Annotated in this window: 45 protein-coding genes; 24 read left to right on the plus strand and 21 right to left on the minus strand. The window is 62.8% G+C overall.

Annotation, left to right across the window (positions count from 1 at the left end):
• Positions 1 to 145: 145 nt before the first annotated feature.
• On the minus strand, positions 146 to 1,213 hold the full coding sequence (gene rlmM, locus BLX42_RS13050; RefSeq protein WP_046786477.1) for a 23S rRNA (cytidine(2498)-2'-O)-methyltransferase RlmM: 1,068 nt from the start codon (positions 1,211 to 1,213) through the stop codon (positions 146 to 148).
• A gap of 223 nt (positions 1,214 to 1,436) precedes the next feature.
• Here rlmM and acnA point away from each other — a divergent pair, with 223 nt between their 5' ends.
• Entirely contained in the window at positions 1,437 to 4,178 is a 2,742-nt protein-coding gene (gene acnA / locus BLX42_RS13055) for an aconitate hydratase AcnA (RefSeq protein ID WP_119688569.1), read from the plus strand.
• A gap of 260 nt (positions 4,179 to 4,438) precedes the next feature.
• The gene (locus BLX42_RS13060; RefSeq protein WP_161871930.1) at positions 4,439 to 6,004 is read left to right on the plus strand and encodes a PAS domain-containing methyl-accepting chemotaxis protein; all 1,566 of its coding nucleotides are present in this window, start codon (positions 4,439 to 4,441) and stop codon (positions 6,002 to 6,004) included.
• Positions 6,005 to 6,044: 40 nt separating this feature from the next.
• On the opposite strand, the gene BLX42_RS13065 is transcribed toward BLX42_RS13060, so the two are convergent.
• The 5 genes from BLX42_RS13065 to BLX42_RS13085 form a co-directional block, all read right to left on the minus strand.
• A complete protein-coding gene (locus tag BLX42_RS13065; RefSeq protein WP_046786480.1) occupies positions 6,045 to 6,929 on the minus strand; it encodes a pseudouridine synthase in 885 nt (294 codons plus the stop codon).
• 51 nt (positions 6,930 to 6,980) lie between these two features.
• Positions 6,981 to 7,289: a hypothetical protein gene (locus BLX42_RS13070; RefSeq protein ID WP_039603809.1), complete on the minus strand. Its 309-nt coding sequence runs from the start codon at positions 7,287 to 7,289 to the stop codon at positions 6,981 to 6,983.
• Positions 7,290 to 7,360: 71 nt separating this feature from the next.
• A complete protein-coding gene (locus BLX42_RS13075) occupies positions 7,361 to 7,792 on the minus strand; it encodes a D-Ala-D-Ala carboxypeptidase family metallohydrolase (protein WP_161871931.1) in 432 nt (143 codons plus the stop codon).
• 104 nt (positions 7,793 to 7,896) lie between these two features.
• Positions 7,897 to 8,136, minus strand: a complete 240-nt coding sequence (locus BLX42_RS13080) for a glutaredoxin family protein (protein WP_039603811.1) — start codon at positions 8,134 to 8,136, stop codon at positions 7,897 to 7,899.
• Between the two features lie 74 nt (positions 8,137 to 8,210).
• A complete protein-coding gene (locus BLX42_RS13085; RefSeq protein WP_046786482.1) occupies positions 8,211 to 9,419 on the minus strand; it encodes an ammonium transporter in 1,209 nt (402 codons plus the stop codon).
• A gap of 334 nt (positions 9,420 to 9,753) precedes the next feature.
• On the opposite strand from BLX42_RS13085, the gene BLX42_RS13090 reads away from it, so the two are divergent.
• From BLX42_RS13090 to BLX42_RS13115, 6 genes are all read left to right on the plus strand, one after another.
• Positions 9,754 to 10,068, plus strand: coding sequence for a YqjD family protein (locus BLX42_RS13090; protein WP_012313531.1), 315 nt, complete (start codon positions 9,754 to 9,756; stop codon positions 10,066 to 10,068).
• A 9-nt stretch (positions 10,069 to 10,077) separates the two neighbouring features.
• On the plus strand, positions 10,078 to 10,452 hold the full coding sequence (locus BLX42_RS13095) for a phage holin family protein (protein ID WP_115275423.1): 375 nt from the start codon (positions 10,078 to 10,080) through the stop codon (positions 10,450 to 10,452).
• Complete coding sequence (locus BLX42_RS13100) at positions 10,449 to 10,778, plus strand: hypothetical protein (RefSeq protein ID WP_046786484.1); 330 nt, start codon at positions 10,449 to 10,451, stop codon at positions 10,776 to 10,778. Before BLX42_RS13095 ends, BLX42_RS13100 begins: the two co-directional genes overlap by 4 nt.
• Before the next feature lie 162 nt (positions 10,779 to 10,940).
• The gene (locus tag BLX42_RS13105) at positions 10,941 to 12,272 is read left to right on the plus strand and encodes a deoxyguanosinetriphosphate triphosphohydrolase (RefSeq protein WP_046786485.1); all 1,332 of its coding nucleotides are present in this window, start codon (positions 10,941 to 10,943) and stop codon (positions 12,270 to 12,272) included.
• Positions 12,273 to 12,551: 279 nt separating this feature from the next.
• Entirely contained in the window at positions 12,552 to 13,172 is a 621-nt protein-coding gene (locus BLX42_RS13110) for a response regulator transcription factor (protein WP_046786486.1), read from the plus strand.
• 8 nt (positions 13,173 to 13,180) lie between these two features.
• Positions 13,181 to 16,783 carry a transporter substrate-binding domain-containing protein gene (locus tag BLX42_RS13115; RefSeq protein ID WP_161871932.1) on the plus strand — a complete coding sequence of 1,201 codons (3,603 nt, stop codon included), beginning with the start codon at positions 13,181 to 13,183 and terminating at the stop codon, positions 16,781 to 16,783.
• Between the two features lie 39 nt (positions 16,784 to 16,822).
• On the opposite strand, the gene BLX42_RS13120 is transcribed toward BLX42_RS13115, so the two are convergent.
• The gene (locus tag BLX42_RS13120; protein ID WP_012313525.1) at positions 16,823 to 17,167 is read right to left on the minus strand and encodes a YggL family protein; all 345 of its coding nucleotides are present in this window, start codon (positions 17,165 to 17,167) and stop codon (positions 16,823 to 16,825) included.
• A gap of 187 nt (positions 17,168 to 17,354) precedes the next feature.
• Between BLX42_RS13120 and dacB the strand changes: the two genes are divergently transcribed.
• The gene (gene dacB, locus BLX42_RS13125; RefSeq protein ID WP_046786488.1) at positions 17,355 to 18,818 is read left to right on the plus strand and encodes a D-alanyl-D-alanine carboxypeptidase/D-alanyl-D-alanine-endopeptidase; all 1,464 of its coding nucleotides are present in this window, start codon (positions 17,355 to 17,357) and stop codon (positions 18,816 to 18,818) included.
• A 63-nt stretch (positions 18,819 to 18,881) separates the two neighbouring features.
• On the opposite strand, the gene BLX42_RS13130 is transcribed toward dacB, so the two are convergent.
• A complete protein-coding gene (locus BLX42_RS13130; RefSeq protein ID WP_161871933.1) occupies positions 18,882 to 21,272 on the minus strand; it encodes a diguanylate cyclase in 2,391 nt (796 codons plus the stop codon).
• Between the two features lie 94 nt (positions 21,273 to 21,366).
• Positions 21,367 to 23,559, minus strand: a complete 2,193-nt coding sequence (gene rlmKL / locus BLX42_RS13135) for a bifunctional 23S rRNA (guanine(2069)-N(7))-methyltransferase RlmK/23S rRNA (guanine(2445)-N(2))-methyltransferase RlmL (protein ID WP_046786490.1) — start codon at positions 23,557 to 23,559, stop codon at positions 21,367 to 21,369.
• A gap of 562 nt (positions 23,560 to 24,121) precedes the next feature.
• Here rlmKL and rmf point away from each other — a divergent pair.
• Entirely contained in the window at positions 24,122 to 24,337 is a 216-nt protein-coding gene (rmf, locus tag BLX42_RS13140; RefSeq protein ID WP_003248687.1) for a ribosome modulation factor, read from the plus strand.
• Between the two features lie 97 nt (positions 24,338 to 24,434).
• On the opposite strand, the gene BLX42_RS13145 is transcribed toward rmf, so the two are convergent.
• Positions 24,435 to 25,460: a quinone-dependent dihydroorotate dehydrogenase gene (locus tag BLX42_RS13145; RefSeq protein ID WP_115275426.1), complete on the minus strand. Its 1,026-nt coding sequence runs from the start codon at positions 25,458 to 25,460 to the stop codon at positions 24,435 to 24,437.
• A 128-nt stretch (positions 25,461 to 25,588) separates the two neighbouring features.
• Here BLX42_RS13145 and BLX42_RS13150 point away from each other — a divergent pair, with 128 nt between their 5' ends.
• From BLX42_RS13150 to cobA, 5 genes are all read left to right on the plus strand, one after another.
• Positions 25,589 to 26,791: a CmpA/NrtA family ABC transporter substrate-binding protein gene (locus BLX42_RS13150; RefSeq protein WP_161871934.1), complete on the plus strand. Its 1,203-nt coding sequence runs from the start codon at positions 25,589 to 25,591 to the stop codon at positions 26,789 to 26,791.
• An 11-nt stretch (positions 26,792 to 26,802) separates the two neighbouring features.
• On the plus strand, positions 26,803 to 27,378 hold the full coding sequence (locus BLX42_RS13155; RefSeq protein ID WP_039602393.1) for an ANTAR domain-containing response regulator: 576 nt from the start codon (positions 26,803 to 26,805) through the stop codon (positions 27,376 to 27,378).
• A 165-nt stretch (positions 27,379 to 27,543) separates the two neighbouring features.
• On the plus strand, positions 27,544 to 28,755 hold the full coding sequence (locus BLX42_RS13160; RefSeq protein WP_161871935.1) for a NarK/NasA family nitrate transporter: 1,212 nt from the start codon (positions 27,544 to 27,546) through the stop codon (positions 28,753 to 28,755).
• A 9-nt stretch (positions 28,756 to 28,764) separates the two neighbouring features.
• On the plus strand, positions 28,765 to 30,432 hold the full coding sequence (locus tag BLX42_RS13165; RefSeq protein WP_046786494.1) for a bifunctional protein-serine/threonine kinase/phosphatase: 1,668 nt from the start codon (positions 28,765 to 28,767) through the stop codon (positions 30,430 to 30,432).
• 27 nt (positions 30,433 to 30,459) lie between these two features.
• Positions 30,460 to 31,200: a uroporphyrinogen-III C-methyltransferase gene (cobA, locus tag BLX42_RS13170; protein WP_115275428.1), complete on the plus strand. Its 741-nt coding sequence runs from the start codon at positions 30,460 to 30,462 to the stop codon at positions 31,198 to 31,200.
• A 97-nt stretch (positions 31,201 to 31,297) separates the two neighbouring features.
• Here the strand turns inward: cobA and BLX42_RS13175 are convergent, their stop codons facing one another.
• The 8 genes from BLX42_RS13175 to ppsA all read right to left on the minus strand — a co-directional run bounded on the left by BLX42_RS13175 (position 31,298) and on the right by ppsA (position 39,452).
• Positions 31,298 to 32,335 carry an OmpA family protein gene (locus BLX42_RS13175; protein WP_046786495.1) on the minus strand — a complete coding sequence of 346 codons (1,038 nt, stop codon included), beginning with the start codon at positions 32,333 to 32,335 and terminating at the stop codon, positions 31,298 to 31,300.
• 110 nt (positions 32,336 to 32,445) lie between these two features.
• The gene (sigX, locus tag BLX42_RS13180; protein ID WP_039603739.1) at positions 32,446 to 33,012 is read right to left on the minus strand and encodes an RNA polymerase sigma factor SigX; all 567 of its coding nucleotides are present in this window, start codon (positions 33,010 to 33,012) and stop codon (positions 32,446 to 32,448) included.
• A 113-nt stretch (positions 33,013 to 33,125) separates the two neighbouring features.
• A complete protein-coding gene (locus BLX42_RS13185; protein WP_012313513.1) occupies positions 33,126 to 33,950 on the minus strand; it encodes a mechanosensitive ion channel domain-containing protein in 825 nt (274 codons plus the stop codon).
• 2 nt (positions 33,951 to 33,952) lie between these two features.
• Positions 33,953 to 34,216, minus strand: a complete 264-nt coding sequence (locus tag BLX42_RS13190) for a CrfX protein (RefSeq protein WP_115275429.1) — start codon at positions 34,214 to 34,216, stop codon at positions 33,953 to 33,955.
• Between the two features lie 112 nt (positions 34,217 to 34,328).
• Entirely contained in the window at positions 34,329 to 35,324 is a 996-nt protein-coding gene (locus tag BLX42_RS13195; protein ID WP_046786497.1) for a zinc transporter ZntB, read from the minus strand.
• Between the two features lie 27 nt (positions 35,325 to 35,351).
• Positions 35,352 to 35,843 (minus strand): ribonuclease E activity regulator RraA, encoded by a 492-nt coding sequence (gene rraA / locus BLX42_RS13200; protein ID WP_012313510.1) that lies wholly within the window; start codon positions 35,841 to 35,843, stop codon positions 35,352 to 35,354.
• Between the two features lie 139 nt (positions 35,844 to 35,982).
• Positions 35,983 to 36,975: an alpha/beta fold hydrolase gene (locus BLX42_RS13205; RefSeq protein ID WP_196997735.1), complete on the minus strand. Its 993-nt coding sequence runs from the start codon at positions 36,973 to 36,975 to the stop codon at positions 35,983 to 35,985.
• 101 nt (positions 36,976 to 37,076) lie between these two features.
• On the minus strand, positions 37,077 to 39,452 hold the full coding sequence (gene ppsA / locus BLX42_RS13210) for a phosphoenolpyruvate synthase (RefSeq protein ID WP_161871936.1): 2,376 nt from the start codon (positions 39,450 to 39,452) through the stop codon (positions 37,077 to 37,079).
• Positions 39,453 to 39,627: 175 nt separating this feature from the next.
• Between ppsA and BLX42_RS13215 the strand changes: the two genes are divergently transcribed.
• Positions 39,628 to 40,446 (plus strand): pyruvate, water dikinase regulatory protein, encoded by an 819-nt coding sequence (locus BLX42_RS13215; RefSeq protein ID WP_012313507.1) that lies wholly within the window; start codon positions 39,628 to 39,630, stop codon positions 40,444 to 40,446.
• Between the two features lie 210 nt (positions 40,447 to 40,656).
• On the opposite strand, the gene BLX42_RS13220 is transcribed toward BLX42_RS13215, so the two are convergent.
• Positions 40,657 to 45,522: an NAD-glutamate dehydrogenase gene (locus BLX42_RS13220; protein ID WP_161871937.1), complete on the minus strand. Its 4,866-nt coding sequence runs from the start codon at positions 45,520 to 45,522 to the stop codon at positions 40,657 to 40,659.
• Between the two features lie 249 nt (positions 45,523 to 45,771).
• Between BLX42_RS13220 and BLX42_RS13225 the strand changes: the two genes are divergently transcribed.
• Complete coding sequence (locus tag BLX42_RS13225; protein WP_161871938.1) at positions 45,772 to 46,125, plus strand: hypothetical protein; 354 nt, start codon at positions 45,772 to 45,774, stop codon at positions 46,123 to 46,125.
• Between the two features lie 88 nt (positions 46,126 to 46,213).
• Here the strand turns inward: BLX42_RS13225 and BLX42_RS13230 are convergent, their stop codons facing one another.
• A complete protein-coding gene (locus BLX42_RS13230) occupies positions 46,214 to 47,524 on the minus strand; it encodes a DUF2235 domain-containing protein (RefSeq protein ID WP_371926669.1) in 1,311 nt (436 codons plus the stop codon).
• Positions 47,525 to 47,740: 216 nt separating this feature from the next.
• Here BLX42_RS13230 and BLX42_RS13235 point away from each other — a divergent pair, with 216 nt between their 5' ends.
• Genes BLX42_RS13235 through BLX42_RS13260 form a run of 6 tightly spaced genes read left to right on the plus strand, consistent with a single transcriptional unit; the run spans position 47,741 to position 54,546 of the window.
• Positions 47,741 to 48,700 (plus strand): MoxR family ATPase, encoded by a 960-nt coding sequence (locus BLX42_RS13235; RefSeq protein WP_012313500.1) that lies wholly within the window; start codon positions 47,741 to 47,743, stop codon positions 48,698 to 48,700.
• A gap of 4 nt (positions 48,701 to 48,704) precedes the next feature.
• On the plus strand, positions 48,705 to 49,649 hold the full coding sequence (locus BLX42_RS13240) for a DUF58 domain-containing protein (protein ID WP_046786502.1): 945 nt from the start codon (positions 48,705 to 48,707) through the stop codon (positions 49,647 to 49,649).
• Complete coding sequence (locus BLX42_RS13245; protein WP_046786503.1) at positions 49,646 to 50,140, plus strand: DUF4381 domain-containing protein; 495 nt, start codon at positions 49,646 to 49,648, stop codon at positions 50,138 to 50,140. The genes BLX42_RS13240 and BLX42_RS13245 overlap by 4 nt, the downstream gene beginning before the upstream one ends.
• A complete protein-coding gene (locus BLX42_RS13250) occupies positions 50,133 to 51,209 on the plus strand; it encodes a VWA domain-containing protein (RefSeq protein WP_161871940.1) in 1,077 nt (358 codons plus the stop codon). Before BLX42_RS13245 ends, BLX42_RS13250 begins: the two co-directional genes overlap by 8 nt.
• Complete coding sequence (locus tag BLX42_RS13255) at positions 51,206 to 52,924, plus strand: tetratricopeptide repeat protein (RefSeq protein ID WP_119688550.1); 1,719 nt, start codon at positions 51,206 to 51,208, stop codon at positions 52,922 to 52,924. Before BLX42_RS13250 ends, BLX42_RS13255 begins: the two co-directional genes overlap by 4 nt.
• Complete coding sequence (locus tag BLX42_RS13260) at positions 52,921 to 54,546, plus strand: BatD family protein (protein ID WP_046786506.1); 1,626 nt, start codon at positions 52,921 to 52,923, stop codon at positions 54,544 to 54,546. The genes BLX42_RS13255 and BLX42_RS13260 overlap by 4 nt, the downstream gene beginning before the upstream one ends.
• Before the next feature lie 85 nt (positions 54,547 to 54,631).
• Here BLX42_RS13260 and BLX42_RS13265 read toward each other — a convergent pair whose 3' ends face one another.
• Positions 54,632 to 55,063 (minus strand): DUF2628 domain-containing protein, encoded by a 432-nt coding sequence (locus BLX42_RS13265; protein WP_046786507.1) that lies wholly within the window; start codon positions 55,061 to 55,063, stop codon positions 54,632 to 54,634.
• Positions 55,064 to 55,371: 308 nt separating this feature from the next.
• Here BLX42_RS13265 and BLX42_RS13270 point away from each other — a divergent pair.
• The coding region (locus tag BLX42_RS13270) for an exonuclease subunit SbcD (RefSeq protein ID WP_161871941.1) at positions 55,372 to 55,949 on the plus strand (578 nt) is incomplete at its 3' end.

The raw sequence follows: 55,949 nt of genomic DNA on the forward strand, positions 1-55,949 counted from the left end.
GCATCCATGCCCGTCACCTCCCTTCGCAAGACCTGCGCTCGGCCTCCTGAAGTCGCAATCTGCGGCGTCTGAACTATCGTGCGCTTAAAAGCAAAAGCAAGGCAACGGCAACGGCAACGGCAACGGCAACGGCAACGGCAACGGCTTACTTTCGCGGTTTCAGGTCCAGCCTGCGCAGATGGCACGTCACTTCCTCGCGGTCGTGATACAGCTGCTTGCAGGCAATCGACACCTTGACCTTGCGCGCCTTGAAGGTCGCCTCCATGCGGTCCAGCAAGCGACGCACCTCGGCATATCGCTGCTTCATCGGCAACTTAAGGTTGACCACCGCCTCCCGGCACAAGCCCTCCCCCAACCAAGTCTCGATCAACGAAGTGGTGCGCGCCGGCTTCTCGACGATATCGCAGACCATCCAGTCCACCGGTTGCTTGGGCTGCCAAGTGAAGCCGTCGGCCATCAGGTGCTGAACCAGCCCGGTGTCCATCAAACTCTCTGCCATCGGCCCATTGTCGATAGCAGTGACCAGCATGCCACGGCGCACCAGTTGGTACGTCCACCCCCCCGGTGAAGCCCCGAGGTCCACCCCGGTCATGTCATCGCCCAGCCGCTGCTCCCACTGCTCCCGTGGAATGAACTGGTGCCAGGCCTCTTCAAGCTTCAAGGTCGAGCGGCTCGGCGCTTCACGCGGGAATTTCAAGCGAGGAATTCCCATCGGCCACAGCGCACTGTTGTTCGCCTCGGCAACGCCAACGAATACCCGACGACCACTGATGAAGGTCAGCAACAGGCGAGGCAGGCTGGCGTTATCGACCAAGCGGCCGGCTTTTTCCAAAGCCTTGCGCAGCGGCACCTCGAACTTGCGACAGAACGTCGACAGCTCCTTGCCGTCGTTGCTGTCCAGCACCTCCAGCCACAGGCTGCCAAACACCGGCAGTGTTGCCAGATGCTCGAGCAACACGCTGATCCGATCGGTCTCAGGCAGTTCGATGTAGCCGCCACGCGCCCACTGGCGCGGGAAGATCAGTTGGGCAAAGCGCAGCTGCGCCATCAACCGTTCGGCACCTTCGGCTTCGGCGCAGACAAACTCGGCGCAGGCGCTCTGCGGCTTGCCTTTGGCATAACCGGCAACCCCCAGGCGGGCAGCGTGTTCGCTGATCTCGGCGCAGACCTCGCCCTCGAACCCGGGCCGGCAATGCATGAACAGGGTATTCATCTCTCACTCCACTACGGCTGGCGCACCACAGGCGCCGGCAGGGCGGCGATGATAAAGGAAGATCGGAACCTGCGACATGCCCCGCCGGTCCAGAATAGGGTCAGGGCAGACAAACCGGTCTAACCTGACTCTTCAGCCAGGTCCGTACCGTGCGGGCCGAAACAGAGCGGTGACACCGGCATCATCCAGCCAATGCCGGGCACCGGTGCATAAGGAGTTGGCAATGCCCTCGCTCGATAGCCTGAAAACCCTCAAAACCCTCAAGGTGGCCGACCAGACCTACCATTACTTCAGCCTCACCGAGGCTGCACGACAACTAGGCGACCTGCAGCGCCTGCCCATGTCGCTCAAGGTACTGCTGGAAAACCTGCTGCGCTGGGAAGATGGCGAGACGGTCAGCAGCGACGACCTGCGCGCCCTCGCCGACTGGCTGCAAGACCGCCGTTCCGATCGCGAGATCCAATACCGCCCGGCGCGGGTATTGATGCAGGATTTCACCGGCGTACCGGCGGTAGTCGACCTGGCGGCCATGCGCGCTGCCATGGCCAAGGCCGGGGGCGACCCCCAGCGGATCAACCCGCTGTCGCCCGTGGACCTGGTGATCGACCACTCGGTGATGGTCGACCGCTACGCCACCCCCCAGGCGTTCAGTGAAAACGTCGACATCGAAATGCAGCGTAATGGCGAACGATATGCCTTCCTGCGCTGGGGCCAGAGCGCGTTCGACAACTTCCGCGTAGTGCCGCCGGGCACCGGCATCTGCCACCAGGTCAACCTGGAGTACCTGGGCCGCACGGTATGGACCCGTGAGGCCGATGGGCGCACCTATGCGTTCCCCGACACCTTGGTCGGCACCGATTCGCACACCACCATGATCAACGGCCTGGGCGTGCTCGGCTGGGGCGTTGGCGGGATCGAAGCGGAAGCTGCCATGCTCGGCCAGCCGGTGTCGATGCTGATCCCGGAAGTGATCGGCTTCAAGCTTACCGGCAAGCTGCGCGAAGGCATCACCGCCACCGACCTGGTGCTGACCGTGACACAGATGCTGCGCAAGAAAGGCGTGGTCGGCAAGTTCGTCGAGTTCTACGGTGACGGCCTGGCCGACCTGCCCTTGGCCGACCGTGCCACCATTGCCAACATGGCACCGGAATACGGCGCGACCTGTGGCTTCTTCCCGGTCGATGAGGTCACCTTGGACTACTTGCGCCTTTCGGGCAGACCGCAGCAGACGGTGCAACTGGTCGAACAGTACTGCAAGGCACAGGGCCTGTGGCGCCTGCCGGGGCAGGAACCGCTGTTCAGCGATACCCTGGCCTTGGACATGGGCGAAGTCGAAGCTAGCCTGGCCGGGCCAAAACGCCCCCAGGACCGCGTTGCGCTCGGCCAGGTCAGCCAGGCGTTCGACCACTTCATCGAATTGCAGCCCAAACCCCTGGCCAAAGAGGTCGGCCGCCTGGAAAGCGAAGGCGGTGGTGGTGTGGCAGTGGGCAATGCCGACCAGGCCGGCGAGATCGACTACAGCCACCAAGGCCAGACCTATACCCTGCGCGATGGTGCCGTGGTAATCGCCGCAATTACCTCCTGCACCAACACCTCCAACCCCAGTGTGATGATGGCGGCCGGCCTGGTGGCGAAAAAGGCCCTGGAGAAAGGGCTGCAGCGCAAGCCATGGGTAAAAAGCTCGCTGGCGCCCGGCTCCAAAGTGGTCACCGATTATTACAATGCCGCCGGGCTCACTCCTTACCTCGACCAACTGGGTTTCGACCTGGTCGGCTACGGCTGTACCACCTGCATCGGCAACTCCGGTCCACTGGACGAAGCCATCGAGACCGCCATCGGCAGCGCCGACCTGACCGTCGCCTCGGTACTGTCAGGCAACCGCAACTTCGAAGGCCGGGTGCACCCGCTGGTCAAGACCAACTGGCTGGCCTCCCCGCCACTGGTGGTGGCCTACGCCCTGGCCGGCAGCGTTCGCCTGGACCTTACCCGTGACCCGCTGGGCACCGGCAAGGACGGGCAGCCGGTGTACCTGCGCGACATCTGGCCCAGCCAGCAGGAAATCGCCGACGCCGTGGCCAAGGTCGACACGGCGATGTTCCACAAGGAGTACGCCGAGGTATTCGCCGGTGACGCCCAGTGGCAAGCCATCGAAGTGCCGCAGGCGGCCACTTACGTGTGGCAGGACGACTCCACCTACATCCAGCACCCTCCCTTCTTCGACGGCATTGGCGGCCCACTGCCGGTGATCGAGAACATCCAGGGTGCGCGCATTCTCGCCCTGCTTGGCGATTCGGTGACTACCGACCACATTTCCCCGGCCGGCAACATCAAGGCCGACAGCCCGGCCGGGCGCTACCTGCGCGAAAAAGGCGTCGAACCTCACGACTTCAACTCATACGGTTCACGGCGGGGCAACCATGAGGTGATGATGCGTGGCACCTTCGCCAACATCCGCATCCGCAACGAGATGCTCGCCGGTGAAGAAGGCGGCAACACGTTGTACGTGCCCACTGGGGAAAAGCTCTCGATCTACGACGCGGCCATGCGCTACCAGGCTGAAGGCACGCCGCTGGTGGTGATCGCCGGCCAGGAATATGGCACCGGCTCCAGCCGCGACTGGGCAGCCAAAGGCACCAACCTGCTGGGGGTCAAGGCGGTACTGGCGGAGAGTTTTGAGCGCATCCACCGCTCCAACCTGGTCGGCATGGGCGTACTGCCATTGCAGTTCAAAGCCGGGCACGATCGCAAGCAACTGGGGCTCACCGGCAAAGAGCGAATCGACGTACTTGGGTTGGCCGGGGTTCAGTTGAAGCCAGGCATGAGCCTGCAACTGCGCATCACCCGTGAGGACGGGCAGCAGCAAGACATTGAGGTACTGTGCCGGATCGATACGGTCAATGAAGTGGAATACTTCAAAGCCGGCGGGATTTTGCACTATGTGTTGAGGCAGTTGATCGCCAGCTGAAAGCCAGCTGACCGGGGCGCAAATGCGCCCCTTTTTTGTGCCGGAGGCTGGCTCTTGGCCAGCCAATGAGTCATGATTTGACCTGCACGTCACTCCCTGCAATAAACCTGCAATAGTGACGCCATCTTTCGCGAACGTGCGGGCCTGCTAGCGTAATCCCCGCAGTCCGTTCCTGCGCCAGATCAACGAAGTTAAATATCCATTCAATAAAAGTACTGGCTTGCCGATATCTGTCGAAAGCCTTGCGGATTACTCAGCCCATGCGGAACAACCAGCCGATTACCCAACGGGAAAGGACTTTCCCTGCCCAACAACGCTTGATCTCGACCACCAATGCCAAGGGTGTGATCACCTATTGCAACGATGCGTTCGTCGAGATCAGCGGCTTCACGCGCGAGGAGCTGATCGGCGCACCGCACAACCTGGTACGCCACCCTGATGTGCCGCCTGCGGTGTTCGCCCACATGTGGCAGACCCTCAAGCAAGGCCAGCCCTGGATGGGCATCGTCAAGAACCGCTGCAAGTCGGGTGACCATTACTGGGTCAACGCCTACGTCACGCCGATCTTCGACAACAACCAGGTGACCGGTTTCGAGTCGGTGCGGGTCAAGCCCACCGCCGAGCAGATCCGCCGCGCCGAAGCCCTGTACCAGCGCCTGAATCAGGGCAAGCCCGCCGTTCCGCGCCGTGACAAGTGGCTGCCAGTGCTGCAGGACTGGCTGCCCTTCATCCTGGTCAGCCAGATCGGTTTCCTGATCGGCAACTGGCTCGGGCATTCCTGGGGCTTCGCCCTGGCCGCCGGCCTGTCGGTGCCGCTCGGCCTGCTCGGCCTTAGCTGGCAACAACGCGGCCTCAAGCGCCTGCTACGCCTGGCCGAACAGACCACTTCCGACCCACTGATCGCCCAGATGTACACCGACAGCCGAGGCGTGCAGGCACGCCTGGAAATGGCCCTGCTCAGCCAGGATGCGCGCATGAAAACCTGCCTGACCCGCCTGCAGGACAGCGCCGAACACCTCAGCGACCAGGCACGCCAGTCCGACGTCCTGGCCCACCAGAGCTCTTCGGGGCTGGAGCGCCAACGGGTCGAGACCGAGCAGGTTGCCGCCGCCGTCAACCAGATGGCCGCCACGACCCAGGAAGTGGCCAACCATGTACAGCGCACCGCCGATGCCACACAGGAAGCCAATCGCCTGACCAGCCAGGGCCGGCAGATCGCCGGTGAAACCCGCGACGCCATCGAGCGCCTGTCGGCGGCCGTGGGTGAAACCGGCGAGACCGTGACGCAACTGGCCAAGGACAGCGACGAAATCGGTGGCGTGGTCGATGTGATCAAGGGCATTGCCGACCAGACCAACCTGCTGGCCCTGAACGCCGCCATTGAAGCAGCCCGCGCGGGCGAAATGGGCCGTGGCTTTGCCGTGGTGGCCGACGAAGTGCGCCAGCTGGCCCAGCGTACCGCTGAGTCCACAGGGCAGATCCATGGCCTGATTGCCAAGCTGCAACAGACAGCCAACAACGCCGTGCTCACCATGGAATCTGGCCATCGCCAGGCTCAGGAAGGTGTAGAACGAGTGATGCAGGCTGACCAGGCATTGATGGGGATCAGCGAGGCGGTGGCCAACATTACCGACATGGCGACCCAGATCGCTGCCGCCACTGAAGAGCAGACAGCCGTGGCTGACGAGATCAGCCGCAACATCAGCACGATCGCCGAACTGGCCGACCAGACAGCCGAGCAGGCGCAGCATTCGGCGCTGCTCAGCGAAGCATTGACCACCACCGCCGGTGGCCAGTACTCACTGGTGGAGCGGTTCAACCGCTGACAACACTGCGCCCCTTCGCGACCTTGCCCGCGAAGGGGCACTACCAACCGAGGGTCAGACGACTCTCGAAATAGCGCTCCTCCCCCGTCAACGGGTCAGCAAAGCGCAAGCTGTGTGCCAGCAGCTTCAATGGCCGCTGGTAATCATCTTCTACCTTGAGCAACTCAGGATAGAACGGATCGTTACAGATCCCCGCGCCCAGTGCCGCCATGTGCACCCGCAGTTGATGCGTCTTGCCGGTCACCGGTGAAAGGCCGTAGCGCCATAGCTCACCCTGCTTCTCCAGCACCTCGGCCAGGGTTTCGCTGTTATCGTCGCCCGGTACCTCATGCATGCGGAAAAACGGCTCGCCATGCACCAGACGGCTTTTATGCACCAGAGGAAAATCACGCTGGGGCAAGGCCGGGGCGATGGCGTGGTAGCGTTTGTCGATGCGGCGCTCGGGGAACAGCCTTTGGTACGCGCTGCGGGTTTGCGGGTTGGCCGAGAACAACACCAACCCTGCGGTATGCCGGTCGATGCGGTGCAACGGCACCAGGTGAGGGTTATCCAGGCGCCGGATCAAACGGCGCAGCAACGTCTGTTCGACATACTCGCCGGTTGGCGTAACCGGCAGAAAATGCGGTTTGTCGGCCACCACCAGATGCTCATCCACATGCAGGATGGCTTCCTCTACCGGGATCGGCCGCTCGTTGGGCACCTCACGAAAATAGTGCAGGCGCATGCCGCGGCGGTAAGGCAGGTCGGCAGCGATCGCCTGGCCTTCGGCGTTGAGCACCCGGCCACGAGCAAAGCGGTCAAGCCACTGCGCACGCTCGATTGCCTTGAAATGGTCGCACAGGCAATCAAGTACCGTCGCCCAGTTGCCAGGTGGCAGGCAGACCGTGCTGGCTTGCTGGCGGGCGGGGTCGAAAGGCGTGGTCATGGCGAGACTCGGGGCAGGCAGGGCCGGGCATTATCCCCCAACCCCGCCAGCTCAACCAGCCTGGACCATAGCCTCGCTGCGCGCCTTCAGCCAGCGCAGAACCTGCACGGGCTCCCAGCGGCCGGGATCATAGAGCGCATACAGCAAGCCCTGGTAACCCACCACATCCAACCCTCGATGGTAGCCGGCCCGCTGGAACAGCGCCTCGATCTCGGCGAAGCAGGTATTGAAATGAACCTTGCCGAACGGCGTACGGTCATCGGTGACCAAGCCTTCGAGGCGCAGTTCCAGCACGGCGTCACATACCCGCTCCACCGGCATGCGGTTGACGCTGTACTTGAGTTGCTCGACATTGAGCATGGGCTTACCTCGATACTGTATTTATATACAGCATACGAACTTGCACACCCCGCCGTCAATTCATCCCCTGCTCACTGCAAACCTGGCAGGTAGCCTGTACCCCTGCGGATGGTCAGCACTTCACGGCGCGGGACGCTCGGCGTTACCGACAGGTGGACCCAACTGTCGAACTCGAGAATCATCTGGTCGAAATTCACTGCGCTTGCGCTCACCCGGCGGACCACTTCCCGGTTACTGATGCCGAATATCTCGAAGTCCGCGGCCAAGCCCTGCAGGTGCTGGCTGCGCGGGGAGCCGCCTATACGCTTGTTCAACGCGGGGGACCGGTAGCCACTGCTGATGATTACCGGCAGGCCAAACAGGGCCCGCACCTGCTCAAGGGCTTCACACAGCAGGTGCAGGTTGCTGATGACTTGCTGCGAGGGCGTATTGTCCAGCCCTTCCCGAGCGGCGACCTGCGAGACAATCATCTCTTCCAGGGTGAAATTTGGTGTGATGAACATGACTGCATTCTCGACGATGATGAGGTTCCGGCGTGTGTCGCCGGCACGGCATCTTCGGGTAACAGCTCAGCTCATGCAGGCAGGCGATGCTTCCCCTGCCGTTGTCATTGCGCGAGAAAGGCTACAACCTGTTCAGGATCGAACGGCCAGTGCAGTTCGGCCGAGGTATCGCAACGACGCAGCACGGGAATGATAAGCCCGTAGCGCTCGAACAGCGCCTCGCTCTCGGCGATATCGACCAGTTCGACCAGCAGGCCATGATCGACGAAAGGCATGAGAACGGCTTCGGCCACTTCACACAAGTGGCACCCGACGGTGCCGAAGAGTTGGCATTCAGGCAGCATGGGGCGGGACCCGGTTTGGCATGGATGAGAAGCCTATTCTAGGTCGCTACCGCCCCATGTGCACCTGACCTCGTTCAATCCTGGCTGGTGGCACCGATGCGGTGCAGCGACAAGTCGGCGCCCTGAAACTCCTGTTCATGGCTCAGGCGCAGGCCGAGTACCGCGCGGATCAGCCCGTACACGACAAAGCCCCCAAGCAGCGCGATCAGCACCCCTGCCAGGCTCCCGATCAACTGGCTGGTCAGGCTGACGCCTCCCATACCGCCAAGGCTTGCCTGGCCGAAGATGCCACAGGCTATCCCGCCCCATAGGCCACATAGCCCATGCAATGGCCACACGCCCAGCACATCGTCGATCTTCCAGCGGTTTTGCGCGGCGGTGAAGCTCCACACGAACAGAACACCGGCCACCAGGCCAGTAGCCAGTGCACCGATCGGATGCATCAGGTCCGAACCTGCACAGATCGCCACCAGGCCCGCCAGCGGCCCGTTGTGCAAAAATCCAGGGTCGTTACGCCCGGCCAACAACGCTGCCAGGGTGCCGCCTACCATGGCCAGCAGCGAATTGATCGCCACCAGGCCACTGACGCCTTGCAAGGTCTGCGCGCTCATGACATTGAAGCCGAACCAGCCGATGATCAGGATCCACGAGCCCAGTGCCAGGAACGGAATGCTCGACGGAGCGAAGGCCACCAGCCGACCATCACGGTACCGCCCCCGCCGTGCACCCAGCAGCAGCACTGCCACCAGTGCCAGCCAGCCGCCCATCGCATGCACCACCACAGACCCTGCAAAGTCATGGAAAGGCGCACCAAAACGCGCCTGCAGCCATGCCTGTGCGCCGAAGTTGCCATTCCATACCACGCCCTCGAAGAACGGATAAATGAAGGCTACGATCAACGCTGTGGCACACAGCTGAGGCACGAACCGCGCACGCTCGGCGATACCCCCGGAGATGATTGCCGGTATCGCTGCCGCGAACGTCAACAGGAAAAAGCATTTGACCAGGGCATAGCCGTGGTCGGCGGCCAGCTGGGATGCCGGGTGCAGAAAACTCACACCATAGGCAACCCAGTAACCGATGAAGAAGTACACCAGCGCCGAGATGGCGAAATCGCTGAGTATCTTCGACAAGGCATTGACCTGGTTCTTGTGGCGCACGGTGCCCACTTCGAGAAACGCGAAGCCCGCGTGCATGGCAAGCACCAGAATGGCGCCCATGAGGATGAAGAGCGTGTTGGAACCGTGGACCAGGGAGTCCATGGCGCTGTGCATGTTGTCCATGAAAAGGCAGACCTACTGAAAAAAGGCACCAGGACAGTTCAAGAACCTGCATCCATGCACCGGATCGGTGCCAGCCCATTGCCCGGGTACGGTGGACCGAGCGAAGCCTGCGTGGTTTTTTCTTGGGTTTGTCGTGGATTGGGTTAAGGTTTATCGGTATCTGCCGGGGTCGACGCCCAGTATCGGCGCATCGCTCCGGTCTACGCCCCGCGTTGTGGCAATCTTCATTAGCAAGGCCCATACCAGCGACAGCAAGGCCCATACCAGCGACGAAGTGAACCTTCAGCGCACAGCGAAACTCGAATTACCTACACACCTACACAGGGAGAGCACCATGGCCAGCAAATCGGCAAAGACTGCACAAGAGATATTGATGGCGGACTTCCAGGCTTTGGTCCGTGATACCGAGAAGCTTCTGGCCGACACCGCCAATCTGGCGGGCGACCAGGCCGATGAGCTGCGTGAGCAGATCCACGAGCGCCTCACGCAGGCCCGCGAAACCTTGCAACTGACTCAGGAATCGGTGCGTGAGCGTGGCCAGGCGGCCTTGGGTAGTGCCGAGCACTACGTTCAGGAAAACCCTTGGCAGGCCATCGGCATTGCCGCAGGTGTCGGCCTGCTGATCGGCCTGTTGGCCAATCGGCGCTAAGGAGCCTCCATGGAGAATGACGCCATTGGCACCGGTGCCTCGGGCAGGCGCCTGGGCGCCGCGATACTGGGGCTGCTGCACAGCCATATCGAACTGTTCGGTATCGAACTGCAGGAGCAGAAAGGACGCACCCTGAGCCTTTTGCTGTTCGCTGGCCTGGCGCTGGTGTTCGCACTGCTGCTGCTGACAGCCTTGTCGGGCCTGCTGCTGGTGTTGCTGTGGGACAGCTACCGCCTGGCAGGGATCATCGGCCTGTGTGTGTTTTATGGTGTGGCTGCGCTGTATTGCGGCCTACGGCTGAGGGCGGCGGTATTCGACGAGTCCTCGCCGTTTGGCGCCACCCTCGAAGAACTTGCCAAGGACCGGGAGCGCCTGCTGCCATGAGCCTGCCTGAACTACCCAATACGCGTAACCCACGGGAGCTGCGCAAAGCCCTGCTGCGCCTGCGCATGGAAATGCATCGCCAGCAGATCCGCCAGGAGTCCGGGCAAATGCTGCAGCCACTGCACCGCCTGCGTGGCATGGGCGGCTCATTGCAAGATGGCCTGGGCATCAAACACGCTCCCCTATGGGGCATTGGTGCGGTGGTTGCGCTGGGCTTTCTGACCGGCAAGGGGGTGCGCAGCGGCAACCTGTCACGCCTGGTGCGCCTGGGCACTACGCTGCTGCCGCTGTTGAAGGTGTATCTGCAAGGCTCGCGGCGCTCCTGAGCCACCTCCAGAGTCTTCACTCGCAGGTGACCCACGCGTTTCAAGCGTGGCAAGCACCTGTGAGAGACGGCGTGCCGACGATCAGGCCGGTATCGATTTTCCGCTTGCATAGCCCTGCGCGACACCGGAAGCTACGCCATTCGACCTACAGGAGAGCGAGCCTTGGACTGGCACACCCTGCTCACCCGCGAGCGCCTGGGCAAAGCCCTGTACAGCCCCGATGAACTGGGGCGCAGCCCCTTCCACAAAGACCACGACCGGATCATCTTCTCAGGCGCGTTCCGCCGCCTGGGGCGCAAGACCCAGGTCCACCCCGTCTCCAGCAACGATCATATTCACACGCGCCTGACCCATTCCCTCGAGGTAAGTTGCGTAGGGCGCTCATTGGGCATGCGCGTCGGCGAAACGCTGCGCGACAGCCTGCCAGACTGGTGTGAACCCAGTGATCTGGGCATGATCGTGCAGTCCGCCTGCCTGGCCCACGACATCGGCAACCCGCCGTTCGGCCACTCAGGCGAAGATGCCATCCGCCACTGGTTCCAGCAGGCTGCAGGGCGCGGCTGGCTGGATGACATGACGGATGACGAGCGCGGCGACTTCCTCAACTTCGAAGGCAACGCCCAAGGGTTTCGCGTGCTCACCCAGCTTGAGTATCACCAGTTCGACGGCGGTACCCGGCTGACCTACGCGACCCTCGGTACTTATCTCAAATACCCTTGGACCGCCCGGCACGCTGATGCCCTGGGGTACAAGAAGCATAAGTTCGGCTGCTACCAGAGCGAGTTGCCGCTGCTCGAACAGATCGCGCACAAGCTCGGCCTGCCGTTACTTGAGGAGCAGCGCTGGGCGCGCCATCCACTGGTCTACCTGATGGAGGCAGCCGATGACATCTGCTACGGCCTGATCGACCTGGAAGACGGCCTGGAGATGGAGTTGCTGCAGTACGCCGAAGTGGAGGCGCTGCTGCTCGACCTGGTGGGCGATGACTTGCCAGAAACGTATCGCCAGCTTGGCCCTGCAGATTCGCGACGACGCAAGCTGGCCATCTTGCGTGGCAAAGCCATCGAGCACCTGACCAACGCCGCCGCGAGCGCCTTCGTCGAGCAACAGCAGGCATTGCTTGCCGGGCAGTTGAGTGGCGACCTGGTCGAGCACATGCACGGCCCGGCCAAGCGCTGCGTGCTTCAGGCCAAGGACATGGCACGCAACAAGATATTCCAGGACAAGCGCAAGACGCTGCACGAAATCGGTGCCTACACCACCCTGGAAATCCTCCTCAACACGTTCTGTGCTGCGGCCCTTGAGCAGCATGGCGGGCGCACCCCCTCCTTCAAGAGCCGCCGCGTACTCGATCTGATTGGTAACAACGCCCCACACCCGCATGATTCTTTGCACAAAGCCTACCTGCGCATGATCGATTTCATCGCCGGCATGACCGACAGCTATGCCAGCGAAATGGCCCGCGAGATGACCGGGCGGTCCAGCCCGACCTGAACCTGGGTACTGCCGCATGCCGTTGCGCATGCGGCCCATTATAGTGAGGGATATTTCCTACAACTGCCGCCACTTGTTAAACAGAACGAATATTTACAAAACAAAAAGTTACCAAGAGACCTTTGACACTGAATCAAATCATTACACTTCGTAGCTCTAATTGCCTTCTGCTGTAAGCCATTTCCCATATACGTTTAATCGCCACACTTCACACCCCATGTCAGATGCAACTGGGTTAATGTGCCCCCTGCCTCGTCATCCGCCGCAGGGAAGTTGAACATGCACTCCGTATTTATTGTCGATGACCACCCGGTCATCCGCCTGGCTGTCCGTATGCTGCTTGAAAACCAGAACTACAAAGTCGTAGGCGAATCGGACAATGGCGTGGACGCCATGCAGATGATCCGCGAAACAATGCCCGACCTGGTGATTCTGGATATCAGCATCCCCAAGCTTGATGGCCTCGAGGTCCTCTCGCGCTTTCAAACCATGGCCTTGCCGCTGAAGGTACTGATCCTGACCGCGCAATCGCCTGCGCTGTTCGCCGTGCGCTGCATGCACTCAGGTGCGGCAGGCTATGTATGCAAACAGGAAGACCTGAGCGAACTGCTCAGCGCTATCAAGGCGGTACTGGCCGGATACAACTACTTTCCCAGCCAGGCCATCCACACGGGCCACGAAACAGCAGACACCGATCTCAGGCTTTTCCGGCAGGTCAACGATCGCGAACTGATGGTGCTGCAACTTTTCGCCCAAGGGCGCAGCAACAAGGAAATTGCCAAAGGCATGTTTCTCAGCAACAAAACCGTCAGCACTTACAAGAAGCGCCTGATGCAGAAACTCCAGGTCGACACCTTGGTCGACCTTATCGAGATGGCCAAACGCAACGCGCTGGTCTGAGGTGTCAAATGGCGCAACTCCTTGCCTGGCTGGCCCTTGCACTGTCATTGGCCTGCTGCGCAGCGCAGGCTTCTCAGCTTGAGGCGGTACCGTATTCCCTTCTTGCCCGCTCCTCTGCCTCACCGGTAACGCCGCCACTGACCGCGCCACAGAGGGAATGGCTGATGGGCCGGCAATACCTGAAGCTGGGCACGTCAGCACCGGATTACCCGCCCTTCGACATAACCAGTGGCGGGCGCGACTATCAAGGACTCACCGCCGAATATGCCAGCCTGATCGGCAAGGTACTGCAAGTGCCGATTCGAGTGTTGCGCTATCCCAATCGGCAAGCTGCAGTAGAGGCGCTCAAGAAGGGGGATATCGACTTGCTCGGCAGCGCCAATGGCTATGAAGCAGCGAGCGAAGGCCTGGCGCTTTCGCACCCTTATGCCGTCGACCAGCCGGTGCTGGTGACCCGCGAAGACGAACGCCGCACGCTCAATCGCGGCATGGACGGCATGCGTCTGGGCATGTTGTATCACTACCTGCCCCGAGAAGAAGTCAGCACTTTATATCCCCAAGCCGAACTGCTGGCCTTCGGCTCGTCTTCCCAAGCCCTCAATGCCGTCGCGTTCGGGCAGGCTGACGTGTTCATCGGCGATACCATATCCACTCACTATCAGCTCAACCGCGGTCACCTGCCGCGCCTGCGCATGGCAAGCTTCGGCAAACATGAGAGCGTCGGTTTCAGTTTTGCAATGCGCGCCCAGGATACCCATCTCAAGGACCTGGTGAACCTGGCCCTGGAGCGCCAGCCTGCCGCCGTGCGCGCCAGCATTTTCAAACGCTGGAGTGCCGGCAGCGACCTGCTGTTGAGCGACCGGAAGCTGCAGCTCACGACCGAGGAGGAGCAGTGGTTGCGCCGCCATCCTGTGATGCAGGTGGCTATCGACGAGACGGCCGCACCGCTGTCCTATTTCGACGGCAATGGCCATTTTCGCGGGATTACCGCCGACCTGCTGGATCTGATCCGCCTGCGCACAGGGCTGCGCTTCGACGTTCAGCGTGCCAACGGCATTGCCGAGATGATCGCCCGGCTTGAGGACGGGCGCGTGAACATGATCGCAGCGCTTGCCGTGGATGACATGAGCGAGGAGCACTTGCACCTCAGCCGACCTTACCTGGAAAGCACCTATGTGCTGGTGACACGCACCGAAACGCCCCAGTACACCTCATTGGAACAACTGCAGGGCCGGCGCATCGCCATTACCCGCTACAGCGAGATGTCCGAACTGCTGGCGACCCGGTATCCGCAGACCGGCTGGATCGAGACCGAAAGCCCCTACTATTCCATGGCACTGTTGAGCAGTGGCGCAGTCGATGCCGTCATCACGACCTTGATCGATGCCAACCACGCCATAGCAGGTAACGCCAAACTGGTCATCCGCAGCACGGTCGGTACCGATCCTGCGAGCTTCGCCATGGCCACCTCGGCGCAGGCAACAGAGTTGGCATCGATTCTGGACAAGGCCCTGCTGAGTATTTCGCCGGAAGAACTGGGGGTGATCAACAACCGCTGGAGTGGTTACAGCCAGCATGATGACAGCAATTGGCTAGGCTTCAGGCGCCTTGCCTTGAAAGTGTTGCTGGGGACCGCTTTGCTCCTGCTGGCGGCGCTGCTGTGGAACGCCCGGTTGCGCCGCCAGATCAAACAGCGCCAGCACGCCGAGCGCGCCCTGAACGATCAGCTGGAGTTCATGGGCGCACTGCTCAATGGCACCCCGCACCCCATGTACGTGCGGGACAGGGCGGGCTGCCTGCAAAGCTGCAATGCCAGTTATCTGGAAGCGGTGCAGGCGACCCACGACGAGGTCATAGGCAGGCGCCTGGAAGACAGCCTGTTCGCGGGTTCGGAAAGTACCCGGCAGATCCATGCCGATTATCTGCAGGTGATGGCGGCCGGGGTTCCGCTGATCATCGACCGCCCCTTGCGGCTCAAGGATCGCGAAATCACGATCTACCACTGGATACTGCCGTACCGTGATTCACTCGGTGAAGTCCAGGGCATCATCGGTGGCTGGATCGACATCAGCGAGCGGCGCAAGCTGGTGCAGGAGCTGCGCGAGGCCAAGCAACTGGCTGATGATGCCAACCGCGCCAAGAGTACCTTCCTGGCTACTATCAGCCATGAGATTCGCACCCCGATGAACGCGGTCATCGGCATGCTCGAACTGGCGGTCAAGCGTGCCCATCAAGGGCAGATCGATCGCACCTCGCTGGAAGTCGCCCACCATTCGGCAAAGGACCTGCTGGGCCTGATCGGTGACATCCTGGATATCGTGCGTATCGAGTCCGGCCACCTGTCCCTTGCGCCCGAGCCTGTCGACCTTGCGGCGCTGGTCGAATCGGTGAGCCGCGTGTTCGATGGCCAGGCACGGCAAAAAGGCCTGGCCTTCGACGTCGTCATCGACTCCAGCGCACGCTGCCACGTCCTGCTCGACCCACTGCGTTTCAAGCAGATCCTGTCCAACCTGATCAGCAATGCCATCAAGTTCACCGGGCAGGGCCAGGTGCGCATCAGCCTCAGCCTGCGCGAAGAAGCCCCGTTAGCGCCCCCAAGCCTTGACCTGGAAGTGCGTGACACCGGCATTGGCATTCACGACGATGACCTGCAACGCCTGTTCAACCCCTTCGTTCAGGCCAACCCGCATAGCCAAGGGGCTCGCGCAGGCACGGGCCTGGGCTTGGCCATCTGCCGTAGCCTGTGCGAAATGATGGGCGCAAGCCTGAGTATCAAGAGCGTGCCGGATTTCGGCACGCAGGTTCGCTTCAGCGTACCGCTGCAACGTGTCGACGCACTGCCGCCGCAGGTGCTGGAAGCCGATGACATGGATGTACCCGATGCCCGGTTGAAGGTGCTGGTGATCGACGACCACCCGGCCAACCTGATGCTGATGGCGCAACAGCTGGGGTACCTGGGCCTGAGCCAGGCCACTGCCAGCGATGGCCGCGAAGGCCTGGAAAAATGGCGTGAAGGGCAATTCGACGTGATCGTCCTCGATTGCAACATGCCGCACATGAACGGCTATCAGCTCGCGGCCGCCGTGCGCGCAGAAGAACGCCAGAACGGGCGCCCTCACTGCGTGATCCTGGGCTATACCGCCAACGCCCAGCCCGAAGTCAGGCAAAAATGCCTCAGTGTCGGCATGGACGACTGCCTGCTAAAACCCATCAGCCTGCGCACACTCAGCCAACGCCTGGCGAATATCGCTCCCAAACGGGAGCAGGCCGCAACGAAGGTACCGTTCAATATCAAAGGTCTGAACAGTATCGTTGGCGACAACCCCAACGACCGTGAACTGTTTCTCAAGGCCTTGCTGATGAGCCTGCAGCAGGACCTGGCAACGCTCATGGGCCTGGACCCTGACGTCGAACCCGAGGCCGTCGGCGAGCAGGCACACAAGATCCTCAGCGCGGCGCGGATGCTGGAAGCGCAGCACTTGATGGCGGCCTGTGAGGCCCTTGAACAAAGCGGGTTGCCCGCATCACAGCTGAAACTGCGGCGACAGGCTTTGGCACGGCACATGCGCCGCGTAGAGAAAGCCTTGGCCAGAGAACTGACCAAGCCTTGATGAAGCGGCCGCCCGAGCGGGCGCCGCTTCAGCCATGCATCAGGAAGCCGGGTTGATCGGCTTTTCCGGATACCAGGCGTCCAAGAGCGGGCTGACTTCGATGGAGGTCAGTTCGCTACGGCCTTTGAGCCAGGCTTCGACAGTGGCGCGTTGCTCTTCGCTGACCGAGCCACGCTCTGCCAGGCAGACCAGGCCGAAATCATCACCACCGACATAGTCCAGGCCGTTGGCGTCCATGGCTTCTGCCAGGAAGGCGTCGAGGAAGGCATCGATGGCTTCGTCGGACAGGTCTTCCTTGAAACCCAGGTTCAATTCAAAACCCAGCTCCTGGAATTCATCAACGCACAGCTTCTTGCGCAGACGACGGGAACGGTTGGTAGCCATGAAACAATCCTCTTGAGTAATAACGCGCGGCACTTTAACAGTTTCCGCAGTACAACGGCGCTTTTCCGTCGAACGTGGCGCATGAGCGCGGCGCTTGGGGCATAATGCGCACTATATTTCGTAGAGGGGCGATCATCTCATACAGCCCCTATGTCTTTTTCCCTCGTCCGCAGGGTATGAATCTCATATGATCAAATCGCTCCGCCCCCTCGTTCTCGCCGGCATGCTCCTGCCGTTCGCCCTGCCCAGCCAGGCCGCAGCCGTCAACACCACGCTGCCCCCCAAGGTTCAGCAGGCGCTCAAAGCCAGCAAACTGCAGGACACAGCACTGTCGCTGGTGATGCTGCCGCTCAATGGCCCCGGCACGCCGACCGTGTTCAACGCTGATGTCTCGGTCAACCCGGCCTCGACCATGAAGCTGGTCACCACCTATGCAGCCCTCGAACTGCTCGGCCCGACTTTCCAGTGGAAGACCGAGTTCTACACCGATGGCACCCTGAGCAACGGCGTGCTCAACGGCAACCTGTACCTCAAGGGCGGCGGTGACCCGAAGCTGAACATGGAGAAGCTATGGCTGCTGATGCGTGACCTGCGCGCCAACGGCGTTCGCACCATTACCGGTGACCTGGTGCTGGACCGCAGCCACTTCGTACAGCCCAACCTGCCGCACTTCAATGATGACGGCGGTGACGTGAACAAGCCCTTCCTGGTCAAGCCCGACTCCTTGCTGGTCAACCTCAAGGCCCTGCGCTTCGTCGCCCGCAACGATGGCGGCAAGGTGACCGTCGCCGTCGAGCCACCCATTGCGAGCATTCGCATCGACAATCAGGTCAAGGCAGTTGCCTCCAGAAAATGCACTGGCGATGTACGCTACAACCCGGTGCCTCAAGCCGATGGCATGAATGTCGTGGTCAGCGGCCAGCTGGGCGATGGCTGCAACTCGCAGACGTACCTCGCGCTGCTCGATCACCCCACCTACGCCGCCGGTGCCGTGCGCGCGATCTGGAACGAACTGGGGGGCAGCATCCAGGGCCGTGACCGCATCGAAAACGTACCCAAGGGCGCTCGCCTGCTGGCACGGGCCTTCTCGCCCGACCTGGTGGAGGTGATCCGTGACATCAACAAATACAGCAACAACACGATGGCCCAGCAGCTGTTCCTGAGCCTTGGCGCACAGTTCCGTACCGACGCCGATGGCGACGATGCCCGCGCAGCTCAGCGCGTGGTTCGCCAGTGGATGGCCAAGAAAGGTATCACCGCGCCCCACCTGGTGATGGAAAACGGCTCTGGCCTGTCGCGCGCTGAACGGGTAAGCACGCGCGAAATGGCCGCACTGCTGCAGGCGGCGTGGAATAGCCCCTACTCCGCAGAATTCATCAGTTCAATGCCGTTGGTGGGCATGGACGGCACCATGCGCAAGCGCCTCAAGCGTACCGCCTTGGCCGGTGAAGGCCACATCAAGACCGGCACCCTGAATACCGTACGCGCCATTGCCGGCTTCAGCCGTGACAGCAACGGCAATACCTGGGCAGTGGCGGCGATTCTCAACGACCCGAAACCCTGGGGGGCATCGCAGGTACTCGACCAGGTACTGCTGGACCTGTATCGCCAGCCCAAAGCCGCTAACCGGACGGTAGGCGTCAACCCATGATCTGACTTGGGCAAATACCAACTTCATCGCCGGCAAGCCGGCGATGAGGCCCGCACTGCCCGCTCAGCTCAACTCTGCCTCGACACGGTCCCTGCCTGCCTGCTTGGCCGCATAGACGCCGGCATCAGCCCGCAGCAACAAGGCATCGGCCCCCTCCCCCGGGCGCCATCCGGCCACGCCAAAGCTTGCAGTCACTTTGCCAACCCCGTCGACAGGCAAATTGCGCACCCCTTGCCACAGTTCCATCGCCAGGAGCCGCGCCTGTTCAGCATTGCTACCAGGGCAAAGCACCATGAACTCTTCACCGCCAAGCCGGCAGAATACGTCCGTACGCCGCAGACGCTGGCCGATACGCTGGCAGAGGCTGCGCAATACATGATCCCCCACGGCATGACCGTACTGGTCGTTGATCCTCTTGAAATGGTCGATGTCGAGCATGATCACTGCCAGTTCCTGATCATCACGCTGGGCGCGGTCCAGTTCGGCCTTCAGCCGCTCCTGGAAGTAGCGGCGGTTGTGGATACCGGTCAGGGCATCGGTCACCGATAAGGTCCGCAAGTCCTCCTCCACGCCCTTGAGGTCGGAAATATCGGTCAGGTAGCCATGCCAAAGCGTGCAACCGTCTTCACCGACTTCCGGCGTCGCCTCCCCGCGCACCCAGCGCAACCCGGCCCTGGGCAGGCACACACGGTACTCTTCACGCCAAGGGGACAGGTGTTCGGCCGAGTAGCGCACGGAGCGCTGAACGCGCTCCAGGTCATCGGCATGGATGCGCTCGAACACCACTGTGGCGTCCTCGCGCAGCAACTGCAGGTCGACCTCATAGATATCGAACAGGCCCTGACTGGCATAGGGGAAACACGAGTGGCCATTAGCGTCGAGGCGATACTGATAAATGCCGCCCGGCACCTCGGCACTGAGCTTCTCCAGCAGCCGATCACGCATTGCCAACGCCTCGTGCACTCGACGGCGCTCGGTGACATCGATGCAAATCGCCAGGTAACCTACCCATAGCCCCTGCTCGTCAAGCACCGCGGTCACCAGCATGTTGGCCAACAACTGGCTGCCATCCTTGCGCACCAAAGTCCACTCGCCTGGCTGCGCGCCACCCTCTTGTATGGTCTCGGCGAACATCGCCTGGCCACCATCGATGTGGCGCCCGTAGCGCAGGCCCAAGGCATGGGCGCGAAGGCTGAGCTCCTCTGGCAGAAGCAAGTCTTCCAGTTGCAGTTTCCCGACCGCTTCGCTGGCCGCGTAGCCAAGCATGCGTTCGGCACCGGCATTGAAAGTACTGACCACACCCTTCAGGCTGGTCGCGATGATAGCGACCTGGGTAGCGGCATCGAGCACACTGCGCAGCTGATTATGCGTCTCGCGCAACGACTGCTCACTGACGCGCAACTCAGCGGTGCGCTGCTCCACCAGCTTGAGCGCACGTTGCCGCTGGCTGAACAGGTTGTACAGCAAGGCACTGAGCAACAGGCTTAGCAGGCCACCGAGCAAGCCCACCGCCAGCGCCGCAGAGGAGCGGTTGGCCTGCATGAACACCTGGCTTGGGCGGATATCAAGCTGGAAATGATGGTCGGCCAGGTGCAACAGCTGCGTGCTGACCAACGCCAACGGCGCGGCCGGGTTCTGCGAGTCGAACAACAGCTCATGGCCATTGCGCCCACTTGGATCGACGATCCGCACCACCAGGTTGTCCTGGGCAATGGCCGGCAAGCCGTCCGTGATCAGTTGCCGCACGTTCAGCAGCGCCATGACATACCCTGCGGGGTTGCCGGCCTGCGCGCTGTAGAACACCGGCGCTACCATCAACAGCCCGCGGGCGTAGCCCGGTGCCACACTTATCATGTCCAGCGGCGCGGACACTGCCATGCTGCCGGGTTCCAAGGCACGCATCAGGGCCTGGTCACGTACCGCCTGGCCGCGCAGGTCCAGCCCGTAGGGTTGCCCCTGCATCTGGGTTGCCTGGGTGTAAAGCACCGGGAAGTAGTGATCACGCGGCGGCGCCGGGTGCCAATTACCGCGCTCGTCCAGGTCACGGATCAGGTAGGCCTGCCCCAAGGCGGCACTGGCCTTGCGCTCGAAGTCGCGCCGCTGCGCGCCCTCGACCCGCGGCGCCCAGGAGTAAGCCTGGGTGCGCCGCAGCAGGGGGCGGGCGAAGCCGTCGAATTCACGTGGAGTGATGTCGTTGGAGAAGCTGAAAAAGCGCCGCAAGCTGTCCAGGCGCTGTTCCTGGTCGTCGAAGCGCTCGGCGATACGGCTATAGCGCTCGCTGGCCAGCAGCTCGAAGCGCTGGCGCAGCTGCTGCTTGTAAAACGCATGCGTGGCCAGCGCCAGGGCAATCGACAGCAAGCTGCCGGCCACCAACGCCACCAATGCCACTGCCCAGGCAGCCATCGCCTCGCTGCACAGGCCCAGCACCTTCGCACGCACGCCATACTTCGACATAGATCGATCTCGTCACGTCAGCGTCCTGCGAAAATCATGGCCCTGTGCTGAGTTATAGCTATTGGCCATTAGCGACGCAATGTTGCCTGTCGCTTTAGCGCAATTGCAGGCGCCAGGCGCGGTGGATACGGTTGTTGCGGGCGAAGTCCGGGTCCAGTGTCTGCGCAGTGATTTCCTCTACCACGTAGCGCGCAGCCAGATGCTCGTCGAGCTGGAACTTGCGGAAGTTGTTGGAGAAGTACAACACACCACCGGGCGCCAGGCGCGCCATGGCCAGGTCGAGCAGTTGCACGTGGTCACGCTGCACGTCGAACACGCCTTCCATACGTTTGGAGTTGGAGAAGGTCGGCGGGTCGATGAAGATCAGGTCGTAAGTGTCGCGATTGGCTTCCAGCCAGGCCATGACATCACCCTGCTCCAGGCGGTTGCGCTCGGAGAAGCCGTTCAGCGACAGGTTACGCCGCGCCCAGTCCAGGTAGGTCTTGGACAGGTCGACGCTGGTGGTACTGCGCGCACCGCCCTTGGCGGCATGCACGCTGGCCGTAGCGGTGTAACAGAACAGGTTGAGGAAGCGCTTGTCGGCCGCCTCGCGCTGAATGCGCATGCGCATTGGGCGGTGGTCGAGGAACAGGCCAGTGTCGAGGTAGTCGGTGAGGTTGACCAGCAGCTTGACGCCACCTTCACTGACCTCATGGAAGCGCCCTTCGGTGGCCTGGCGCTCATACTGGCGGGTGCCGCTCTGCCGCTCACGGCGCTTGAGCACCACGCGCTGCGGGTCGACGCCCAGCGCCTGGGGGATCGCCGACAAGGCATCGAGCAGGCGCGCCTGGGCCTTTTCCGGGTCGATCGAGCGCGGCGCAGCGTACTCCTGTACGTGTACCCAATCCTGATAGAGGTCGACCGCCAAGGCATATTCAGGCATATCGGCATCGTATACGCGGTAGCAGCCGATCTGTTCCTTGCGGGCCCACTTGCCCAGTTGCTTGAGGTTCTTGTGCAGGCGGTTGGCGAACATCTGAGCGCCTTCGGACAGGCGTGCAGGCTCACTGGCTACCGGCAGCGGTCGGCGGGTATCACCGCTATCGGCCTGGGCCTCGCGACGTTCACCGGTAACGAACTGGTCAGGCTGCACCTTGAACAGCAGCAGCTTGCACGGCAGCGCGCCGTTCCAGAACGCATATTGCTTGTGGCTACGGATGCCCATGCGCTTGCCCAGCTCCGGCGCACCGGTGAACACTGCAGCTTCCCAGCCCATGCACGCCTGGCGCAGGCGCTCGCCGAGGTTCTGGTAGAGGTACAGCAAGCTGGCTTCGTCACCCAGGCGTTCGCCGTAGGGCGGGTTGCTGATGACCAGGCCCTTCTGGTTCTGATCCGGGCGCGGCTCGAAGCTGGCGACTTCTCCCTGGTAGATCTTGACCCACTCACTCAGGCCTGCGCGTTCGACGTTGTTGCGCCCCGGCTGGATCAGCCGCGGGTCTGCCTCGTAGCCGCGAATCCACAGCGGCGGTTTGGCCAGGCCGGCCTGTGCACGGGCCTGAGCCTCTTCGTGAACCTTGCGCCAGGTGGCCGGCACATGGCCAAGCCAGGCGCTGAAGCCCCAGCGCTCGCGCTTGAGGTTAGGTGCCATATCGGCGGCGATCATCGCCGCTTCGACCAGGAAGGTGCCTACACCGCACATCGGGTCGGCCAGGGCGCCACCCTCGGCGGCGATGCGTGGCCAGCCGGCACGGATCAGCACCGCCGCGGCCAGGTTTTCCTTGAGCGGCGCAGCACCTTGCTGCAGGCGATAGCCGCGCTGGTGCAGGCTGTGGCCGGAGAGGTCGAGCGAAAGAATCGCCTCGCCCCGGTCCAGACGCAGGTGAACACGCACGTCCGGGTCGACTTTTTCTACCGATGGGCGCAGACCTTCACGATTGCGCAGTTTGTCGACGATGGCATCCTTGACCTTCAGCGCGCCAAAGTGGGTGTTGTCGATGCCCGAGCCATGGCCGCTGAACTCGACCGCCAGGGTACCGTCGGCCGCCAGGTGATCGGCCCAGTCGACAGCGTTCACGCCATCGTAAAGGTCGTCGGCATTTTTCATGTTGAAGCGCTTGAGCACCAGCAGCACGCGGTTGGCCAGACGCGACCAGAGGCACAGGCGGTAGGCGGTTTCCATGTCGGCCGCGCCGCGGATGGCCGAGGTGTGCTCGCGCACATCGTCAAGGCCCAGGCCCTTGGCCTCTTCGGCAAGCAGGCCTTCCAGGCCTTTGGGGCAGGTGAGATAAAGTTCGAAACGGTCCGACATGTGTATTCCAGAGCCTTGGGCTATTTGAGTGACGAAGCGACGCATCGCCCCGCCGATGTTTGCCCGAACGCCCTTCCAGCAAGCGTCCGAGTGGCCTTGATCTGCGCAGTATGCAGCAGCTGATGGGCCGGGCCGCCTGATCGATCTGCTCTCGCCAGTGGCAGAGACAGCTTAGATCATCAGGCAGTACAAAAAATTTCTGTCGACTTCAGGGTCGATGTGACCCTTCGTCGCATTACCAAATATTTCTTTCATCGCAGCGCAACGCTGGCGAAATGACGTCAAGGTTCAGCAAACCCCGGCCATAGCGGGCTCAACGCCAAACAAGGTTGAGTCGCATTTATTTACTTATCCCTTCACCCTTGGAAACGTTACGTGCTTATGACAAATCGATCATTCCCTCGGTGACTCGCATTCGTTAGAACTGGTCTCAGGCCGCTTCGCAACGAAGTGGCACTTTCAGCCCGCCACGCCGGCAGCGGGCGCAAACCGGCAGAAAGACTCTGCCCGGCCTCGGAGAGGCCGACGGGACATTACAGTCAACAAGTGAGGGCAACACCCTATGAGAAGACTTAAGCGTGATCCGTTGGAAAGAGCATATTCACGTGGCTACCAATATGGGGTCACCGGCAAATCCCGCGAACTTTGCCCCTTCAATCTTCCTTCTGTTCGCCAAGCCTGGATCAACGGCTGGCGTGAAGGTCGCGGTGATAACTGGGACGGAATGACTGGCACCGCTGGCATCCATAGACTCAACGAAAATCACGCCGTTGGCTGAACGAGGACACTGAATTCGAGTCACCATGCACGCCCCATCCGGGCGGCGGGCTAAGGCCCAGGGGCCCCTTGACGGGGCCCTTTTTTATGCCTGCGTGTCATGCCCGCGGCATTGCGGCGATCGCGTCCACTGCCTCACGGATCAGCGCCGGCCCTTTATAGATGAAGCCTGAGTAGATCTGCACCAGGCTCGCGCCAGCGGCAATCTTCTCTGCGGCATGCCGGCCTTCGGTGATACCCCCAGCAGCAATAATCGGCATCTTGCCGCCCAGCTCGGCCGACAGCACCTTGACGATATGGGTGCTCTTTGCCAGTACCGGTGCACCGGAAAGGCCGCCCGCCTCCCCCCCATACGGCAGGTTTTCCACACCTTCACGGCCCATGGTGGTGTTGGTAGCGATCACCGCATCCATGCCCGATTCCATCAGCGTTGCCGCCACCAGCGCAGTTTCTTCATCACTCATGTCCGGCGCGATCTTGATCGCCAGCGGCACACGCTTGCCATGCTCGCCGGCCAGCTGTTCGCGGCGCTCGGCCAGGGCATCGAGCAGCTGCTTGAGCGAATCGCCGAACTGCAGGCTGCGAAGGCCTGGGGTATTGGGCGAGCTGATGTTCACGGTGATGTAGCTGGCGTGGCCATAGACCTTGTTCAGGCAGATCAGGTAATCGTCGACCGCGCGCTCTACCGGGGTGTCGAAGTTCTTGCCGATGTTGATGCCCAGCACACCGTCATAACGCGCGGCGCGCACCCGCTCGAGCAAGTGATCGACGCCCAGGTTGTTGAAGCCCATGCGGTTGATGATTGCCGTGGCCTCTGGCAGGCGGAACAAGCGCGGCTTCGGGTTGCCCGGCTGCGCTCGCGGGGTCACGGTGCCGATCTCGACAAAACCGAAGCCCAGCTGGGCAAAGCCATCGATGGCCGCGCCATTCTTGTCCAGGCCTGCCGCCAGGCCGACCGGATTGGCGAAGTTCAAGCCCATCACCGACACCGGCAATGCCGCCGGCTGCTTGCACAGCGCGCCGTTGAGCCCGAGGCGGCCACCGGCGCCGATCAGGTCCAGGGACAGGTCATGGGAGGTTTCCGGGGAAAGCTTGAACAGCAGCTGGCGGGCCAGGGTATACATGGGCGGGCAAGGCTCAGGGGTGAGTGAGGTTGCGATTATAGCCAGCGTGCGGCCGGCATGACAGCGCCTTGGCACATGCGTTGCTACATCGCCTGCACACAGCCTATTCAGTACAGGCGAGGATCTACGTGAATACATCACCCCTGGCATGGGTCAACGGCAGCGATGCGCCAGAAAAACCCAGCCTCGATATCGGTTTCATGGCCCTGACCGATTGTGCTTCGGTTGTGGTAGCGGCCACCCAGGGCTTCGCCCAGCAACACGGCCTGACACTCAACCTCAAACGCCAGGGCTCATGGGCCGGCCTGCGCGACAAACTGGCCAGCGGTGAACTGGATGCCGCTCATTGCCTTTATGGCCTGGTCTATGCCGTGCACCTGGGCATCGGCGGGGTGCCGGCCAGCGACATGGCGGTGCTCATGGGGCTGAACCAGAATGCCCAGGCCATCAACCTCTCCCCCGCCCTTCAGCGCAAGGCTGTGACCACACCTGAAGCACTGGCACGCCACGTGCACCAGCAGGGTGCAAAACTGACCTTCGCCCAGACATTCCCCACTGGCACCCATGCCATGTGGCTGTATTACTGGCTGGCGAGCCAAGGCATTCACCCCCTGCACGACGTCAATAGCGTGGTGGTGCCACCGGCGCAAATGATGGCGCACATCCAGGCTGGCCGGATCGATGGCTTCTGCGTCGGCGAACCCTGGGCAGGCGCCGCCGTAGCGCAGGGCCAGGGCTTTACCTTGGCTACCAGCCAGTCGATCTGGCCCGACCACCCGGAAAAGGTCCTGGCCTGCGCCCGCACCTTTGCCGAGCAGTACCCAAACAGCGCCCGGGCGCTGGTCAAAGCGATCCTCGCCGCCAGCCGCTTCATCGAACAAAGCCAGGAAAATCGCCACGGCACCGCGCAACTGCTCAGCGGCAGCGCCTACCTGGATACGCCCATTGAAAACATCGAACCGCGGCTGCTCGGGGTGTATCAGGACGGCCTTGGCAACCACTGGCAGGACCATCATGCCCTGCGCCTGTTCGATCAGGGGCGGGCCAATGTGCCTTACCTGTCCGACGGCATGTGGTTCATGACCCAGTTCCGTCGCTGGGGGCTGCTGCGCGATGATCCCGACTACCTCGGCGTGGCGCGCCAGGTCCAGCAGTTGGCGCTTTACCAAGAAGCCGCCGATGCGCTGGGCGTGGCTTGCCCTGGCACGTCCATGCGCAGCAGCCTGCTGATCGACGGTATCCGCTGGGATGGCAGCGACCCATACGGCTACGCCCGCAGCTTCAGCCTGCACGCCTTGGGCGATACGCCCGATGCCCGTATCGGTCTGTGAGGGTCACCAACATGCTGCGCATCCTGCTGATCGACGATACCCAGAACAAGCTCGGCCGCCTCAAGGCTGCACTGCGCGAAGCCGGCTTCGAGGTGATCGAGGCGCCAGACCTGACCATCGACCTGCCCGCCTGCGTCGAGATGGTGCACCCGGACGTGGTATTGATCGATACCGACTCACCCGACCGCGACGTGATGGAACAGGTGGTGATGGTGAGCCGCGACCAGCCGCGGCCGATCGTGCTGTTCACCGACGAGCATGACCCCGGGGTGATGCGCCAGGCGATCCAGGCCGGGGTCAGCGCGTACATCGTCGAGGGCATCCACGCCGCCCGCTTGCAGCCAATCCTGGACGTGGCCATGGCCCGCTTCGAGAGCGACCAGGCGCTCAAGGCCCAGCTGCAGGCCCGCGACCAGCAACTGGCCGAGCGCAAGCGCATCGAGCAGGCCAAAGGCCTGCTGATGAAAATGAAAGACTGCAACGAAGAACAGGCGTACACCCTGATGCGCCGGCAGGCCATGAGCCGCCAGCAGAAGCTGATCCAGGTGGCTGAGCAGATCATCGCCATGCACGAGATGCTGGGGTAAGCAGGCGACCGTACAATGTTGGCCCAGCTCTTGCTGAAGATATCGCACCGGTAGCCAACGGCGGTTGCCCACAAACCCCGACAAAGACGTCGCTCACCCCTCCATGCCAGTGGACCGGGTAGCGGCGTCTTTTCGTTTCCGTTGCATTGCCGAGTGAGGTGTTCGATGAGTACCAGCTTCTGGAAATCCGGGCATGTGCCCACGCTGTTCGCTGCGTTCCTGTATTTCGACCTGAGCTTCATGGTGTGGTACCTGCTCGGCCCGCTGGCCGTACAGATCGCCACCGACCTGCAACTGAGTGCACAGCAACGGGGCCTGATGGTCGCAACACCCATCCTCGCCGGTGCCGTGCTGCGTTTTGTCATGGGCCTGCTGGTCGACCGCCTCTCACCGAAAACCGCCGGGCTGATCGGCCAGGTCATCGTGATTGTCGCCCTGGCCTGTGCCTGGTACATGGGCGTGCACACCTACGAGCAAGCCCTGCTGCTCGGTGTGTTTCTCGGTGTTGCCGGCGCCTCGTTCGCCGTGTCGCTGCCGCTGGCCTCGCAATGGTATCCGCCGCAACACCAGGGCAAGGCGATGGGCATCGCTGGCGCGGGCAACTCGGGCACCGTCTTCGCCGCGTTGCTGGCCCCGGTGCTGGCCGCAGGCTTTGGCTGGAACAACGTGTTCGGTTTCGCCGTGATCCCGCTGCTGGTGACGGTCGTGGTGTTCGCCCTGCTCGCGCGCAATGCACCACAACGGCCCAAGCCAAAGGCCATGGCCGACTACCTCAAGGCGCTGGGTGATCGCGACAGCTGGTGGTTCATGTTCTTCTACAGCGTCACCTTCGGCGGCTTCATCGGCCTGGCCAGCGCCCTGCCCGGCTATTTCAGCGACCAGTACGGCCTCAGCCCGATCACGGCAGGCTACTACACCGCCGCCTGCGTGTTCGCCGGCAGCCTGATGCGCCCGCTGGGCGGCGCCCTGGCCGACCGTTTCGGCGGTATCCGCACCCTGCTTGGCATGTACAGCGTGGCCGCCATCTGCATCGCTGCCGTCGGCTTCAACCTGCCCAGCGCCACAGCGGCCCTGGCGTTGTTCGTCAGCGCCATGCTCGGCCTGGGCGCGGGCAACGGTGCGGTGTTCCAGCTGGTCCCCCAACGCTTCCGCCAGGAGATCGGCGTGATGACCGGGCTGATCGGCATGGCCGGCGGCATCGGCGGCTTCCTGCTGGCAGCCGGGCTCGGCACCATCAAGCAGCACACCGGTGACTACCAGATGGGCCTGTGGCTGTTTGCCAGCCTGGGCCTGCTGGCCTGGTTCGGGCTGCACGGGGTCAAGCAGCGCTGGCGCACCACCTGGGGTTCTGCAGCGGTCACCGCGGCGCGGGTCTGAGGCGAACCGATGAGCCTGCAACTGAGTTTCGCCCAGGCCAGCGCCACGGGGCCGCGCGAGGAGAACCAGGACGCCTTGCGCCTGGTCACCCCGGCGCCGGAGCTTGCCGCCAGCAAGGGTTACCTGTTCGCCCTTGCCGACGGCGTCAGCCAATGTGCTGACGGCGGCCTTGCAGCACGTGCCAGCTTGCAGGCCCTGGCCATGGATTACTACGCCACCCCCGCCACCTGGGGCGTGGCGCAGGCACTGGACCGCCTGCTGTCGGCACAGAACCGCTGGCTGCGCGCTCAGGGCAGCCAGCCGCTCCTGACCACGCTCAGCGCGCTGGTGCTGCGCGGGCGCCGCTTCACCCTGGCACACGTCGGCGACTGCCGCGCCTATCGCTGGCACGACGGCCGCCTGCAGTGCCTGAGTGAAGACCATGTGTGGGACCAACCCGGCATGCAGCATGTGCTCAAACGCGCACTGGGCCTGGACCAGCACCTGCTGGTGGACTACCTGGACGGTGAGCTGCAGCCCGGCGAGTGCTACCTGTTGCTCAGTGACGGCGTCTGGGCCAGCCTGGGTGACCAGCACATCCAGGCCGTACTGCGCGAGCAGCCCGACCTGCAACTGGCCGCCGATACACTGGTCGCCAGCGCCCACCACAATGGCAGCCAGGACAATGCCAGCGCCCTGCTGGTACGGGTCGAGCGCGTGGGCACCGCCAACCTTGGCGATACCCTGGTCCAACTGCAGCAATGGCCCTTACCCCGCGAACTGCGCGAAGGCCAGGCAATCGATGGCTGGCAGATCGAGGCGCGCCTGGCACAAAGCCGCCAATCGCTGTTGTACCGCGTGCGCGACAGCCAGGGCCAGCCGTGGCTACTGAAAACCTTGCCCGCAGAACGCGAACAAGAGCCGGGCGCTGCCCAGGCGCTGTTGCTTGAGGAATGGTTCCTGCGCCGCGTAGCCGGCCGCCATTTCCCCGAACTGCACGCCGCCAGCCAGCGCCAGCACCTGTATTACGTGATGCGCGAACACAGCGGCCGAACCCTAGCCGCCCAGCTGGCCGAGCAGGGCCCGTTGCCACTGGCACAGTGGCTGGAAGTGGCCCGCCAGTTACTGCAGGCCGTTGGTGTGCTGCACCGACGCAACCTGCTGCACCGTGACATCAAGCCCGACAACCTGCACCTGGGCGAAGACGGCCAACTGCGCCTGCTGGACTTCGGCCTGGCGTACTGCCCAGGGCTGTCCGAGGACCCGCGCCACGAACTCCCCGGCACGCCATCGTACATCGCCCCGGAAGCCTTCGACGGCCAGCCGCCGAGCCCGCGCCAAGACCTCTACGCAGTGGGTGTGACGCTCTACCACCTGTTGACCGGGCATTACCCCTATGGCGAGGTCGAAGCTTTCCAGCGCCCGCGCTTTGGCCAACCGGTCAATGCCGCGCGCTATCGCCCCGACTTGCCGGAATGGCTGCAACACAACCTGCAGCAAGCCGTGGCCACGGACCCGGCGCAGCGCTTCGAAACCGCTGAACAGTGGTTGCTGCTGCTCGAACGGGGTGACCGCCAGGCGCTCAACAGCCATCCACGTCCACTGCTTGAACGGGAGCCACTGAAGGTCTGGCGCACCCTGGCCCTGCTGTCCCTGCTGCTCAACCTGATACTGCTGTTCAGCCTGTTCAAGGGCTGAGCACGCCTTGCCGATGAGGAAACCCTGATGAATGCGAAAGTCTGGCTGGTCGGTGCCGGCCCTGGTGACCCCGAACTGCTCACCCTGAAAGCCGTGCGTGCGCTGCAACAGGCCCATGTAGTGATGATCGACGACCTGGTCAACCCGGCCGTGCTGGAACACTGCCCGCAGGCACGGGTGATCGCCGTGGGCAAACGGGGTGGCTGCCGCTCCACGCCCCAGGCGTTCATTCAGCGCCTGATGCTGCGCCACGCACGGCAGGGCCGCTGCGTTGTGCGGCTCAAAGGCGGCGACCCGTGCATTTTTGGCCGTGGCGGCGAGGAGGCCTTGTGGCTGCAAGGGCATGGCATCGAGGTGGAGGTGGTAAACGGTATTACTGCAGGCCTGGCAGGCGCGACCCAGTGTGGCATTTCGCTTACCTCACGCGGGATCAGCCGTGGCGTGACACTGGTGACCGCGCACACCCAGGATGACAGCGAGCTGAACTGGACGGCGCTGGCACAGGGTGGCACGACCCTGGTGGTGTACATGGGGGTAGCGAGGCTGGAGCAGATTCGCCAGGGCTTGCTGGACGGCGGCATGGCGCCGGGGATGCCGGTGGCGATGATCGAGAATGCGTCACTGCCCGGGCAACGCGAGTGCCGCAGCGACTTGCGGGGGATGCTGGAGGATGCGCGGGCGTTCGGCTTGCGCAGCCCGGCAATCCTGGTGATTGGCGAGGTGGCAGGGAACCTGGAGGCCCATCAGCGGATGGCGGCAGCCGGATGATGCGGTGTTCATCGGCTTAATGCCTTGCCTGGAAACTACATGCTCCAGACACGAAAAACCCGGCCGAGGCCGGGTTTTTCAGTGAAGCTTCAACCAATTACTTGGCTTGGGCTTCTACCTGAGCTTCAACGCGACGGTTGACAGCACGGCCTTCTTCGGTGGCGTTGTCGGCAACCGGACGGGTTTCGCCGTAGCCAACCGAGTCAACACGAGTCGACTCAACACCGTACTGCTGGGTCAGCACGTCTTTGACGGCGTTGGCACGACGCTCGGACAGCTTCTGGTTGTAAGCGTCTGGGCCCACGGAGTCAGTGTGACCTTCAACCACGGTGGTGGTCTGTGGGTACTGCTTCATGAAGTCAGCCAGGTTCTTGATGTCGCCGTAGCTGTTAGGCTTGACGACCGACTTGTCGAAGTCGAACTTGACGTCCAGCTCAACGCGAACGACTTCGGCAACAGCCGGGCAGCCATCAGCGTCAACGGTAACGTTGGCTGGGGTGTCCGGGCACTTGTCGACGTTGTCGCAAACGCCATCGTTGTCGCTGTCGGAGCAGACTTCAGCAACTGGAGCAGGAGCCGGGGCAACTTTGCCACCGCTGCCACCGAAGTTCAGACCCACACCAACGGACGGGCCCCACTCGGTGTTGCCGTTGTCGATGTTGTACATGGCTTCAACGCCGGCACGGGCGAAGAACATGTCGGTGATGTACCACTTGGCGCCAGCGCCAACGTTGGCGAAGGTGGAGTGGTCACGGCCGCTACGAGTGGCCTGGCCCAGGCTCTCGTGAGCGAAACCAGCGGAAACGTACGGACGCAGCGCGTCGCCTACGGTACCGAAGTGGTAGGTAGCGTCGAGCTTGGCTTTGGAACCTTTGATGTCTTTGTTGAAGACTTCGCCACGAGCGTTGTGGGTCTCGTTGTAGCCCAGGTCCAGGGAGACGTCGTCGGTCAGGAAGTAACCGAGGCGAACACCAGGGTTGGTGCCGTCGTTCTGGAAGTTGCGCTCGCTGTCGTAGTACTGCTTGGTCACGTTGCCTTCGATTTCGACAGCGCCTTGGCCTTGTGCCAGAACGCCGAACGAAGTAGCAGCAACGAGCGAGCCAATGGCCAAGCCCAAGGTGTTTTTCAATTTCATCCGTTAAATCCCCATCTGGTGATAGTTAAGCAGTCCCACCAAAATCCGGCGGACAACTCGACGGCAAGTCTAGCAGAACTTGCCGATTCGTTAGAGATATTCGCAAGGGGCTAAGTTTCATCCATACCTGCAAATTTCTCTCTAAGCTTGTCCAGCGCACGCTTGTAGCGCATTTTCGTTGCGCTCAGGCCCATGTGCATGATATCGGCGATCTCCTGAAATTCCAGTTCCGCAACAAATCGCAGCACCAGAATTTCCCGGTCGATCGGGTTCACGTACACAAGCCATTTGTCCAGGCCACCCTTTTCTTCGGGTTTGGGTGCCTTGTCTTCAGACGCCTCTTCAACAGGGTCAAGACTCAAGGCATCCATCAACCGACGTTTGCGGCGCTCCTTGCGGTACTGGGTAATGCACTCGTTATAGGTAATGCTGTAGAGCCAGGTCTTGAACTTGGATTTACCCTCGAAGTTCTTCAGACCGTAAAGCACCTTGAGCATCACCTCCTGACAGACATCGTCAGCATCCCGGTCGTTCCCCAAATAACGCGCGCACACGTTGAACAGGGTCCGCTGGTAGCGCCGCATGAGCTCTTCATAGGCGCGGGTAACGTGATACAGCTCCTCATGCGAACGCGCCACCAACTCCTCGTCGGTGAGCTCGCGCGGGTCGTAACGCATGGGCGGCGAATGAACTTTATTCAAAACGGATCTGGCCGACAGTCAGGTCAATGTCGCCGCTCGGCCACGTGGGCGGATTTCTGCGGCGGCATACATTAACAGCTTTTGGACAATTAGCGGCTATTGACGCGTTGCTCGAGCAGCACACGATTAGACAACGACACCAGTTCGCCATCATCGGTCAGCAACGTCGTCTTTACCGTGCCAATCTCCTCGATCTGCCCCTCGACCTCTCCAATCCGCACCTGCTGGCCGACCTGGTAAAGCTCACGCACATAGATACCAGCCAGAATCTGCCCGGCGATTTCGCGACTGCCGAGCCCCATCGCAAGCGCAACGGCCAGACCAACGGTAATCAGCCCGATCACGATCACGTGGTTGAGCAGGTCGGTCTTGACCTCGAGCTGGCTGATCGCCACCGAAATACTGATGATGATCACCAGGCCTTGGGTAATGCGCCCAAGGCCTGCGGAATACTCAAGGCCGATACCTTCGGCAGCGCCACGCACCAGGCCGTTGGCCACTTGCGCCAGCAGCACGCCAACCAGCAACACCAAGGCCGCACCAAATACCTTTGGCAGGTAGAGGGCAAGCATGTCGAGGGTTGCGGAGACGCGCTCGAGGCCTAGCGATTCGGCAGCAGAGACCAGGAAAATCAGCAGTACGAACCAATAGACGATCTTGCCGATCAAAGTCGAGATCGGCACCTGAATGCCGCCACGGCTGAGCATTTTGGTCAAGCCGGTACCGGCCATCAGGCGATCCAGACCAAACTTGGCCAGCAGCTTGGACAACAGCGTATCGAGCAGCTTGGCCACCACGAAACCGAGCAGCACCACGACCAGCGCGCCGAACAGGTTGGGGATGAAGTTCGCCACCTTGGTCCATAGGGCGGTCATGGCAGTGACCAGGCTCTGGGTCCAGAGATCGAGTTCCATATTCAATCGGCCTTATCAGCTTTGCTGCCGTCGGCAGCGTTACGGGCAGAAGTGCGGCGCACCGGCGCGACATGCGCCGAGCCATTGTTCACGGCGATCAGCAGCGCCTGGCTCCAGCGGCCAAGCAGGCTGAACAGGTCACCGGCGCCAACCTGGCGGTTGGCGGTTTTCAGCACGCGACCCAGGCACGCAGCGTCGTCACGGTCCTCACCGGACGGCGACGCGTTGAGCAGGTCACGCAGGGATTGTTCAAACGGATCGTGCATGTGCACCTCGCGCAATGTCAGTCAGAGACGAGAGCGACAGACGCCGGGTCACACTTCGGCTCATGTGGCGGCCGGCTTGCCAGCGACAAGGCCGGTACATTCCAATAAGCATTCAAACCCACCGCAGCCGTCGGAACAGCCACCACTGCCCCACCGCAAGCCCGAGCACGACAATACAGGCAAACAGGAAACCATAGGGGTTTTCCGCCCCCGGAATGCCGCCGACATTGATCCCCAGCAACCCGGTGACGAAGCTCATGGGCAGGAAAATGCAGGTAATGATGCCGAAGCGGTACATGGTCCGGTTCATCCGCTCGCTGCGCCGCCGGTCCTCGCTTTCCAGCACCAGCGCGGCCCGCTCACGGGCCAGCTCCAGCTCTTCCAGGTAGCGGATCAGGCTGTTGTTCAGCTCGTTCCAGTAGTCTGCGTCCGCATCGGCGAACCAGCTCCAGCGGCTGCGCGACAGCTGGGCATAGATCTCCCGCTGCGGGGCGAGAAAACGCCGCAGGCCGGCGGCTCGGCGACGAATCTGCTGCAAGCTGCCGTGCTCAGGGCTGTACCGTTCGTCGGATTCAACCTTTTCTTCCTCCAGATCGACCAGCTCCGACAGATCGTTGACCAAACCCTGCACTTTCTCGGTGAGCAATTCGCCCATCAGCAGCAGCAACTCGGACGCCGATCTGGGCCCCCTGCCCTCGTCCAGCAGACGGAGAATTTCGTCACTGGCGCGCAAAGGCCGCAAGCGCAGCGAAATGACCCGCCGTGCCTGGGCGAAAATACGTACCGATACCATGTCTTCGGGCTCGGCGCCCGGGTTGAGGTTCACCCCACGCAAGAACAACAGCAGCTGTTCATCGGCCAGCGGCAACAGGCGCGGACGGGTGTTTTCCTCCAGCAGCAGGTCGCAGGCGAACTCACTCAGGCCGCTCTCTTGCTGCAGCCAGGTACGGGTCTGGGGATGACTGCGATCCCAGTGCAGCCACAGGCTTTGCTGTGGCTGCAACTGCAGATCGTCCAGCTCGGTCCGGGGGATCGAGCGCGCGCCGCCTTTACCATCGAGCACCAGGGCGTGCACCAGCCCCCACTGCGCGTTGTCTTCCTCGAACATCAAAGCTCCATCAGCGCGTGCGGCGCATCACTGCGGCATTTCCAGCGGGCTTGGCGAGACGATCACACCATTGTTGTCGGCATACACATACTCGCCAGGGCGGAACGTCACGCCGGCGAAGGTCACAGCCACATTGAGGTCGCCGATACCGCGCTTGTCGGTCTTCATCGGATGGCTGGCCAGCGCCTGCACACCGACGCTGGTCTGGATCAGCACATCGACGTCACGCACGCAGCCATAGATCACCAGGCCTTCCCAGCCGTTCTTGGCAGCCTTTTCGGCAAGCATGTCACCGAGCAATGCACAGCGCAGCGAACCACCGCCATCGACCACCAGAACCTTGCCCTTGCCGTCGAGCTCAACCTGCTCTTTGACCCGCGAGTTGTCCTCGAAGCACTTGATGGTAACGATCTGGCCACCAAATGAATCGCGGCCACCGAAGTTGCTGAACATCGGTTCCAGCACCTGGACCAGGTCCGGGTAGGCGTCGCACAGGTCGGGCGTTACGTAATGCTGCATGGGAAGCTCCTGTCAGTCACAACGAAAGCGGGTGTCTGCCAAGGCTACACCGGGGAGGCAGTCGCAGTCATCCGGGACTGCTCGGTCATCTGTATTTCGCCTGTCGTAGCCCAAGCGGGCCACGACACCCAGCAGAAAATCAGCTGACCGTGACTGGCTCCGCAACCACGGTCGCCCCATGCACCGGCAGCAACGGCTGGCGCAACCAGCGTTGCACCAATGGCCACACCTGCGCCTGCGCCGCCTTGCTCACCAGCATGTCGACATGCCCGAACGCCTCGAAGCCTTCCTCGCGTCCCAGCCTGAGGAACTGCTTGCGCTCGCCACCCAACTGATCGAACAGCTTGCGACAAGCCCACACCGGGTCCTGGAAGTCTCCCGCGCCAGCCACTGCCAGCACCGGCACATCCACCTCGGCAAGCCCCGCCCACCAGTCACTGTCCTCGTCACCAAAACGGCCAAACAGGCCATGCCAACGCATGCTTTCCAGCGCCAGGCCTATCGGCTCATCCTCAGGCCCGCGCTTGAAGCGCGGGCCGGAAATCTGCCCCCAACGCCTGAGCAGCAGCTTTGCGCCCCAGGTCAGGGGTGGCACCTTCAACGGCCAGTACACCCGGCTGATCTGGGTACCGAAAAACGCGGCACTGGCGACCTGCCCGGACTGCAGAAAACCACCGCCAAGCGCTGCCGCCAAGGTGGTACCGCCAAGCGAATGGCCTATCCAGTGGGGGGCTGAACCGGACTGTTCTTCAACGAAGGCCGCGATCAGCGGCAAGTCATAGCGGGCATAGTCAGCGACGCGGTTGTGCCGCCACTTGTGGTTGCGCGGCGACAACCCGTGGCCACGCATTTCCGGGATCCAGACATCGAAGCCCGCACGTGCAAGGTAAGCCCCCAGGCCAATGCCCTTGGGCGAATACCAGAAACGCCGATTGGAGAAACTGCCATGCAGGAGAATAACCGGCACGCCTTGAGCGCCACCCTGGTCGGCCAGCCCCAGGCGGGTCACGGCCAGTTCGACGCTGGGGTCAGGGCTGTTGCCGGCCTTGATCCGGTAGACGTCTTCACTGAGATCACCGCGGCGCTCGGCACTGAGCAAGGCCACGGGGAATAGAACACTGCTGCTTTGCATAAGGTTGCTTGATGCACAAAAAAGGGCGGGATCCATCACTGGAACTCGCCCTGGAAAAAACCAGGCGGGGGCACGCCAGACGCGCCCCCGCATTTCATCTATCAGGCCGCGCCCTGGCCCTCGGCCAGGAAGAACCAGGTCTCGAGTACCGAGTCGGGGTTCAGCGACACGCTTTCGATGCCTTGCTCCATCAGCCACTTGGCGAGGTCCGGGTGGTCCGACGGGCCCTGGCCGCAAATACCGATGTACTTGCCAGCCTTGTTGCACGCCTGGATGGCATTGGCCAACAGCTTCTTCACCGCCGGGTTACGCTCGTCGAACAGGTGGGCGATGATACCCGAGTCGCGATCCAGGCCCAGGGTCAGCTGGGTGAGGTCGTTGGAACCGATGGAGAAGCCGTCGAAGTACTCGAGGAATTCTTCAGCCAGGATGGCGTTGGACGGCAGCTCGCACATCATGATCACACGCAGGCCATTGTCGCCACGGGCCAGGCCGTTTTCAGCCAGCAGGTCGACCACTTGGCTGGCTTCGCCCAAGGTGCGCACGAACGGCACCATGATCTCGACGTTGGTCAGGCCCATCTCGTTACGCACGCGCTTCAGTGCACGGCATTCGAGCTCGAAGCAGTCACGGAACGACTCGCTGATATAGCGCGAAGCACCGCGGAAGCCCAGCATCGGGTTTTCTTCTTCCGGCTCGTACAGTTTGCCGCCGATCAGGTTGGCGTACTCGTTGGACTTGAAGTCCGACAGGCGCACGATGACCTTTTTCGGGTAGAAGGCCGCCGCCAGGGTGCTGATGCCCTCGACCAGCTTCTCGACATAGAAGCCGACCGGGTCGTTGTAGCCGGCGATGCGCTTGTCGACGCTTTCTTTGAGCTCCGGCGGCAGGCCGGCGTAGTTCAGCAGCGCCTTGGGGTGCACGCCGATCATGCGGTTGATGATGAACTCAAGGCGCGCCAGGCCGACACCGGCGTTGGGCAGCTGGGCGAAATCGAAGGCGCGGTCCGGGTTGCCGACGTTCATCATGATCTTGAACGGCAGGTCGGGCATGGCATCGACCGAGTTCTGCTTGACGTCAAAGCCCAGTTCACCTTCAAAAATGAAGCCGGTATCGCCTTCGGCGCAGGACACGGTCACGCCCTGGCCATCCTTGAGCAGCTGGGTGGCGTTGCCACAACCTACCACTGCCGGAATACCCAGCTCGCGGGCGATGATCGCCGCGTGGCAGGTACGCCCACCGCGGTTGGTGACGATGGCGCTGGCGCGCTTCATCACCGGCTCCCAGTCCGGGTCGGTCATGTCGGAGACCAGCACGTCGCCCGGCTGCACCTTGTCCATCTCGGACACGTCCTTGATCACGCGGACCTTGCCCGCGCCGATGCGCTGGCCGATCGCGCGGCCTTCGACCAGTACGGTGCCCTTCTCCTTGAGCAGGTAACGCTCCATGACGTTGGCGCTGGCGCGGCTTTTCACGGTTTCAGGGCGGGCCTGCACGATGTAGAGCTTGCTGTCGTCACCGTCCTTGGCCCATTCGATGTCCATCGGGCGCTGGTAGTGCTGCTCGATGATCATGGCCTGCTTGGCCAGCTCGCTGACCTCGGCGTCGGTCAGGCAGAAGCGCGCACGTTCGGCACGGTCGACTTCGACGGTCTTGACCGAGCGACCGGCCTTGGCCTCGTCGCCGTAGATCATCTTGATCGCCTTGCTGCCCAGGTTGCGGCGCAGGATGGCCGGGCGGCCGGCCTGCAGGGTGTTCTTGTGTACGTAGAACTCGTCAGGGTTGACCGCACCCTGCACCACGGTTTCGCCCAGGCCGTAGGCACCGGTAATGAATACCACATCGCGGAAACCCGACTCGGTGTCGAGGGTGAACATGACACCGGCAGTGCCGGTTTCAGAGCGGACCATGCGCTGCACGCCGGCCGACAGGGCCACCAGCTTGTGGTCGAAGCCCTGGTGCACGCGGTAGGCGATGGCGCGGTCGTTGAACAGCGAGGCGAACACTTCCTTGGCCGCGCGGATCACGTTATCGACGCCACGGATGTTGAGGAAGGTTTCCTGCTGGCCGGCAAAAGAGGCATCCGGCAAGTCTTCAGCGGTGGCCGAGGAACGCACGGCGACGGCCATGTTGTCGTTGCCAGCGGCCATCTCGGCGAAGGCCGTACGGATTTCCGAATCCAGTCGAGCCGGGAACTCGGCCTCCATGACCCACTGGCGAATCTGCGCGCCGGTCTTGGTCAGGGCATTGATGTCATCGACATCCAGCGCGTCGAGCGCGGCGTGAATGCGGTCGTTCAGCCCGCTTTGCTCGAGAAAATCACGGTACGCCTGAGCCGTAGTGGCAAAGCCGCCCGGCACCGACACGCCGGCACCGGCGAGGTTACTGATCATCTCGCCCAGGGATGCGTTCTTGCCCCCCACATGCTCCACATCATGGACGCCGAGCTTATCGAGGGAAACTACGTACTCTACCAAGGTGATCTCTCCACTAACTGTATTGGAAAAGCTCAAGGGCGCCCGCCTGCCTTTTGACTGGGCCGGACGCTTGTGGCCTGTACCTGGAAAATAAGTGAGAATGCCGACAGCCGCATTCGGCAAACCGAACTTATCATATCCAAGAAACGTCATCAGCTTAAGGCCCAGATCGCAAATGAAACGAACCGCGTTCTTCATCTCCGATGGCACCGGCATCACTGCCGAAACCCTGGGCCAAAGCCTGCTCGCGCAATTCGATAGCATTCCGTTCAACAAATTCACCCGTCCTTACATCGACACGCCGGACAAGGCACGCACGATGGTGCAGCAAATCAATGCCGCCGCCGAGCGCGACGGCATGCGCCCGATCATCTTCGACACCATCGTCAATCAGGACATCCGTGAGATCCTGGCGACGTCGAACGGCTTCATGATCGACATCTTTTCGACGTTTTTATCCCCGCTCGAGCAGGAATTGACTGCCCATTCGTCGTATTCCGTCGGCAAGTCCCACTCCATTGGCGGTAATTCCAACTACATGGAGCGCATCGAGGCGGTGAATTTCGCGCTCGACAACGACGACGGCGCGCGCACCCATTATTACGACAAGGCCGACCTGATCCTGGTCGGCGTATCGCGTTGCGGCAAGACCCCGACCTGCCTGTACATGGCGATGCAGTTCGGCATTCGCGCGGCCAACTACCCGCTCACCGAAGACGACATGGAGCGCCTGCAGCTGCCGGCGGTGCTCAAGAAGCATCACAACAAGCTGTTCGGCCTGACCATCGACCCCGACCGCCTGACCGCCATCCGCCACGAGCGCAAGCCCAACAGCCGGTATTCGAGTTTTGCCCAGTGCGAGTTCGAGGTACGCGAGGTCGAGAGCCTGTTCCGGCGGGAGAACATCCCCAACATCAACTCCACGCATTTTTCGGTGGAGGAGATTTCGGCAAAAATCCTGGTGGAAAAAGGCGTGGAGCGGCGGTTCAAATAACACGCGGCCCCGTAGGAGCGGCCTTGTGTCGCGAATGGGGTGCGCAGCGCCCCCCACAATTCATGCATCAGGCTGATATTGCCGGGGCCGCTACGCGACCCTTTCGCGACACAAGACCGCTCCTACCTGGGGGCCGATCATCCGTAAGGCGGGCGCCCGCATGAAAAAGCCCCGGCATCACTGCCGGGGCTTTTTCATTTCAGCGACCGATCAGGACGGCACCGCCACCGCCTGCCCGCTCATCGCCAGGTCGACCAGCTCGCGGTTGGCCACCGCGTACATCGCATAGTCGGTACCCGTCGCATTGCGCAGGTCGTCGAGCATGGCACGCCAGCGCTCGACCATGACCCGATGTTGCTCGGCCCACAGCGCCACGCGGGCATCCATGTCTTGCGGGGCATCGCCCATCTGCAGCACCGAGATGGTGATGGCCCGTTGCTGCAGGTCGATATCGTCGCGGAACGCCTCGCGGGCCAGGGCCTGCCAGTTGTTCTCCACCGGCAGGTTGCTGATTTCCTGCAAGTACCAGGTCAAGTCCAGCGCACTGCCCACGGCGAAGAACGCCTTGGCCACCTGGGCCGGCTCATGCCCGGTCACGTCTGCCGCCTCGATGATCGGCAGCAACGTGTACAGGTGGCTGGTGCCTGCCACCATGCGTGCGAGCAACTCCGGCACGCCGGCATCGACGAAGCTCTGATAGCGGACCATCCAGCGTTCGCGGGTCGGGCCCTCCAGCAGTTCGTCGAGCTTGAGCCCCAACTGGGCGATTTTCGGCCCGAAGTGCGCGGTGTCGCGCCCGGCATCCTGCTCGTTGCGCCGGCTGCGCAGGAACCAGCGGGTCGCGCGGCGCCCCAGACGCATCAGCTCGTCCATCAGGGTCAGCTGGATTTCCGCTGGCACCTGGTAGTCCAACGCCTCTATCTGGCGGAACCAGTGCGGCAGATGGAAGATGTCACGCACGATCACATAGGCCCCGGCAACATTGGCCGGGCTCATGCCGGTCGACTCTTTCAGCCGCTGGACGAAGGTGATGCCCATGTTGTTGACCAGGTCGTTGGCGATCTGGGTACTGACGATCTCGCGCTTGAGGCGGTGGCGGCGCATGGCTTCGCCGAACTTGCTGACCAGCGACGGCGGGAAGGCGGTTTCCATGTCGCGGGTCAGGTAGTCATCGTCCGGCACCAGCGACTTGAGCAACTGCTCCTTGAGGTCGATCTTGCTGTAGGAAATCAGCACTGACAGCTCGGCACGGGTCAGGCCCTGGCCGGCCGCCAGGCGATCGGCCAACTGCTCCTCGGTCGGCAAGAACTCGATGGCACGGTCCAGCTTGCCACGGCTCTCGAGGTCGGCCATCAGGCGCTTGTACTCGGCGATCCGCTCGCGGGCGCGACGCGCCGCCAACGAAAGCGCCTGGGTCTGCTTGTAGTTGTTGCCAAGCACCAGCCCGCCCACTTCATCGGTCATGCTGCCAAGCAGCTGGTTGCGCTGCTTCTCGGTCATGTCGCCACCCTGCACCACTTCGTTGAGCAGGATCTTGATGTTGACCTCGTGGTCGGAGCAGTCCACCCCACCGGCGTTGTCGATGAAGTCGGTATTGGTGGCGCCGCCATTGAGGCCGAACTCGACACGGCCGAGCTGGGTCATGCCGAGGTTGCCGCCCTCGCCCACCACCTTGCAGCGCAGTTCGTTGCCGTTGACCCGCAACGCGTCATTGGCCTTGTCGCCGACATCGGCGTGGCTTTCGCTGCTGGCCTTGACGTAAGTACCGATGCCCCCGTTCCACAGCAGGTCTACCGGCGCCTTGAGCAATGCATGCAGCAGCTCGGTCGGTGTCAGCCGGTCGGCCTCGATGGCGAAGCGTTCCTTCATTTGCGGCGTGATGGCGATGCTCTTGGCACTGCGCGGGAAGATCCCGCCGCCTTCGGACATGATGCTGGTGTCGTAATCGCTCCAGGCCGAACGCGGCAAGTCGAACAGCCGCTGGCGCTCGGCGAAGCTGCTGGCCGGGTCCGGGTTCGGGTCGATGAAGATGTGCAGGTGGTTGAACGCCGCTACCAGTTGCAGCTTGTCGGACATCAGCAGGCCGTTGCCGAACACGTCACCGGCCATGTCACCGACGCCGATGACGGTGATCGGGTCCTGCTGCACATTGATGCCGCGCTCGCGGAAGTGGCGCTGCACGCCTACCCAGGCACCACGGGCGGTAATGCCCATCTTCTTGTGGTCGTAGCCGGCAGAGCCACCCGAGGCGAAGGCATCGCCCAGCCAGAAGCCGTAATCGATGGCGATGCCGTTGGCGATGTCGGAGAAGGTCGCGGTGCCCTTGTCGGCCGCCACCACCAGGTACGGGTCATCGTCATCGTGACGCACCACGTTGGCCGGTGGCACCACGCCGCCGTCCTTGAGGTTGTCGGTAATGTCGAGCAAGCCCGAGATGAAAATGCGGTAGCAGGCCACGCCTTCGGCGGCGATTTCGTCACGCGTGCCGCCCAGCGGCAAACGCCGTGGCAGGAAGCCGCCCTTGGCACCGACGGGCACGATCACCGAGTTCTTCACCTGCTGGGCTTTGACCAGCCCAAGCACCTCGGTACGGAAGTCCTCTTCACGGTCCGACCAGCGCAGGCCACCGCGTGCCACATTGCCGAAGCGCAGGTGCACACCCTCGACCCGTGGCGAATAGACGAAGATCTCGAACTTGGGTACCGGTTTGGGCAGCTCGGGGATCAGCTTGGGGTTGAACTTGAAGCTGAAGTACGACTTGCTCTGGCCGTTGGCATCAGGCTGGTAGAAGTTGGTGCGCAGGGTGGCCTTGATCAGGTCCAGGTAGCGGCGCAGGATGCGGTCCTCGTTGAGCACCTGGACATCGTCCAGGGCGCTGAGGATGGCTTGTTCCAGGCGTTGCTGCTTGTCGTCCAGGTCATCGGCAGTGAGCTTGCGCGCCAGGTAGAAGCGGGTCTTGAACAACCGGGTCAGCTCACGGGCGATGTCGGTGTGGTTGTTCAGCGTGCTGGCGATGTAGCCAAGGTCGAAGCCCAGGCGGATCTGCTTGAGGTAGCGGGCATAGGCGCGCAGCAGCGCCACGTCGCGCCATGGCAGGCCGGCGGTGAGCACCAGGCGGTTGAACGCGTCATTCTCGGCATCGCCCTGGACGATATGGATGAACGCGTCCTGGAGCACGTCGTTGAGTTGCTGGATGTCCAGGCTCAAGCCTTCGCTGTAAGTGAAGGCGAAATCGTGGATCCAGTATTCACGACCACTGGCGTGGCGCAAGCGATAGGGGAACTCGCCCAGCACACGCAGGCCAAGGTTTTCCAGGATCGGCAGCACGTCCGACAACGCCAATGGCGTGTCCGCGTGGTACAGCTTGCAGTGCAGCAAGCGTTCGCCCAGACGCGTCAGCGGCTGGTAGAAGCTCATCGCCAGCGGCTTGCTTTCGGACAAGGCCAGCACATGTTGCAGGTCGACCACCGCCGAATGGGCGGCAAAGCGCTCACGGTAGCCGGCCGGGAAACCTTTGGGGAAATCGGCGAGAATATTGGTGCCCTGGGCTTCACCGAAGTTCTCCACCACCAGCGCGGCGTAGTCGTCATGCCACGAGCGGCAGGCCTGGATCACTTCGTTTTCCAGTTGCTGCGGGTCGATGGCGATACGGTTCTTCGGATCGACGCGCAAAATCAGCTGCACGCGTGCCAGCACCGATTCGGAGAAGAACGTCCAGAACTCGCAGTCGCTGGCCTTCAGGCGCTCCATCAGCACCTGCTGGATCTTCTGCCGCACTTCGGTGGAATAGATTTCCCGTGGCACGTAGGCCAGGCAATAGCAGAAGCGCCCGTACGGGTCCTTGCGCAGGAACACACGGATCTTGTTGCGCTCCTGGATCTGCACGATCGACATCACCGTGCTGAACAGCTCGTCGACCGGGGTCTGGAACAGATCGTCGCGTGGCAGCACTTCGAGTACCTGGGCCAGTTCCTTGCCCAGGTGTGCCTTGGCGTCGAAGCCGGAGCGGCGCTCGACCTCGGCGACCTTGACCCGGATGTATGGAATGGCGTGCACGCTCTCGCCGTACACCGACGAGGTGTAAAGGCCCATGAAGCGGTGTTCCTTGAGCACCTTGCCATCGGCGTCCAGCTGGCGGATCGAGACGTAATCCGGGTAGGCCGGGCGGTGGACCCGGCTGGGCAGTGCAGCCTTGGCGAACGACAACAGCAGCGGCTCTGCAAGGTAAGCCACCGCGTAGTCTTCGATACGCAGCTCTTCAGGCGTCAGGCCCACACGCAGGCGGCGCGGCAAGCCCAGGAACGACTGCTCGTCGTAGACCATCTGGCCGCCGGCGCTGTCGGCCTGCACGGTGAATTCTTCATAACCGAGGAAGGTGAAGTGGTTGTCCAGCAGCCACTCGAGGAACGCCTTGACCTCACCCTTTTCGTGGTGCGCTGGCGCAAACGCGGTTTGCTCCACCTGCGCCATGACTTCCTGCAGCTTGGCTTTCATCGGCTCGAAATCGGCCACCGCCACCCGCACCTCGGCCAGCACCTGCTCGATTTCGCGGGTGAGCACCGTCAATTCGGCAGCGTTGGCGCAGCGGTCGATCTCCAGGTACATCAGCGATTCATGGCACACACCCTCGCCCTGGGTACCCTTGGGCAGCAGCTCGAGCAGATTGCCCTTGGCGTCACGACGCACGCTCAGCACCGTGGTCTGCAGCGTGTGAATGCTATAGCCGCGGCGGTTGAGCTCGGTACGTACCGAATCCACCAAGAACGGCAGGTCATCGTGCAGCACCTCGACCACGGTGTGGGTCGACTGCCAGCCATTGCGCTCGTAATCGGGGTTGTACACCCGCACCTGCGGATGCGCGGGGTCGAAGCGCTCGATGATGCGCCAGGCGGAAAGGGTACAGCCGGCCAGGTCCGACAGCCTGCGCTGGGTGAGTTCGTCCATGGAAATGATGCCGAAGAACTGTTCGGCGAACAGCGCCACTTGTGGCAGTGACTGCTCGCTGATGTGCTGCGCCAGGGCCGCTTGCAGTTGATGCTGGAAGTCGGCTTTGCTGGCTGCGGTGAAGAACGCCATCTGTGGTACTCCGCTTGGGCTTTGTAATAATTGAAGCGTCGCGTACATCCGACGATCACGGATCAACGATAGCCAACCCGTGGCAAGCCGGACGGTAATGTTCAGGGCTCGCGGAAGCTTAACGACTGATCGGTCATTACCGCTTGCAGCGCTGCGACAATTTCGGTCAAGGGGGGGAAACTTTACGTTTATCGATGCCCCCAAGGCTGTCAGAATTCACTTTCGTTTCCATTGACCCGAGCCGCCTTCATGCAAATCAACACCGCCCTGCTGTTCGCCACCCCTTGCGATGACGAGGAAGACAACATGGCGACCTTGTGCTGCCACAGCGACAAGGGGCAGATGTTCCTGCTCACCCGCTACCCGGATGAGGACACCGTGGACCTGACCCTGGACGATGAACCGTCGACGCTCGATGGCCTGAAGGTGACCCTGAGCGCAAAGCGCCTGCTGATCGAAGTGGCGGCCGGGGATCGAGATGCGTTGAAGGGTGACGAAACGCTGGAGATCGTGCTGACATCGACAGGGACTGACCTGGAAGAGGTCGAACTGACCTTGCGCAACATTCTGGAGGGGACTGGGACCTTCGTCAGCGAGCTTTGATAGCCAATGTGCGCGTCGGCCCCCGGCGCGTGTCGGCGCATCGAAGCGCCCTTGATATCTTCAGCCCATGGCAAGGCCGGTACCTGCTTCAATCTACCGGGTTCTTGTGCAGCACCCTGCCCGCCTTGCCCGGCCGGTCGATGTAAAACGCGTCCAGCGCACTGTTATCCAGCCCTTTCACGGCGTTCCAGTGCGCCGATGTGTGCACATACTTTGCCTGCAGCAACGCTCGTTCCTGGGGCGTCAGGCGCAGTTGCGCACATTGCCCGAGGGCAAACTCATGCAGTTTGCGGCTGACAGGCAGCAACTCTGCCGGCAGGTGATGCGCATCGTCACTGCCCAAGGGAGCGAACGGTACGCCACCGCGCACGGCCAGTTCACGCATGATGCTGAGGTAGACACGTGACAGATGGCCACTGACTTCACGTTCTCGGTACACAGCGGCATACACCTGCTTTTCCGGGTCATCACGCCTGGCTCGGCTGCCTTCGATCGGCACCTCCCAGCTGAGCAGCGTTGGCCGCGGATCGATCAGGCCGGCAAAAGTCGAGGTCAGCAGCCCATTGACCGCCGCATGGGCGCTTGTGCATTCGGCCGGCGTCGTCCGCGCGACCCGGCTCGACTGCGGTTTGCACAAAAGAACCTGCTCACGCATGCGCTCCCGATAACCGCCACCGATATTCGAGTGCACACCCGGCACGACAATGTCGTTGTCGCTGCGCACCAGCGGGAAGTTGTGGCGCCGTTCATCACCTGCCACCAGTTGCACCACTTGCCGGGCGATAAGCGTGTCCAGCCCGAGACGCAAACCGCCGTAGTGATCGCTGGCAGGGTCGAAGCTGCCTTGCAAAGGTGCAACGATGGCCGCCACCGTATCGAACAGACCCATGAAGTTGATCGCCCGGAGCCCGTGCAGCTCGGCCGGCAAGCCCACCTCATCCTTGCCCAGCCGGTTGGCCAGGTGCCTGGCCGCCGCAGCACCGCGACTGAAACCGAACAGGTCGAATTCGATGCACCCGGGTACAACCTGAGGATGCTCGGCCCGATAATCGCGCAGTTGCCTGCCAACCTCCGCCAGTGCCTGCTCTACCCGGGCCTCCACCCCCGCGCTTCCGCGCCCCGTCGCCTGGGCGAAGGATGAGTCAGGCGCACCGTGCGTTGTACCGATACCTTCCACATAAACGCTGAAATGGACCTGCCCTTGCACCGGCCCGAAGGGATAAAGCGCGTGCAGCAAGGCAATGTTGCTGCGGGCATTGGCATAACTACCCCCTGCGCAACCGTGGCTGGTGGAGGCCAAGGGTGCAGCGTTGCCCTGATTGTTGCCGGTGCCGTCGAAAAAAATGCCCACCCGCAGGGTTACCGGGGCAGGTATACCGGACTGCTTGCTCATCATCATGCTCCTTCATGATTCGAAGGGCACAAGCAAGCGACAGATCTGCGCCACCGGAAATCGGAGAACACCTGAAACGCACGCGGATATTCCACCGCTTCAATGCGCATAAAAAACCGGGGCGTATTTGGTCGCCACCCCCCGGATAGATTAAAGTATCCACCCCTGCCAGGTCGGTCGCGCTCCGCGCCCGCCCTGGCCCAATCCCAGGAACCGCCGCCGATGGAACACCGTGAAGCGCTGATCGCGCTACGCACCTTTCTTTCCTCCCAGATCCTAGGCCAGGAAAAACTGGTCGAGCGGCTGTTGATCGTGCTGCTGGCCGACGGCCACATGCTGGTCGAGGGCGCCCCGGGCCTTGCCAAGACCAAGGCCATCAAAGAGCTGGCAGAAGGTGTCGAAGCGCAGTTCCATCGCATCCAGTTCACCCCTGATCTGCTCCCGGCCGACATCACCGGCACAGAAATCTACCGCCCGGAAACCGGCAGCTTCGTATTCCAGCAGGGGCCGATCTTCCACAACCTGGTGCTGGCCGACGAAATCAACCGGGCACCGGCCAAGGTGCAGTCGGCGTTACTCGAGGCAATGGCCGAACGCCAGGTCAGTGTCGGGCGCAGTACCTATGACCTGTCACCGCTGTTTCTGGTCATGGCCACGCAGAACCCGATCGAACAGGAAGGCACCTACCCGCTGCCGGAGGCCCAGCTCGACCGGTTCCTGATGCACGTGAAGATCGGCTTCCCCGATGCGGCGGTGGAGCGGCGCATTCTTGCCCAGGCCCGCGGTGAAGCGCTGGGTGGCGAAGTCAAGCCTGAACGGCGGGTCAGCCAGCAGGCCATCTTTGCCGCACGCAAGGAAATCCTTGGCCTGTACATGGCCGACGCGGTGGAGGAATACCTGGTGCAACTGGTCATGGCCACGCGCACACCGGCCAAGTTCGATACCGAGCTGGCCGACTGGATCGCCTATGGCGCCAGCCCACGCGGCTCCATCGCCCTGGATCGTTGTGCGCGGGCGCATGCCTGGCTGGCCGGGCGCGACTTCGTCAGCCCCGAGGATATCCAGGCCGTGCTGTTCGACGTGCTGCGCCACCGCATCATCCTCTCCTTCGAAGCCGAAGCGGCAGGGATCGACCAGGACCGCGTGGTCCAGCGCATCCTTGACGTCGTCGCCGTTGCCTGAGCCGATGCCCACCGCTCAGCAGGCCGAACCCGGCATCCGCATCGGCCTCGCCGAGCTGATCGACATGCGCCACCGGGTGCGCGAGATCCAGTTGTTCTCCCGCCCTGGCCAGCGCAGCCCGCTGGTCGGTCTGCACCACTCAAAACTGCGCGGGCGCGGCGTGGACTTCGACCAGGTGCGCGTCTACCAGGCCGGTGACGACGTACGCAACATCGACTGGCGGGTCACCGCACGCACCCAAGAGCCGCATACCAAGCTGTTCCATGAAGAACGCGAGCGGCCGATCTTCATCCTCGTCGAGCAAAGCCAGCGACTGTTCTTCGGCTCGGGGCTGATGTTCAAGTCAGTGCTCGCGGCCCAGGCTGCGGCGCTGTTCGGTTGGGCTGCGCTGGGCCACAACGACCGTATCGGCGGGTTGGTGTTCGGCGATGATGAGCACCACGAAATCAAGCCGCGGCGCAGCAAGCAAAGCCTGCTGCAGTTGCTCAACCGTATGGCGAAGGTCAACCAGGCGCTGCACACCGAAGCCGCGCCCCACGCTGACAGCCTGGGCCTGGCTTTGCGCCGCGCACGTGAAGTGCTGCGCCCAGGCAGCCTGGCCATCGTCATTTGCGACGAGCGCTCGCTCAGCGCCCAGGCTGAACAGCACCTGGCGATGCTCTCGCGCCATTGCGACCTGCTGCTGATGCCGGTCTCCGACCCGCTCGACCATGCCTTGCCTGCTGCTGGCCTGCTGCGTTTTTCCCAGCGCGGTGCGCAGCTGGAGCTAGACACGCTGGACACCAACCTGCGCCAGGCCTACCGTCAGCAGGCCGAAGCGCGTATCGAACGCTGGGACTTGATGGCGCAAAAGCTGCGCGTGGTGCTGATGCCACTGAGCACCCAAAGCGAAATGATCGAACAGTTGCGCGAATACCTCAATGCCCAGCGCCCTGGGAGCAGTAAATGAATCCGCTGGATCAGCTGCAGCCGCTGATCGCACCCTCGGCGATTGGCCTGTGGCCACCGGCACCAGGCTGGTGGCTGCTGCTCGCCTTGCTGCCACTGCTGGCCTGGGGCCTTTGGCGGCTGCGGCGCTGGCGCCCGGGCAAGCGCCGGGTGGTGCGTGCCGAACAGCCGCTCGACCCGGTGCGCCTAGAGGCGCTGGCCGAACTTGCCCGCCTACCCCGCCCCTACGACGGCGCGCCGGCCGGGGCCTGGTTGCAGCAGATCAACGCCTTGCTCAAACGCCTGTGCCGCAACCATTACCCCGGGGCCAACAGCCATACGCTCAACGGCCGCCAGTGGCTGGCGTTCCTCGACAACCGCTGCCCGGCCGCCGGCCTGACCCGCTGGATGGTATTGGTCGAGGGCGCGTACAAGCCCGAGTGCAAGCTCGACGACAAGGCCATCGTCGGGCTCAGCCAGGCCGTCGAAACCTGGATTCGCAAACATGTTTGAACTGGCCTGGCCGTGGATCTTCGTGCTGTTGCCGCTGCCGTGGCTGGCGCGCCTGGTGCTGCCCGCCGCTGACAGCGGCGAGCCGGTGCTCAAGGTGGGCTTTCTCCACGAGCTGGAAGGCCTGGCCGGCCGGCGTGCGCGCCTGAACCTGCCAACCTGGCGCCAGCAGGCGCCGTTCGTGGTGATCTGGCTGCTGCTGTTGCTCGCCGCTGCCCGCCCGCAATGGTTGGGCGACCCGTTACCGGTGGCCGCCAGTGGCCGTGACCTGATGGTTGCAGTGGATGTGTCCGGCTCCATGGACTTCCCCGACATGCAGTGGAAGGACGACGAAGTCAGCCGCCTCGACCTGGTCAAGGTATTGATGGGCGACTTCCTGCAGGACCGCGAAGGCGACCGCGTCGGCCTGATTCTGTTTGGCAGCCAGGCCTACCTGCAGGCACCGCTGACCTTTGACCGGCGCACTGTGCGTACCTTCCTCGACGAAGCGCAAATCGGCATAGCTGGCAAAAACACCGCCATCGGTGACGCCATTGGCCTTGCGGTCAAACGCCTGCGCCAGCGCCCTGCGCAAAGCCGCGTGCTGGTGCTGATTACCGACGGCGCCAACAATGGCGGGCAGATCCACCCATTGACCGCCGCCCGCCTGGCCGCCCAGGAAGGCGTGCGCATCTACACCATCGGCATCGGCGCCAACCCCGAGGCCAGCGGTACACCTGGCCTGCTCGGGCTCAACCCAAGCCTGGACCTGGACGAAGCCTCGCTCAAGGAAATCGCCGAGCTGACCCGCGGCGCGTACTTCCGCGCCCACGACGGTGCCGAACTGGACGCCATCGGCGATACCCTGGATCAGCTAGAACCCGTCGCCCAGCAGCCGACCCAGGCGCGCACGGCCAAGGCCCTGTATGCCTGGCCATTGGCCCTGGCCTTACTGCTCAGCGTGCTGCTGGTGGTGGCGGTGCAATGGCCAAACAACCTGCTGCAACGGGGCCTGCGCAAACCGCGCTTCCTGCAGCCCCACCCGCAATGGCGTGAGCGCCTTAAACGGCTGCGCTTGAGGAAGCGGCGATGATCGATCTGTGGCCGCAATGGTTGCGCCCCCTGTGGCTGCTGGTAGTGCCGCTGCTCGCCTGGCTGCTGTTCAAGCTGTGGCACCGGCGCAAGCGCGCCGGGCGCTGGCAGATGATCCTGCCCAAGGCATTCCACCCGGTGCTGCTCGGTGGCGGCAGTGGCAGCAACAGCAAACTGCCCTGGGTGGCCCTCGGCCTTGCCTGGTTGCTGGTCGTTCTGGCGCTGCTCGGGCCGAGCTGGCAGCGCGTGGAGGAATCCCGCCAACGCCCGGCCGACCCGCTAGTGATCCTGCTCGAACTGACGCCGCAGATGCTTGCCGAGGACACCCCGCCCAACCGGCTGCAGCAGGCTCGGCGCAAGGTCCTGGACCTGCTCGAACACCGCCGCGACAGCCAGACCGCCCTGATCGTCTACGCAGGCAGCGCACACACCTTGGTGCCGCTGTCCGACGACCTGAGCACCACGCGCAACCTGCTCGAGGCCATCGACCCTTCGATCATGCCGCAGCCCGGCCAACGCGCCGACCTGGCCGTGCAAAAAGGCCTGGCCCTGCTGGCGCAGAGCGGCCTGGGCCAAGGCCGCCTGTTGCTGATCGGTTCGGCATTGAGCGGCCCGGAACGCCAAGGCATCGTCCAGGCCCTAGGCCGCCAGGGCCCGAGCCTGTTGATGCTCGGAGTCGGCACCAGCGACGGGGCTCCGGTGCGCCAGGCCAACGGCGAGTTCCTCAAGGACGAGCAAGGTGCCATTCTGGTACCGCGCCTGGACAGCGGCGGCCTCAGGGCGTTTATCAACAGCACCGGCGGACGCTACCGTCATGCCCGCATCGACGACCTCGACCTGCGTGGCCTGGGCCTGTACGACAACCCGCGCATCCTGCGCAATGACGGCCAGAACGTGCAACTCGACAGCTGGGCCGACCAAGGCTACTGGCTGTTGATCCCCCTGTTACTGCTGGCCGCCTGCGCGGGTCGGCGCGGCTGGCTGTTCTGCCTGCCGCTGCTGCTGGCCCTGCCGCAGCCAAGCCAGGCCTTGGAGTTCAATGACCTGTGGTTGCGCCCCGACCAGCAGGGCCAGCGCCTGCTTGAACAGAACCGCCCGGCGGACGCCGCCCGGCACTTCCAGGACCCGCAATGGCGCGGCATGGCGCTGTACCAGGCCGGCGACTACGCCGCGGCCGCCAAGGCCTTTGCCCAAGGCAATACGACAGCGGCCCACTACAATCGAGGCAATGCCCTGGCCCGCAGCGGCGAGTTGGAAGCCGCCCTGGATGCCTATGAGCAAGCCCTCGAGCGCCAGCCCGATTTCAAGCCGGCGCTGGATAACCAGGCACTGATCCAGCAGCTGTTGCAACAACGCGAAGCACAGGCCGAGGAACAACCGGCCAAAGACGATGCCCAAGGCACACCCGGCAGCGAGACCGAGGGCAACAGCAGCTCGGCCAGCAGCCCGGCGCAGGGCACGCCCGGCAACAATGAACCGGCCAACGCCGAACAGCCCGGCCAAGACAGCAACAACAGCCAGGCCACTCCCGGAAACCAGGGTGGCGACGATGACAGCATCACCCAGCCGCCCAAGCGGCCGGTTTCCACCAGCCTGGACGCCGAGCAACGCCAAGCCCTGGAACAATGGCTGCGGGAAATCCCCGACAACCCGGCGCAGCTGCTACGCCGCAAATTCTGGTATGAACAGCAATTGCATCAGGAAACCCCACGATGAGTCGCCTCGGCGTCTTTCTCTTCAGCCTCTTCTGGGCCCTTCTGGCCCAGGCCGAGCCGACCCTGCAGGCCAGCGTCGATCGCACTCGCCTGGGCGCCGGCGAAACTTTGGAACTGACCCTAGAAAGCCAGGATGTGACCCAGTTCGGCAAGCCCGACCTGCGCGCCCTGGACGGCGACTTCGAAGTGCGCGGCACGCGCCAGTTGAATAGCCTGCATACCCTCGACGGCGAGACCCGCGCCAGCACCCGCTGGATCATTACCCTACTGCCAAGGCGTAGCGGCAGCCTGCGTATTCCTGAGCTGCGACTGGGCCAGTCACACAGCCAGGCCATCGATCTGCAGGTGCTGCAGGCCGACGCCAGCCGCCCGGACACTGCGTCCCAGATATTCGTCGAAGCCACGCTGGACAGCAACGAGGTCTATGTCCAGGCCCAGGCCGTGCTGACCCTGCGCATCTACCATTCGGTGTCGCTGTACGATGACAGCAGCCTGAGCCCGCTGCAGCTGGAAAACGCCAAGGTCGAGCCGCTGGGTGACTCACGCACCTATGAGAAGGACATCAACGGCGTACGCCACGGGGTGATCGAGACACGCTACGCACTCTATCCGCAGCACAGCGGCACCCTGGAAATCGCGCCGCTCACGTTCACCGCCACCGCCGCCGATAACGCTCAGCAGCCTGAGGGCGCTGCACGCACCGCTCGCCAGGTACAGGTCAGGTCGCTGCCGCTGCGCCTGACCGTACGCCCGATACCCGCCGCCTGGCCCGCGGCCGAACCGTGGTTGCCAGCCCGCAGCCTGACCCTGGAGGAACACTGGAACCCCGACCCAGGCAGGCAGCAAACCCAGATAGGCGATTCGCTGACCCGCAGCATCACGCTGCGCGCCGAAGGGCTGTCCAGCACCCAGTTGCCGCAATTGCCCGCCACAGAAATCGCCGGGCTGCGCCGCTACCCGGACCAACCGCTGCTGCGCAACGAAATCAGCGAGCGCGGCATGACCGCCAACCGCGAGGAACGCGAAGCGCTGGTGCCGACCCACAGCGGCGAACTTGCCCTGCCGGCGCTGGAAGTCACCTGGTGGAATACCCGCGAGGACCATCTGGAGCACAGCAGCCTGCCGGCGCGTAACCTGAACGTGCAGGACAACCCTGCCCTGAGCGCCGACACCCCGGTAGGCGATGCCGGCAGCGCCAGCCATCTGCTCTGGCCTTGGCAACTCTGCACCGTGATTTTCGCCCTCACCACGGCGCTCGGTTTTACCCTGTGGTGGCGCGCCCGCTCGCAACCAGCGGTACTGCGCGCCGCGCAGACCGGCCCAAGCCCACGCACCCTGCTGGACGACCTCAAGCGCGCCTGCCAAGCCAACGACCCACAGGCCACCCGCCAGGCCCTCGACGCCTGGGCGCGGCAGCAGCCGGAGACCTTGGCGGAGATGGCGGCGCGGTTCGTGCCGCTGTCGGATGCGCTGGATGGGTTGAACGGGGCGCTTTACAGCGAGAGTGGGCAGTATTGGCAGGGGGAGGATTTGTGGCGGGCGATTGGCACGATTCCACCGGCGGAACAGGTGTTGTTGCCTTCGGGTGAGCCGGGGAGCTTGCCGCCGCTTTATCCGAAGTGATTGGGAGAGGGGCGCAGCACTAAAGACAGGCCCCTCTCAGCCCGGATGCAATCCTGACCCTTCCCCCGCTGATCACCGGCAGCGATCAGATGAACCGATGCCCCTGAAACGGGTTCCAGCCCTGCTCCCCTTTGGTCTGTTTCAGGTAATAGGCATAATTGGTCAACATGCCATACAGCACGGCAAAGGCCACACTGATGCCCTGGTCCAGCGCCCGAGGCACCGCATTACCCGTGGCAGCCTCGTAAACGCCTTCAAGCAGCCCGATGCCCATAATGATGGCCAGCATGACCAGGTTCTTCTTCCACATGCCCAGGACGAACCAGTAGATCGGGCCAAAGAAGAATCCGAGGAAATTGTTGTTGATCAACAGTTTCTTGCGAAACGGCAAGGCGCGAAAAGCAGCTTTGTAACTCGTTTCACGTGGCCCGCCATGCTGATCGAAGAAAGCGAAACGCTCCTGCCATTTAGGCTTGAGGTTGGCGTAATCGGCCTGGATTTGTGGCGTGCTTTGCATAAAAATTCCTTTTCAAATTGGTTCCGGTAGCCCACACCAGCAGCATCGCAAGCGCCGCGGCCGGGGCGAAGATTAGATCATCGGCGATGGCCGGCAGCAAGCGAGCAAATGGCCACTATGTCGACCCGTTCGCATAATGGAATGTCCCTGTAGCGCACTGCCCTCCCTTTCAACGCATCGAACACTGCCCGGCTCCAGACAATCGCCAAGCCACTTGAGTTACCATACCGCCCTCCCTCGAGGGCTACCTTGGCGCTGTCATGACGCCAGATGCCGAAGCCTTCATGTCCCAATCCAACAGGTCATCCATGCGTCTGTTTCACACCTCCGACTGGCACCTGGGCCAAAGCCTGCACGGCCAGGAACGCGACTTCGAACACGCCTGCTTCCTCGACTGGCTGCTCGGCCAGCTGCGCTTGCGCCAGCCCGATGCGCTGCTGATCGCCGGTGATATCTTCGACACGGTCAACCCACCGGTCAAAGCCCAGGAGCGGCTTTACGACTTCATCGTCCAGGCCCACGAGCAACAGCCGAAGCTGGATATCGTGATGATCGCCGGCAACCATGACTCCGGCTCGCGCATCGAGCTACCCGCCGCGCTCATGCGCCGCCTGCGCACCCACGCGCTGGGCCGTGTGCACTGGCTCGACGAAGGCCAGCTGGATGCCGAACGCCTGCTGATCCCGCTCACCAACAGCCGCGGCAAAGTGGCGGCCTGGTGCCTGGCCCTGCCCTTCCTGCGCCCGGCCGAGGTCACCGGCCCGCAGTTGGGCGACGACTACCTGCAGGGCATCAACCAGGTGCACCAGCAACTGATCGCTGCCGCGCAGAAAAAACGCAAGAAGGACCAGGCGCTGGTCGCCATCAGCCACGCGCATATGGCGGG

It is taken from the genome of Pseudomonas sp. SG-MS2 (assembly GCF_009933855.1).
GTDB lineage: Bacteria > Pseudomonadota > Gammaproteobacteria > Pseudomonadales > Pseudomonadaceae > Aquipseudomonas > Aquipseudomonas putida_E.

Excerpts from the sequence above, each read along its gene's own strand:
- rlmM (WP_046786477.1), bottom strand. The coding sequence starts at position 1,213 with ATGAATACCCTGTTCATGCATTGCCGGCCCGGGTTCGAGGGCGAGGTC.
- acnA (WP_119688569.1), top strand. The coding sequence starts at position 1,437 with ATGCCCTCGCTCGATAGCCTGAAAACCCTCAAAACCCTCAAGGTGGCC.
- BLX42_RS13060 (WP_161871930.1), top strand. The coding sequence starts at position 4,439 with ATGCGGAACAACCAGCCGATTACCCAACGGGAAAGGACTTTCCCTGCC.
- BLX42_RS13065 (WP_046786480.1), bottom strand. The coding sequence starts at position 6,929 with ATGACCACGCCTTTCGACCCCGCCCGCCAGCAAGCCAGCACGGTCTGC.
- BLX42_RS13070 (WP_039603809.1), bottom strand. The coding sequence starts at position 7,289 with ATGCTCAATGTCGAGCAACTCAAGTACAGCGTCAACCGCATGCCGGTG.
- BLX42_RS13075 (WP_161871931.1), bottom strand. The coding sequence starts at position 7,792 with ATGTTCATCACACCAAATTTCACCCTGGAAGAGATGATTGTCTCGCAG.
- BLX42_RS13080 (WP_039603811.1), bottom strand. The coding sequence starts at position 8,136 with ATGCTGCCTGAATGCCAACTCTTCGGCACCGTCGGGTGCCACTTGTGT.
- BLX42_RS13085 (WP_046786482.1), bottom strand. The coding sequence starts at position 9,419 with ATGGACAACATGCACAGCGCCATGGACTCCCTGGTCCACGGTTCCAAC.
- BLX42_RS13090 (WP_012313531.1), top strand. The coding sequence starts at position 9,754 with ATGGCCAGCAAATCGGCAAAGACTGCACAAGAGATATTGATGGCGGAC.
- BLX42_RS13095 (WP_115275423.1), top strand. The coding sequence starts at position 10,078 with ATGGAGAATGACGCCATTGGCACCGGTGCCTCGGGCAGGCGCCTGGGC.
- BLX42_RS13100 (WP_046786484.1), top strand. The coding sequence starts at position 10,449 with ATGAGCCTGCCTGAACTACCCAATACGCGTAACCCACGGGAGCTGCGC.
- BLX42_RS13110 (WP_046786486.1), top strand. The coding sequence starts at position 12,552 with ATGCACTCCGTATTTATTGTCGATGACCACCCGGTCATCCGCCTGGCT.
- BLX42_RS13115 (WP_161871932.1), top strand. The coding sequence starts at position 13,181 with ATGGCGCAACTCCTTGCCTGGCTGGCCCTTGCACTGTCATTGGCCTGC.
- BLX42_RS13120 (WP_012313525.1), bottom strand. The coding sequence starts at position 17,167 with ATGGCTACCAACCGTTCCCGTCGTCTGCGCAAGAAGCTGTGCGTTGAT.
- dacB (WP_046786488.1), top strand. The coding sequence starts at position 17,355 with ATGATCAAATCGCTCCGCCCCCTCGTTCTCGCCGGCATGCTCCTGCCG.
- BLX42_RS13130 (WP_161871933.1), bottom strand. The coding sequence starts at position 21,272 with ATGTCGAAGTATGGCGTGCGTGCGAAGGTGCTGGGCCTGTGCAGCGAG.
- rlmKL (WP_046786490.1), bottom strand. The coding sequence starts at position 23,559 with ATGTCGGACCGTTTCGAACTTTATCTCACCTGCCCCAAAGGCCTGGAA.
- rmf (WP_003248687.1), top strand. The coding sequence starts at position 24,122 with ATGAGAAGACTTAAGCGTGATCCGTTGGAAAGAGCATATTCACGTGGC.
- BLX42_RS13145 (WP_115275426.1), bottom strand. The coding sequence starts at position 25,460 with ATGTATACCCTGGCCCGCCAGCTGCTGTTCAAGCTTTCCCCGGAAACC.
- BLX42_RS13155 (WP_039602393.1), top strand. The coding sequence starts at position 26,803 with ATGCTGCGCATCCTGCTGATCGACGATACCCAGAACAAGCTCGGCCGC.
- BLX42_RS13160 (WP_161871935.1), top strand. The coding sequence starts at position 27,544 with ATGAGTACCAGCTTCTGGAAATCCGGGCATGTGCCCACGCTGTTCGCT.
- BLX42_RS13165 (WP_046786494.1), top strand. The coding sequence starts at position 28,765 with ATGAGCCTGCAACTGAGTTTCGCCCAGGCCAGCGCCACGGGGCCGCGC.
- cobA (WP_115275428.1), top strand. The coding sequence starts at position 30,460 with ATGAATGCGAAAGTCTGGCTGGTCGGTGCCGGCCCTGGTGACCCCGAA.
- BLX42_RS13175 (WP_046786495.1), bottom strand. The coding sequence starts at position 32,335 with ATGAAATTGAAAAACACCTTGGGCTTGGCCATTGGCTCGCTCGTTGCT.
- sigX (WP_039603739.1), bottom strand. The coding sequence starts at position 33,012 with ATGCGTTACGACCCGCGCGAGCTCACCGACGAGGAGTTGGTGGCGCGT.
- BLX42_RS13185 (WP_012313513.1), bottom strand. The coding sequence starts at position 33,950 with ATGGAACTCGATCTCTGGACCCAGAGCCTGGTCACTGCCATGACCGCC.
- BLX42_RS13190 (WP_115275429.1), bottom strand. The coding sequence starts at position 34,216 with ATGCACGATCCGTTTGAACAATCCCTGCGTGACCTGCTCAACGCGTCG.
- BLX42_RS13195 (WP_046786497.1), bottom strand. The coding sequence starts at position 35,324 with ATGTTCGAGGAAGACAACGCGCAGTGGGGGCTGGTGCACGCCCTGGTG.
- rraA (WP_012313510.1), bottom strand. The coding sequence starts at position 35,843 with ATGCAGCATTACGTAACGCCCGACCTGTGCGACGCCTACCCGGACCTG.
- BLX42_RS13205 (WP_196997735.1), bottom strand. The coding sequence starts at position 36,975 with ATGCAAAGCAGCAGTGTTCTATTCCCCGTGGCCTTGCTCAGTGCCGAG.
- BLX42_RS13215 (WP_012313507.1), top strand. The coding sequence starts at position 39,628 with ATGAAACGAACCGCGTTCTTCATCTCCGATGGCACCGGCATCACTGCC.
- BLX42_RS13220 (WP_161871937.1), bottom strand. The coding sequence starts at position 45,522 with ATGGCGTTCTTCACCGCAGCCAGCAAAGCCGACTTCCAGCATCAACTG.
- BLX42_RS13225 (WP_161871938.1), top strand. The coding sequence starts at position 45,772 with ATGCAAATCAACACCGCCCTGCTGTTCGCCACCCCTTGCGATGACGAG.
- BLX42_RS13230 (WP_371926669.1), bottom strand. The coding sequence starts at position 47,524 with ATGATGATGAGCAAGCAGTCCGGTATACCTGCCCCGGTAACCCTGCGG.
- BLX42_RS13235 (WP_012313500.1), top strand. The coding sequence starts at position 47,741 with ATGGAACACCGTGAAGCGCTGATCGCGCTACGCACCTTTCTTTCCTCC.
- BLX42_RS13240 (WP_046786502.1), top strand. The coding sequence starts at position 48,705 with ATGCCCACCGCTCAGCAGGCCGAACCCGGCATCCGCATCGGCCTCGCC.
- BLX42_RS13245 (WP_046786503.1), top strand. The coding sequence starts at position 49,646 with ATGAATCCGCTGGATCAGCTGCAGCCGCTGATCGCACCCTCGGCGATT.
- BLX42_RS13250 (WP_161871940.1), top strand. The coding sequence starts at position 50,133 with ATGTTTGAACTGGCCTGGCCGTGGATCTTCGTGCTGTTGCCGCTGCCG.
- BLX42_RS13255 (WP_119688550.1), top strand. The coding sequence starts at position 51,206 with ATGATCGATCTGTGGCCGCAATGGTTGCGCCCCCTGTGGCTGCTGGTA.
- BLX42_RS13260 (WP_046786506.1), top strand. The coding sequence starts at position 52,921 with ATGAGTCGCCTCGGCGTCTTTCTCTTCAGCCTCTTCTGGGCCCTTCTG.
- BLX42_RS13265 (WP_046786507.1), bottom strand. The coding sequence starts at position 55,063 with ATGCAAAGCACGCCACAAATCCAGGCCGATTACGCCAACCTCAAGCCT.